Annotated in this window: 59 protein-coding genes, 1 tRNA gene and 1 riboswitch (1 of these 61 cut by a window edge); of the genes, 32 read left to right on the top strand and 28 right to left on the bottom strand. The window is 63.6% G+C overall.

Annotated features, from left to right (window positions below):
- Positions 1-158: 158 nt before the first annotated feature.
- On the bottom strand, positions 159-497 hold the full coding sequence (locus tag QCE58_RS12755) for a DUF3579 domain-containing protein (protein ID WP_008342735.1): 339 nt from the start codon (positions 495-497) through the stop codon (positions 159-161).
- A 517-nt stretch (positions 498-1,014) separates the two neighbouring features.
- Here QCE58_RS12755 and argF point away from each other — a divergent pair.
- Both argF and QCE58_RS12765 read left to right on the top strand, forming a co-directional pair.
- Positions 1,015-1,944, top strand: coding sequence for an ornithine carbamoyltransferase (argF, locus tag QCE58_RS12760; RefSeq protein ID WP_175980455.1), 930 nt, complete (start codon positions 1,015-1,017; stop codon positions 1,942-1,944).
- Positions 1,945-2,107: 163 nt separating this feature from the next.
- Complete coding sequence (locus tag QCE58_RS12765; RefSeq protein ID WP_175980456.1) at positions 2,108-3,337, top strand: argininosuccinate synthase; 1,230 nt, start codon at positions 2,108-2,110, stop codon at positions 3,335-3,337.
- A gap of 55 nt (positions 3,338-3,392) precedes the next feature.
- On the opposite strand, the gene murB is transcribed toward QCE58_RS12765, so the two are convergent.
- The gene (murB, locus tag QCE58_RS12770; protein ID WP_250521373.1) at positions 3,393-4,409 is read right to left on the bottom strand and encodes a UDP-N-acetylmuramate dehydrogenase; all 1,017 of its coding nucleotides are present in this window, start codon (positions 4,407-4,409) and stop codon (positions 3,393-3,395) included.
- 103 nt (positions 4,410-4,512) lie between these two features.
- Here murB and QCE58_RS12775 point away from each other — a divergent pair, with 103 nt between their 5' ends.
- Positions 4,513-4,998 (top strand): YajQ family cyclic di-GMP-binding protein, encoded by a 486-nt coding sequence (locus tag QCE58_RS12775; protein ID WP_008342740.1) that lies wholly within the window; start codon positions 4,513-4,515, stop codon positions 4,996-4,998.
- A 60-nt stretch (positions 4,999-5,058) separates the two neighbouring features.
- Here the strand turns inward: QCE58_RS12775 and plsY are convergent, their stop codons facing one another.
- The 5 genes from plsY to queG all read right to left on the bottom strand — a co-directional run bounded on the left by plsY (position 5,059) and on the right by queG (position 8,951).
- Positions 5,059-5,685, bottom strand: a complete 627-nt coding sequence (plsY, locus tag QCE58_RS12780; RefSeq protein WP_008342743.1) for a glycerol-3-phosphate 1-O-acyltransferase PlsY — start codon at positions 5,683-5,685, stop codon at positions 5,059-5,061.
- 36 nt (positions 5,686-5,721) lie between these two features.
- Positions 5,722-6,213: a Cys-tRNA(Pro) deacylase gene (gene ybaK, locus QCE58_RS12785; RefSeq protein ID WP_250521374.1), complete on the bottom strand. Its 492-nt coding sequence runs from the start codon at positions 6,211-6,213 to the stop codon at positions 5,722-5,724.
- 97 nt (positions 6,214-6,310) lie between these two features.
- On the bottom strand, positions 6,311-7,240 hold the full coding sequence (xerD, locus tag QCE58_RS12790) for a site-specific tyrosine recombinase XerD (RefSeq protein WP_008342745.1): 930 nt from the start codon (positions 7,238-7,240) through the stop codon (positions 6,311-6,313).
- A complete protein-coding gene (locus QCE58_RS12795) occupies positions 7,237-7,713 on the bottom strand; it encodes a methylated-DNA--[protein]-cysteine S-methyltransferase (RefSeq protein WP_250521375.1) in 477 nt (158 codons plus the stop codon). The genes xerD and QCE58_RS12795 overlap by 4 nt, the downstream gene beginning before the upstream one ends.
- Positions 7,710-8,951: a tRNA epoxyqueuosine(34) reductase QueG gene (gene queG, locus QCE58_RS12800; protein WP_250521376.1), complete on the bottom strand. Its 1,242-nt coding sequence runs from the start codon at positions 8,949-8,951 to the stop codon at positions 7,710-7,712. The genes QCE58_RS12795 and queG overlap by 4 nt, the downstream gene beginning before the upstream one ends.
- An 18-nt stretch (positions 8,952-8,969) precedes the next feature.
- On the opposite strand from queG, the gene tsaE reads away from it, so the two are divergent.
- Both tsaE and QCE58_RS12810 read left to right on the top strand, forming a co-directional pair.
- Entirely contained in the window at positions 8,970-9,542 is a 573-nt protein-coding gene (tsaE, locus tag QCE58_RS12805; RefSeq protein WP_175980460.1) for a tRNA (adenosine(37)-N6)-threonylcarbamoyltransferase complex ATPase subunit type 1 TsaE, read from the top strand.
- Complete coding sequence (locus tag QCE58_RS12810) at positions 9,524-11,026, top strand: N-acetylmuramoyl-L-alanine amidase (protein WP_175980461.1); 1,503 nt, start codon at positions 9,524-9,526, stop codon at positions 11,024-11,026. Before tsaE ends, QCE58_RS12810 begins: the two co-directional genes overlap by 19 nt.
- A 19-nt stretch (positions 11,027-11,045) precedes the next feature.
- Here QCE58_RS12810 and QCE58_RS12815 read toward each other — a convergent pair whose 3' ends face one another.
- Together QCE58_RS12815 and QCE58_RS12820 are read right to left on the bottom strand one after the other, a co-directional pair.
- Positions 11,046-11,924 (bottom strand): EamA family transporter, encoded by an 879-nt coding sequence (locus tag QCE58_RS12815; RefSeq protein ID WP_250521377.1) that lies wholly within the window; start codon positions 11,922-11,924, stop codon positions 11,046-11,048.
- A gap of 164 nt (positions 11,925-12,088) precedes the next feature.
- Positions 12,089-12,355, bottom strand: a complete 267-nt coding sequence (locus QCE58_RS12820) for a hypothetical protein (RefSeq protein ID WP_250521378.1) — start codon at positions 12,353-12,355, stop codon at positions 12,089-12,091.
- Between the two features lie 180 nt (positions 12,356-12,535).
- Here QCE58_RS12820 and QCE58_RS12825 point away from each other — a divergent pair, with 180 nt between their 5' ends.
- Positions 12,536-13,435, top strand: coding sequence for a pirin family protein (locus QCE58_RS12825; RefSeq protein ID WP_250521379.1), 900 nt, complete (start codon positions 12,536-12,538; stop codon positions 13,433-13,435).
- A 68-nt stretch (positions 13,436-13,503) separates the two neighbouring features.
- Positions 13,504-14,352, top strand: a complete 849-nt coding sequence (gene trxA / locus QCE58_RS12830; protein ID WP_244807596.1) for a thioredoxin — start codon at positions 13,504-13,506, stop codon at positions 14,350-14,352.
- Between the two features lie 64 nt (positions 14,353-14,416).
- Here the strand turns inward: trxA and QCE58_RS12835 are convergent, their stop codons facing one another.
- Positions 14,417-15,262: a ThiF family adenylyltransferase gene (locus QCE58_RS12835; protein ID WP_250440156.1), complete on the bottom strand. Its 846-nt coding sequence runs from the start codon at positions 15,260-15,262 to the stop codon at positions 14,417-14,419.
- A 286-nt stretch (positions 15,263-15,548) separates the two neighbouring features.
- Between QCE58_RS12835 and pdxH the strand changes: the two genes are divergently transcribed.
- Positions 15,549-16,190 carry a pyridoxamine 5'-phosphate oxidase gene (gene pdxH / locus QCE58_RS12840; RefSeq protein ID WP_034471562.1) on the top strand — a complete coding sequence of 214 codons (642 nt, stop codon included), beginning with the start codon at positions 15,549-15,551 and terminating at the stop codon, positions 16,188-16,190.
- A gap of 101 nt (positions 16,191-16,291) precedes the next feature.
- Entirely contained in the window at positions 16,292-17,506 is a 1,215-nt protein-coding gene (locus tag QCE58_RS12845) for a cyclopropane-fatty-acyl-phospholipid synthase family protein (RefSeq protein WP_008342762.1), read from the top strand.
- Positions 17,507-17,566: 60 nt separating this feature from the next.
- Here the strand turns inward: QCE58_RS12845 and QCE58_RS12850 are convergent, their stop codons facing one another.
- A complete protein-coding gene (locus tag QCE58_RS12850) occupies positions 17,567-17,998 on the bottom strand; it encodes a DUF29 domain-containing protein (RefSeq protein WP_250521380.1) in 432 nt (143 codons plus the stop codon).
- A 127-nt stretch (positions 17,999-18,125) separates the two neighbouring features.
- Here QCE58_RS12850 and QCE58_RS12855 point away from each other — a divergent pair, with 127 nt between their 5' ends.
- Positions 18,126-19,235 carry a DUF72 domain-containing protein gene (locus QCE58_RS12855; RefSeq protein WP_250521381.1) on the top strand — a complete coding sequence of 370 codons (1,110 nt, stop codon included), beginning with the start codon at positions 18,126-18,128 and terminating at the stop codon, positions 19,233-19,235.
- 14 nt (positions 19,236-19,249) lie between these two features.
- Here QCE58_RS12855 and msrA read toward each other — a convergent pair whose 3' ends face one another.
- The gene (msrA, locus tag QCE58_RS12860; RefSeq protein ID WP_250521382.1) at positions 19,250-19,798 is read right to left on the bottom strand and encodes a peptide-methionine (S)-S-oxide reductase MsrA; all 549 of its coding nucleotides are present in this window, start codon (positions 19,796-19,798) and stop codon (positions 19,250-19,252) included.
- 323 nt (positions 19,799-20,121) lie between these two features.
- On the opposite strand from msrA, the gene QCE58_RS12865 reads away from it, so the two are divergent.
- Entirely contained in the window at positions 20,122-20,634 is a 513-nt protein-coding gene (locus tag QCE58_RS12865; protein WP_250521383.1) for a flavin reductase family protein, read from the top strand.
- Between the two features lies 1 nt (position 20,635).
- Here the strand turns inward: QCE58_RS12865 and QCE58_RS12870 are convergent, their stop codons facing one another.
- On the bottom strand, positions 20,636-21,139 hold the full coding sequence (locus QCE58_RS12870; protein ID WP_008342772.1) for an Lrp/AsnC family transcriptional regulator: 504 nt from the start codon (positions 21,137-21,139) through the stop codon (positions 20,636-20,638).
- Positions 21,140-21,272: 133 nt separating this feature from the next.
- On the opposite strand from QCE58_RS12870, the gene kynB reads away from it, so the two are divergent.
- Genes kynB through kynA form a run of 3 tightly spaced genes read left to right on the top strand, consistent with a single transcriptional unit; the run spans position 21,273 to position 24,065 of the window.
- A complete protein-coding gene (gene kynB, locus QCE58_RS12875; RefSeq protein ID WP_250496986.1) occupies positions 21,273-21,899 on the top strand; it encodes an arylformamidase in 627 nt (208 codons plus the stop codon).
- A 26-nt stretch (positions 21,900-21,925) separates the two neighbouring features.
- Complete coding sequence (gene kynU / locus QCE58_RS12880; protein ID WP_250457447.1) at positions 21,926-23,176, top strand: kynureninase; 1,251 nt, start codon at positions 21,926-21,928, stop codon at positions 23,174-23,176.
- A 13-nt stretch (positions 23,177-23,189) separates the two neighbouring features.
- Positions 23,190-24,065: a tryptophan 2,3-dioxygenase gene (gene kynA / locus QCE58_RS12885; RefSeq protein WP_175980471.1), complete on the top strand. Its 876-nt coding sequence runs from the start codon at positions 23,190-23,192 to the stop codon at positions 24,063-24,065.
- Between the two features lie 4 nt (positions 24,066-24,069).
- Here the strand turns inward: kynA and QCE58_RS12890 are convergent, their stop codons facing one another.
- Positions 24,070-24,858, bottom strand: a complete 789-nt coding sequence (locus QCE58_RS12890) for an IclR family transcriptional regulator (RefSeq protein WP_008342778.1) — start codon at positions 24,856-24,858, stop codon at positions 24,070-24,072.
- A gap of 134 nt (positions 24,859-24,992) precedes the next feature.
- Between QCE58_RS12890 and QCE58_RS12895 the strand changes: the two genes are divergently transcribed.
- From QCE58_RS12895 to QCE58_RS12910, 4 genes are all read left to right on the top strand, one after another.
- The gene (locus tag QCE58_RS12895; RefSeq protein ID WP_250521384.1) at positions 24,993-26,183 is read left to right on the top strand and encodes an acyl-CoA dehydrogenase; all 1,191 of its coding nucleotides are present in this window, start codon (positions 24,993-24,995) and stop codon (positions 26,181-26,183) included.
- A gap of 296 nt (positions 26,184-26,479) precedes the next feature.
- Entirely contained in the window at positions 26,480-26,782 is a 303-nt protein-coding gene (locus tag QCE58_RS12900; RefSeq protein ID WP_008342781.1) for a YqjD family protein, read from the top strand.
- Between the two features lie 182 nt (positions 26,783-26,964).
- Entirely contained in the window at positions 26,965-27,345 is a 381-nt protein-coding gene (locus QCE58_RS12905) for a phage holin family protein (protein WP_034471543.1), read from the top strand.
- A 21-nt stretch (positions 27,346-27,366) separates the two neighbouring features.
- Positions 27,367-27,873, top strand: a complete 507-nt coding sequence (locus QCE58_RS12910; RefSeq protein ID WP_008342783.1) for a DUF3318 domain-containing protein — start codon at positions 27,367-27,369, stop codon at positions 27,871-27,873.
- Between the two features lie 8 nt (positions 27,874-27,881).
- Here QCE58_RS12910 and QCE58_RS12915 read toward each other — a convergent pair whose 3' ends face one another.
- From QCE58_RS12915 to glyA, 7 genes are all read right to left on the bottom strand, one after another.
- Entirely contained in the window at positions 27,882-28,334 is a 453-nt protein-coding gene (locus QCE58_RS12915; protein WP_239295115.1) for a type IV pilin protein, read from the bottom strand.
- Between the two features lie 8 nt (positions 28,335-28,342).
- Positions 28,343-28,822 carry a pilus assembly protein gene (locus QCE58_RS12920; protein WP_034471539.1) on the bottom strand — a complete coding sequence of 160 codons (480 nt, stop codon included), beginning with the start codon at positions 28,820-28,822 and terminating at the stop codon, positions 28,343-28,345.
- Positions 28,819-29,607 (bottom strand): PilW family protein, encoded by a 789-nt coding sequence (locus QCE58_RS12925; protein WP_250521385.1) that lies wholly within the window; start codon positions 29,605-29,607, stop codon positions 28,819-28,821. The genes QCE58_RS12920 and QCE58_RS12925 overlap by 4 nt, the downstream gene beginning before the upstream one ends.
- Positions 29,604-29,987, bottom strand: a complete 384-nt coding sequence (locus QCE58_RS12930; protein ID WP_250521386.1) for a prepilin-type N-terminal cleavage/methylation domain-containing protein — start codon at positions 29,985-29,987, stop codon at positions 29,604-29,606. Before QCE58_RS12930 ends, QCE58_RS12925 begins: the two co-directional genes overlap by 4 nt.
- Complete coding sequence (locus QCE58_RS12935) at positions 29,984-30,532, bottom strand: GspH/FimT family pseudopilin (RefSeq protein ID WP_239295117.1); 549 nt, start codon at positions 30,530-30,532, stop codon at positions 29,984-29,986. The genes QCE58_RS12930 and QCE58_RS12935 overlap by 4 nt, the downstream gene beginning before the upstream one ends.
- A 159-nt stretch (positions 30,533-30,691) precedes the next feature.
- Entirely contained in the window at positions 30,692-31,174 is a 483-nt protein-coding gene (nrdR, locus tag QCE58_RS12940; RefSeq protein WP_008342795.1) for a transcriptional regulator NrdR, read from the bottom strand.
- A gap of 18 nt (positions 31,175-31,192) precedes the next feature.
- Complete coding sequence (gene glyA / locus QCE58_RS12945) at positions 31,193-32,440, bottom strand: serine hydroxymethyltransferase (RefSeq protein ID WP_250480666.1); 1,248 nt, start codon at positions 32,438-32,440, stop codon at positions 31,193-31,195.
- Positions 32,441-32,606: 166 nt separating this feature from the next.
- A riboswitch (ZMP/ZTP riboswitch) is annotated at positions 32,607-32,705 on the bottom strand.
- A 206-nt stretch (positions 32,706-32,911) separates the two neighbouring features.
- On the opposite strand from glyA, the gene ydfG reads away from it, so the two are divergent.
- The 9 genes from ydfG (at position 32,912) to QCE58_RS12990 (ending at position 39,641) form a co-directional block, all read left to right on the top strand.
- Entirely contained in the window at positions 32,912-33,658 is a 747-nt protein-coding gene (gene ydfG, locus QCE58_RS12950) for a bifunctional NADP-dependent 3-hydroxy acid dehydrogenase/3-hydroxypropionate dehydrogenase YdfG (protein ID WP_034471528.1), read from the top strand.
- A 127-nt stretch (positions 33,659-33,785) separates the two neighbouring features.
- Positions 33,786-34,247 (top strand): tol-pal system-associated acyl-CoA thioesterase, encoded by a 462-nt coding sequence (gene ybgC, locus QCE58_RS12955; protein WP_250521387.1) that lies wholly within the window; start codon positions 33,786-33,788, stop codon positions 34,245-34,247.
- Between the two features lie 165 nt (positions 34,248-34,412).
- A complete protein-coding gene (tolQ, locus tag QCE58_RS12960) occupies positions 34,413-35,090 on the top strand; it encodes a protein TolQ (RefSeq protein ID WP_008342801.1) in 678 nt (225 codons plus the stop codon).
- Between the two features lie 15 nt (positions 35,091-35,105).
- Entirely contained in the window at positions 35,106-35,549 is a 444-nt protein-coding gene (tolR, locus tag QCE58_RS12965; RefSeq protein WP_008342802.1) for a protein TolR, read from the top strand.
- The gene (gene tolA, locus QCE58_RS12970; protein WP_008342804.1) at positions 35,546-36,649 is read left to right on the top strand and encodes a cell envelope integrity protein TolA; all 1,104 of its coding nucleotides are present in this window, start codon (positions 35,546-35,548) and stop codon (positions 36,647-36,649) included. The genes tolR and tolA overlap by 4 nt, the downstream gene beginning before the upstream one ends.
- Positions 36,650-36,775: 126 nt before the next feature.
- Positions 36,776-38,068: a Tol-Pal system beta propeller repeat protein TolB gene (gene tolB, locus QCE58_RS12975; protein ID WP_250435154.1), complete on the top strand. Its 1,293-nt coding sequence runs from the start codon at positions 36,776-36,778 to the stop codon at positions 38,066-38,068.
- Between the two features lie 55 nt (positions 38,069-38,123).
- Positions 38,124-38,630, top strand: coding sequence for a peptidoglycan-associated lipoprotein Pal (gene pal, locus QCE58_RS12980; RefSeq protein WP_008342807.1), 507 nt, complete (start codon positions 38,124-38,126; stop codon positions 38,628-38,630).
- A gap of 36 nt (positions 38,631-38,666) precedes the next feature.
- The gene (ybgF, locus tag QCE58_RS12985; RefSeq protein ID WP_008342809.1) at positions 38,667-39,416 is read left to right on the top strand and encodes a tol-pal system protein YbgF; all 750 of its coding nucleotides are present in this window, start codon (positions 38,667-38,669) and stop codon (positions 39,414-39,416) included.
- A gap of 149 nt (positions 39,417-39,565) precedes the next feature.
- Positions 39,566-39,641, top strand: a tRNA-Lys gene (locus QCE58_RS12990).
- Between the two features lie 65 nt (positions 39,642-39,706).
- On the opposite strand, the gene QCE58_RS12995 is transcribed toward QCE58_RS12990, so the two are convergent.
- On the bottom strand, positions 39,707-40,300 hold the full coding sequence (locus tag QCE58_RS12995; RefSeq protein WP_250457441.1) for a hypothetical protein: 594 nt from the start codon (positions 40,298-40,300) through the stop codon (positions 39,707-39,709).
- Between the two features lie 176 nt (positions 40,301-40,476).
- On the opposite strand from QCE58_RS12995, the gene QCE58_RS13000 reads away from it, so the two are divergent.
- Positions 40,477-41,541, top strand: a complete 1,065-nt coding sequence (locus QCE58_RS13000) for a YafY family protein (RefSeq protein WP_008342813.1) — start codon at positions 40,477-40,479, stop codon at positions 41,539-41,541.
- Between the two features lie 4 nt (positions 41,542-41,545).
- Here the strand turns inward: QCE58_RS13000 and QCE58_RS13005 are convergent, their stop codons facing one another.
- Both QCE58_RS13005 and QCE58_RS13010 read right to left on the bottom strand, forming a co-directional pair.
- On the bottom strand, positions 41,546-44,995 hold the full coding sequence (locus QCE58_RS13005; protein WP_250521388.1) for a YhaN family protein: 3,450 nt from the start codon (positions 44,993-44,995) through the stop codon (positions 41,546-41,548).
- 3 nt (positions 44,996-44,998) lie between these two features.
- The gene (locus QCE58_RS13010; RefSeq protein ID WP_250521389.1) at positions 44,999-46,255 is read right to left on the bottom strand and encodes a DNA repair exonuclease; all 1,257 of its coding nucleotides are present in this window, start codon (positions 46,253-46,255) and stop codon (positions 44,999-45,001) included.
- A gap of 149 nt (positions 46,256-46,404) precedes the next feature.
- Here QCE58_RS13010 and QCE58_RS13015 point away from each other — a divergent pair, with 149 nt between their 5' ends.
- Positions 46,405-46,659, top strand: a complete 255-nt coding sequence (locus QCE58_RS13015; protein ID WP_250521390.1) for a hypothetical protein — start codon at positions 46,405-46,407, stop codon at positions 46,657-46,659.
- On the opposite strand, the gene rsmA is transcribed toward QCE58_RS13015, so the two are convergent.
- The 4 genes from rsmA to QCE58_RS13035 all read right to left on the bottom strand — a co-directional run bounded on the left by rsmA (position 46,641) and on the right by QCE58_RS13035 (position 52,329).
- On the bottom strand, positions 46,641-47,456 hold the full coding sequence (gene rsmA, locus QCE58_RS13020) for a 16S rRNA (adenine(1518)-N(6)/adenine(1519)-N(6))-dimethyltransferase RsmA (protein ID WP_250480671.1): 816 nt from the start codon (positions 47,454-47,456) through the stop codon (positions 46,641-46,643). The two genes, QCE58_RS13015 and rsmA, sit on opposite strands and share 19 nt — an antisense overlap.
- A 27-nt stretch (positions 47,457-47,483) precedes the next feature.
- Positions 47,484-48,455, bottom strand: a complete 972-nt coding sequence (gene pdxA, locus QCE58_RS13025; protein ID WP_239295124.1) for a 4-hydroxythreonine-4-phosphate dehydrogenase PdxA — start codon at positions 48,453-48,455, stop codon at positions 47,484-47,486.
- A 4-nt stretch (positions 48,456-48,459) separates the two neighbouring features.
- Positions 48,460-49,803 carry a peptidylprolyl isomerase gene (locus QCE58_RS13030; protein WP_250521394.1) on the bottom strand — a complete coding sequence of 448 codons (1,344 nt, stop codon included), beginning with the start codon at positions 49,801-49,803 and terminating at the stop codon, positions 48,460-48,462.
- Between the two features lie 135 nt (positions 49,804-49,938).
- On the bottom strand, positions 49,939-52,329 hold the full coding sequence (locus tag QCE58_RS13035) for an LPS-assembly protein LptD (protein ID WP_250521391.1): 2,391 nt from the start codon (positions 52,327-52,329) through the stop codon (positions 49,939-49,941).
- Between the two features lie 227 nt (positions 52,330-52,556).
- Here QCE58_RS13035 and QCE58_RS13040 point away from each other — a divergent pair, with 227 nt between their 5' ends.
- The 3 genes from QCE58_RS13040 to purB form a co-directional block, all read left to right on the top strand.
- The gene (locus QCE58_RS13040; RefSeq protein WP_250521392.1) at positions 52,557-53,582 is read left to right on the top strand and encodes an aminoglycoside phosphotransferase family protein; all 1,026 of its coding nucleotides are present in this window, start codon (positions 52,557-52,559) and stop codon (positions 53,580-53,582) included.
- 6 nt (positions 53,583-53,588) lie between these two features.
- Complete coding sequence (gene murU, locus QCE58_RS13045; protein WP_250521393.1) at positions 53,589-54,290, top strand: N-acetylmuramate alpha-1-phosphate uridylyltransferase MurU; 702 nt, start codon at positions 53,589-53,591, stop codon at positions 54,288-54,290.
- 76 nt (positions 54,291-54,366) lie between these two features.
- Positions 54,367-54,505, top strand: partial view of an adenylosuccinate lyase gene (gene purB / locus QCE58_RS13050; RefSeq protein WP_239295128.1) — the 5' end (the start) only. Its footprint extends 1,250 nt past the window's final position; the window shows 139 of its 1,389 coding nt (coding positions 1-139); it begins with the start codon at positions 54,367-54,369; the stop codon falls past the right edge of the window.

Consider the following 54,505-nt stretch of genomic DNA (forward strand, 5'->3'; position numbering starts at 1 on the left):
AGCATCGCACCGAGAAGTTAACAGCCCGGCGCTCCGTTTACAACCACTTCTCGCTCCACAAACAAAAATGCCGTTCAGCGCTAACTGAACGGCATTACCGCTTCGGCGGGCTTTTTCGCGTCTGTCGCTTTTCGTCTGTGGCTTTCGTCGCGCGGAGGTCAGGACTGAGGCTGCTGCGTCTGCGTGCCGTGATGCGGCGGCAATTCGCACGCCTCGGTCACGACCAGATCATTGTCTTTTGCGAAGTTCAGAACGAAGTCGAACGCCATCGGTTCGATGTCGCGCAGGCGGGAATCGACAATCACGACCTTGATGTCGCCGATCATCGTCGGACGCACGTAGATGGAATATTGCAGGCGGGCGTTGGGCCCTTTCGCCTTTGGGCCGAAGCCCGACATCACGCCGGCGAGACGCTCGGACCAGTCGCTCGGCCGAAATTTCCTCCCGCTCTTGGTGATGCCTTGAATGAAGTACTCGGTAGGGGATGATTCAGCCATGTAGCAATACCTTTTGACGGCCGGTGACGCGCACCGGAACGCACATGCCTGACGCAGGAACCGCAGGAGCCGGCTAGCGAAAAGCGCCGGGCGGTCTTGCGCGGGTCGATTCTGGCGGAATCGTCCGCGCCCGCGACAGGAAATGGCGGACTCGACAGCACTGGGCAATCCACCGCGAAATCGGAACGCGCAAAGTCACGCCGACCGGATTCTTGCGAACCCTTCGCCGCAGAAGCGCGTGAAACGGTGCTGAATGTTGCAGAACTGTTGAAACGAGCGAGCGTGATTATACCGCAGCGGCCTGTTTTCCGCAGCGCACACAGACATGGGATGCGTCCATCAGGGACAGCCCGAGGCCGTGAGACGGGTCTGCGCGCGCATCCTCGTCCTTTTGGCCAGCCTCGTCAAACATCGCAAAATCCTTTATGCTCAAAAGCGATACCCACTCCCGACGGCGGCGCCGTCCGGCCTCGACGCTCACGCGCGGCGGCCGGTTCGAAGCCGCCGCTTGCGTTTCATGACCGCCAAGAAAATTCGCCACTATCTTCAGTTCAAGGATTTTTCCCTCGACGACTATGAGTACGTGCTCGAACGCGCGCGCATCCTGAAGCGCAAGTTCAAGAACTACGAGACTTATCATCCGCTGCACGATCGCACGCTCGCGATGATCTTCGAGAAGAGCTCGACGCGCACGCGCCTTTCGTTCGAAGCGGGCATTTTCCAGCTCGGCGGCCATGCGGTGTTCATGAACACGCGTGATACGCAACTCGGCCGCGGTGAGCCGATCGAGGATTCGGCGCAGGTCATCTCGCGCATGGTGGACATCATCATGATCCGCACGTTCGGCCAGGACATCATCCGGCGCTTCGCGGAAAGCTCGCGCGTACCGGTCATCAACGGGCTGACCAACGAATATCACCCGTGTCAGGTGCTCGCGGACATCTTCACGTTCTACGAGCATCGCGGTCCGATTTCCGGCAAGACCGTCGCGTGGGTCGGGGACGCGAACAACATGCTGTACACGTGGATCGAAGCGGCGCAGATTCTCGGCTTCAAACTGCGTCTTTCCACGCCGCTCGGCTACAAGCTCGATCCCGCGCTGGTTGCCGGGGAAAGCAAGCCGTTTTTTCAAGAATTCGACGATCCGAACGAAGCCTGCGCCGGCGCCGATCTCGTCACGACGGACGTCTGGACCAGCATGGGCTACGAAGCCGAGAACGAAGCGCGCATGAAGGCGTTCGCCGACTACTGCGTCGATGCCGAGATGATGGCGCGCGCCCATCCCGATGCGCTCTTCATGCACTGCCTGCCCGCGCATCGCGGCGAGGAAGTGAGCGCGGAAGTCATCGACGGTCCGCAAAGCGTCGTATGGGACGAGGCGGAGAACCGTCTGCACGTGCAGAAGGCGCTGATGGAGTATCTCCTGCTCGGCAAGCTGAATCACTGAGCGAATCTGCGCTGCCGATTCGCCGCGCATCCCAAATTTGCGGAGGCGCGGCTTTTTAATGTCAGAATAGTAGTTTTTCCGCGCACTTCGTGCCCGTCGCGCGCCCGGCGGACGCGAAGCGGCGCACAACCGCCGCACCGGCTTTTCCGCACACGAGTTCACCATGAGCGATATCAAGAAAGTCGTGCTCGCCTATTCGGGCGGTCTCGACACCTCCGTCATCCTGAAATGGTTGCAGGACAACTACGACGCCGAAGTCGTGACCTTCACCGCCGACATCGGTCAGGGCGAGGAGCTGGAGCCCGCGCGCAAGAAGGCGCTCCAGCTCGGCATCAAGCAGGAAAACATCTTCATCGAAGACCTGCGTGAAGAGTTCGTCCGCGATTTCGTGTTCCCGATGTTCCGCGCGAACACCATCTACGAAGGCGAGTATCTGCTCGGCACGTCGATCGCGCGTCCGCTGATCGCGAAGCGTCAGATCGAGATCGCGCGCGCGACCGGCGCGCAGGCCGTCTCGCACGGCGCGACCGGCAAGGGCAACGATCAGGTGCGCTTCGAGCTCGGTTACTACTCGCTCGAACCCGGCATCAAGGTGATCGCGCCGTGGCGCGAATGGGACCTGCTCTCGCGCGAAAAGCTGCTCGCGTATGCGGAAAAGGCCGGCATTCCGATCGAAATGAAGCACAAGCAAGGCGGCGCGCCCTACTCGATGGACGCGAACCTGCTGCACATCTCGTTCGAAGGCCGCCATCTGGAAGACCCGAAGGCCGAGGCCGAAGCCGAAATGTGGCGCTGGACCGTGTCGCCGGAAGAGGCGCCGGATCAGGCGGAATATGTCGATATCGAATTCGAGAAGGGCGATCCGGTCGCGCTGAACGGCAAGCGCCTGTCGCCCGCCGAGATGCTGACCGAGCTGAACCGTCTCGGCGGCAAGCATGGCATCGGCCGTCTGGATCTGGTCGAGAACCGTTACGTCGGCATGAAGTCGCGCGGCTGCTATGAAACGCCGGGCGGCACGATCATGCTGAAGGCGCATCGGGGTATCGAGTCGATCACCCTCGACCGCGAAGTGGCGCACCTGAAGGACGATCTGATGCCGCGTTACGCATCGCTGATCTACAACGGCTACTGGTGGAGCCCGGAGCGCCGCGCGCTGCAGGTGCTGATCGACCACACGCAGGAGAAGGTCAACGGCTGGGTGCGCGTGAAGCTCTACAAGGGCAGCGTGTCGGTCGTCGCTCGCGATTCGAAGGAAACGCTGTTCGACAAGACCATCGCGACGTTCGATGACGACGGCGGCGCCTACAACCAGGCCGATGCCGGCGGCTTCATCAAGCTGAACGCACTGCGCATGCGTATCGCGGAGAACGCGCGCCGTCAGCGCGGGGACTGATCTTTCGTTGGAATCAGGCTCGAGAAAAAACCCGCCGCGGCGGGTTTTTTCGTTTTCAGACGCGCACCGGCTCCATCTCCAGTTCGACATTGAAACGTGCCAGCACGTCGCGCCTGATGGCTTCGGCGAGTTCGAGCACCTGCGCGCCCGTCGCGCCGCCGCGATTCACGAGCACGAGCGCCTGACGATCGTGCACCGCCGCGCCGCCGATGCCGCGCCCTTTCCATCCGCACTGGTCGATCAGCCAGCCCGCCGCGAGCTTCACTTGCCCGTCGGCTTGCGGGTACGAAACGACGCCCGGTTCGCGCTGCTTGAGCGCCTCGAACGCCTGCGCACTCACGACCGGATTCTTGAAGAAGCTGCCCGCGTTGCCGAGCGCGGTCCAGTCGGGCAGCTTGGCGCGGCGCACGGCGACGACCGCATCGAAAATGGCTTGCGCATCCGGCGTCGCGGCGCCGTCGAGCGCGCGGGCGACGTCGACGTAATCCGCGCGCGGCGTCCACGCTTTCGGCAGCCGGAACGTGACCGACGTAATCATGAAGCGCCCGCGCCCTGCCCGCTTGAAGAAGCTGTCGCGATAACCGAAGGCGCACGCGGCGCGATCGAATTCCGCGCGTGCGCCGGTCGCGAGTTCTACCGCCGTCAGCCGCTCGAAGCGCTCGCCCATTTCCAGCCCGTACGCGCCGATGTTCTGAATCGGCGCCGCGCCGACCGTGCCGGGAATCAGCGCGAGGTTTTCGAGCCCCGGCATGCCCTGCGCGAGCGTCCACGCGACGAAATCGTGCCAGTTCTCGCCCGCGCCGGCTTCGACGAGCCACGCATCGTCGTCTTCGCCGATCACGCGTTTGCCGCGAATGCCGACGATCAGCGCGACGCCGTCGAAATCGCGCGTCAGCACGATATTGCTGCCGCCGCCGAGCACGAGTTGCGGCATGTTGGCGATGCGCGCATCGGTGGCGAGCGCGGCGGCCGCATCGACGGAATCGATACGCATCGCGTGACGCGCGCGCGCGTCGAAGCCGAACGTGTTGTGGGCGAGCAGAGAGAAATCGGAGAGGAGCTGGAGCGACATGAACGAAGCGCGTCGGTAGAATGACGACAGGTCCGTGATTATAGCGATTGCGCGAGCCACGCCTGCCCGGCGCGCTCGTCGCCTCAATGAAGGAGAAAGACAGATGCCATCGTTTGACGTCGTCAGCGAAGCAAACATGATCGAAGTGAAGAACGCGATCGAGCAATCGAACAAGGAAATCTCGACGCGCTTCGACTTCAAGGGTTCGGATTCACGCGTCGAGCAGAAGGAGCGCGAACTCACGCTCTACGCCGACGACGACTTCAAGCTCGGCCAGGTGAAGGACGTTCTGCTGAACAAGATGGCCAAGCGCGGCGTCGACGTGCGTTTCCTCGACTACGGCAAGCAGGAGAAAATCGGCGGCGACAAATTGAAGCAAGTCGTCACGGTGAAAAAAGGCGTCTCGGGCGATCTGGCGAAGAAGATCGTCAAGATCGTGAAGGACAGCAAGATCAAGGTTCAGGCGAGCATTCAGGGCGACGCTGTGCGCGTGCAAGGCGCGAAGCGTGACGACCTGCAAAGCGCCATCGCGCTGCTCAAGAAGGAAGTCACGGACACGCCGCTCGACTTCAACAACTTCCGCGACTGATTCCTGATTGCTTCAGAAACGAAAAAGCCGTTCCGGTTTGCGCCGCAACGGCTTTTTGCATTATTCGGCGACCTTCTTTTTCTCGCCGATGCGGCTTTCCTTGCCGGCCAGCAGCTTCGAAATATTCGCGCGATGCCGCCAGATGAGCAGCAGGCTCATCGCCAGCACGGCGAGCGAGATGCGGCTCGGCCCGAACAGAAACACCTGAAAGAACGGTGCGAACACGGCCGCGACGAGCGCCGCGAGCGACGAATAGCGGAAGAAGAACGCGATGATGAGCCACGTGAGCAGCGTCGCGATACCGAGCGCCGGATGAATCGCGAGCAGCACGCCCGCCGCCGTCGCGACGCCCTTGCCGCCCTGGAACTTGAAGAAAACCGGGTACAGATGCCCGAGGAACACGGCGATGGCCGCGAGCGCCGTCGCCGTGTTGATGCCCGTTTGATCCCAGCCGAAGCTCGCGCCGAAGTGCGCGACGATCCACACGGGCAGCCAGCCCTTGAACGCATCGCCGATCAGCGTCAGGATCGCAGCCTTCTTGTTGCCGGTGCGCAGCACGTTCGTCGCGCCGGGATTGCCCGAGCCGTACGAGCGCGGATCGGCCAGTCCCATCGCGTGACTCACGACGACGGCAAACGAAATCGATCCGATCAGATAGGACGCGACGGCGACGAGCAGAAAAATCATGGTGTCTTTTCGGTTATGGCGAGAGCGGAACGCATTCTAATCGACGCTCGCGCACTGCACGGGTTTCGCGCCCAGCAACTCGGTCAGCACGTTCGGATCGATGCTCACGAGATACCCTCGCCGCCCGCCGTTCAGATAGATGCGATCGAGTTCGAGAATGCTCGATTCGACGTACACCGGCATCGCTTTTTTCGTGCCGAACGGCGACGTGCCGCCCACGAGAAACCCCGAATGCCGGTTCGCCACTTCGGGCTTGCAGGGTTCGACGCGCTTCGCGCCAATCTGACGCGCGAGATTCTTCGTGGATACCGTGCGATCGCCGTGCATGAGGACGATCAGCGGCTTCGCGTGCTCGTCTTCCATGACGAGCGTCTTGACGACGATATGTTCGTCCACGCCGAGCTGACGCGCGGATTCCTCCGTGCCGCCGTGCTCGACGTAATCGTAAGGATGCTCGCCGAATTCAACCTTGTGACGACGCAGGAATTGCGTCGCGGACGTTTCGGACACGTGTTTGGCTTTCGACATGCCACGCATTGTAGCGGCGCGCCGTGGCGCTCACCATCGGCCATTCGGCCGAGTATGCAGCGCAACGCGGCCGTGGCACGATCGTTCGCAGATGACGCTATCCGCGCGGATGATGCTCCCGATGCAGCTTCTGCAGCCGCTCGCGCGCGACGTGCGTGTAGATCTGCGTCGTGGAAATGTCCGAGTGGCCGAGCAGCAATTGCACGACCCGCAGGTCCGCGCCGTGATTGAGCAGATGCGTCGCGAACGCGTGCCGCAGCGTGTGCGGCGAGAGCGGCGCGTGCACGCCGCCGTTCAGCGCATGACGCTTGATGATGTTCCAGAACTGCTGGCGCGTCATGCCTTCGCCGCGCGCGGTGACGAAGAGCGCATCGGCGGAGCGCGCGCCGAGCAGCACCTGACGCGCATCGCGCAGATAGCGTTCGAGCCAGTCGTGCGCCGTTTCGCCGAACGGAATCAGGCGTTCTTTCGAGCCTTTGCCCATCACGCGCACGACGCCTTCGTTCAGGCCGACTTCGACCGTCTTCAGCGTGACGAGCTCGGTCACGCGCAGGCCGCTCGCATACATCAGTTCGAGCATCGTGCGGTCGCGCAAGCCGAGCGGCGTCTCGATGTCGGGTGCGCCGAGCAGCGCTTCGACTTGCGACTCGTTGAGCGTCGACGGAAAGCGCGGCGGCTGCTTGGCCGAGCGCAGCTTGAGCGTCGGATCGGCGGACACGCGATGCTCGCGCAACGCCCACGCGTAATAGCGCCGAAAGACCGACAGACGCCGGTTCGCGGACGTCGCCTTGTCGCCGCGGCGCGCGGCCATGTAGCCGTTCATGTCGGCTTCGACGGCGGCATCGATCGACGCGCCGCGCGTCTTGCCGAGCCATTCCGCGAAGAGTTTGAGGTCGCGCCGGTACGCTTCGAGCGAGTTCTTGGCGAGGCCGTGTTCGAGCCAGAGCGCATCGCAAAAGAGATCGATCGCGTCCTGACTCGCGACGAGTCCCGGTGCTTGTATTGCTTCAGTCGTTGCGCTCGTCATGCGATCGATACACCTTCATGCGCCAGCAGCCAGCGCTTCACGTTGCGATAAAAACCTTCGTCGGGATGATGCGCGAAACCGCCGATCCCGCCCGAGGCCACTACCCGGTGGCACGGTATCACGATCGGCAGCGGATTGGAGCCGCACGCCTGCCCGACTGCGCGCGGCACGCTGCCGATCTCGCGCGCGAGCTGGCCATAGGTCCAGACTTGGCCCGCCGCGATGCCCGAGATGCCGCGCCATACGCGCTGCTGAAACGCGGTGCCGCGAAGCGCGAGCGGCAGGTCGAAGCGCATCGAAGGCGTCTGAAAATACGCGCGGATCTGCGCGGCGGCTTCCTTGGCGAGCGGCGTTTCAGGCTCAATGCTGCCGACATCGTCCGGCAGATAGACGATCTCGCGCACGCATTGCGCATCGGCGCGAATGCCGACCTTGCCGAACGGCGCGTCGATCACGGCATCGAATGGCTTCACGTTCTTGTCCCTTGTTCGAGCGCCCACAGCACATGCTCGCGCACCAACGCCGAGGAATCGTCCGCACGCGCGCGCAATGCATCGGCGATCGCCTCGCGTTCTCCCGCATCGAGCGACGGATCGCGCAACGCATTGCCCATCGCGACCGCGATATTGCGCAGCCAGCGCTCATGCCCAATGCGCCGGATCGCGCTGCCCTGCATGCGCGTGTCGAAATCCGCCGCGCTCCATCCGAACAGCTCGACGAGCGTCGCGCGATCGAGTCCGTGGCGCACGTCGAAATCCGCGACCGGCGCGGCCTGCGCGAACTTGTTCCACGGACAGACGAGCTGACAATCGTCGCATCCATACACGCGATTGCCGATCAGCGGACGCATCTCCTCGGGAATGCTGCCGTGCAGTTCGATCGTCAGATACGAGATGCAGCGCCGCGCGTCGACGCGATACGGCGCCACGATCGCGCCCGTCGGACACGCGCCGATGCAGCGCGTGCACTGCCCGCAATGCGCGCCTTCGTGCTCGGGATGCGGATCGACGGGCAACGGGACATCGACGAAAATTTCGCCGAGAAAGAACAGCGATCCGGCGTCGCGATCGAGCAGCAACGTATGCTTGCCACGCCAGCCGGCGCCCGCTTTCTGCGCGAGCGCGACTTCGAGCACCGGCGCTGAATCCGTGAACGCGCGATGCCCGAACGGCCCGATCTCGCGCTCGATGCGCTCCGCCAGCTGCTGCAGGCGATTGCGCATGACCTTGTGATAATCGCGCCCGCGTGCGTAGATGGAGACCATCGCCTGCGACGGCTTCGCGAGCCGCGACCATTCGATCGCGCGCCAGTCGTTCTTCTGACCGTCGGCTGTCGCGACACTTTCATCGCCCTTTTTCGCGAGCGTTTCCGCAGGAAGATAGGCCATGCGCGCGGTGATGACACGTCGCGTGCCGGCCACAAGCTCGGCCGGTCTTGCGCGTTTCATCCCATGTTTGGCCATATAATCCATTTCGCCGTGATAGCCTGCTTCGAGCCAATCAGTCAGGCCCTTCTCGGCATCCGTCAGGTCGATATCGCTGATGCCGACCGCACCGAACCCCAACTCGCGCCCCCATGTCTTGATGCGCTGCGCGAGTTCTGCCAGCGCGTTTTCATCGAGATCGAAGACGCGAGACTCTGAATCGGATTCAGCGGCGGCGTCGCTGGACGCTGTCGTGATTTCAACGGAATGTTCCGGCAATCGGTTCATCACGACATTTTACGAGCAATGCCCGAAAGCCCCGCACGAACGACGCAAGACTTATCCGCCGCGCTTCTCGAACGCCGCTTCGACCTGCGCGACGAAGCCGCGACGCTCGCTTTCGGAGAACGCTTCGCGCGCGCCATCGACGCTACGCGTCTGTCCATATCGCACGCTTCGTCTGAACGTTTTCACGGTCTGCAAGTCCAGTTGATCGGTGATCTCGGCGCGGGCAAGACCACGCTCGTGCGCGCGACCTTGCGCGCGCTCGGCCACGTCGGCCGCGTGAAGAGCCCGACTTACACGCTCGTCGAGCCGTATTCGCTCGTCACCAAAAGCGGTCCGCTCGACGTTTATCACTTCGATCTCTATCGCTTCGCCGATCCGGCCGAATGGGCCGATGCCGGCTTTCGCGAATATTTCGATGCGGGCGCGGTGTGCCTCGTCGAATGGCCGCAACAGGCGGGCGGCCTGCTCGGCGTGCCGGATCTCGTGTTTGCGCTGTCTCTGCCGGACGAAGGAACGTCGAACGATGAAGGCCGCGTGCTGACCGCGCGGGCATTTAGCGAAACAGGAAAGTCATGTCTCGAAAGATGTTGATCAAGCCATTTCATTCGATCGAATCGGCTGCCCAAGCGCCGCACAACTGGCGTCGCCGTCAGGTGTTGCGCGCAGGCGCTTCGACGCTCGTGCTCGCGCTCGTCGGACCGAAGCTCGCGCATGCGAGCAGCGTGCTCGGCGTGCGCGTGTGGCCCGCGCGCGACTACACCCGCGTGACGATCGAATCGGACCAGCCGCTTCAGAACGCCAATCAGCTATTGCAGGGGCCGGACCGGCTCGTGGTCGATCTCTCCGGCATCGATCTCGATCAGGCGCTGCGCGATCTCGTCTCGAAGATCACGCCGAACGATCCGCAGATTCAGGCGGTGCGCATCGGGCAATATCAGCCGCATGTCGTGCGCATGGTGTTCGATCTGAAAGGATCGGTGAAGCCGCAGGTGTTCACGCTCGGGCCGATCGGCAGCTACAAATACCGGCTCGTGTTCGATCTGTATCCGGCCGTCGCACCCGATCCGCTGATGGAACTGCTCGCGCAGACCGAGCGCAAGCAGGAAGCGCTCGACCGCGCCAATCCGAATCCGTCCGCGCCGCCGCCCGCGACGCTTTCCGGGCCGGCGACCGCGCAGAAACCGACGACGCCCGATTCCACCGACGAGTTCTTCCAAAAGTACGCGCAGAACGAAACGCCCGCCGAAACGCCGCCGAAACCGGCGGTCAAGCCGCGCGTGCCGGCGCCGCCGCCCGTCATCGCGAAGAAGGACGACGACAACGACGCCTACGCGTTCTCCACGCCCAAGCAAGGCGCCGGCACGACGCGCCTGCTCACCGTCGCGATCGATCCCGGTCACGGCGGCGAAGATCCGGGCGCGATCGGCGGCCAGGGCACGTACGAGAAGCACATCGCGCTCGACATCGCGAAGAAGCTGCGCGCGAAGATCGACGCCCAGCCCAACATGCGCGCGATGATGACCCGCGACGCCGACTTCTTCGTGCCGCTCAACGTGCGCGTGCAAAAGGCGCAGCGCGTCTCCGCCGATCTTTTCGTGTCGATTCACGCCGATGCCTTCACGTCGCCCGAAGCGCGTGGATCGTCGGTGTTCGCGCTGTCGGAGCATGGCGCGTCGAGCGCGGCTGCGCGCTGGATGGCGAACAAGGAAAACTCGTCGGATCAGGTCGGCGGCATCAACGTGAAGTCGCAGGACGCGAGCGTGAACCGCGCGCTCTTCGACATGTCGACGACCGCGCAGATCCGCGATTCGATGCGCTACGGCAGCTTCGTGCTGAACGAAATCGGCGGCATCAACAAGCTGCACAAAGGTTCAGTCGAACAGGCGGGTTTCGCCGTGCTGAAGGCGCCGGACATTCCGTCGATTCTCGTGGAGACCGCGTTCATCAGCAATCCGGACGAGGAAACGCGCCTGAACGACGACGCCTATCGCGACAAGATGGCCAACGCGATCATGAAGGGCATCAAGCGCTATTTCGCGGCGAATCCGCCGCTCGCGAAGAGCCGCATGACGTAAAAATCCGGCCGGGTTTCGTTCAGCGCGCCGGCAGAATGCGCTGAACGAGCCGCGCGCCGAATACGTTCACCACGAGTCCCGCCATCACGAGCGCCGCGCCCGCCACCTGCGCCGAATTCAAACTCTCGCCGAGAAACAGCGCCGCCGACGCCAGCCCTATCACCGGGACGAGCAGCGAGAACGGCGCGACGCTTCCCGCCGGATAGCGCGCGAGCAACTTTCCCCACAAGCTATAGCCGACGATCGTCGCGATGAACGAAAGATAGAGAATCGCGAAGATCGAGATGAGCGGAATCGTCGCGAGACTGGATTCGATGCGCGCCGGGCCTTCGAAGATGAGCGAGAGCGCGAGGAACGGCAGCGGCGGAATCAGGCTGCCCCACACCACGAGCGAGAGCAGATCGACCTTGCCCATGCGCTTCGTCACGATATTGCCGAGCGCCCACATCGCGGCGGCGGCGAGCGTGAAGAGAAAGCCGGTGACGGTCATCGCGTGACCGCCGCGCATGCCGATGAGCGCAAGCCCCGCCGCCGCGATCAGCAGGCCGGCGACGTTCGCCGCGCGGATGCGCTCGCCGAGGAACATCGACGCGAAGATGAGCGTGAAGAATGCTTGCGCCTGCAGCACGAGCGACGCGAGACCGGCGGGCATGCCCACGTACATGCCGTAGAAAAGCAGCGCGAACTGCCCGAGAGAAATGGTGAGGCCGTAGGCGAAGAGCCAGCGCAGCGGTATCTGCGGGCGCTTGACGAAGATCGCGGGCACGGCGGCGAGCGCGAAGCGCAGCGCGCCGAGCAGCATCGGCGGAACACCGTGCAGTCCCAGCTTGATGACGACGAAATTCACGCCCCACGCGAGAATGACCACCGATGCGATCAGCAAATCCTTTGGCGACATCGCCCTCTTCCTTGTGTCATGTGCGTCGTTGGCGAGCCGTAAAGTGTAGCCGAGGGCGCGGCGGCAGGCTTGTCAAATCCTGCGCGGCATGACGATGCACGCAAAAAGCGCCCGCGCCTCGTGAAAGGCGCGAGCGCTTTCGCTGCGGCGATGCGAAACGGCGCTTACTTCGTCTGGCCGGATTCCGTGCCCGCGTCGTTGCCGGTTTCGACGGCCGGCGTCTTCTTGGTCGCCGTCGATTTCGTCGTGTGCTTGTGCGTCTTGTGCTTCTTCGGCGTGGTCGCGGCCGAATTATCGGTGGTGGCGCCGGCGGTGTCGTTGCCCATCGCCGCAGACGAATCGCCCGACGAGGTCTGCGCGAACGCGCTCGTTGCGGCGGTGGCGGTGAAAAGGCCAGCGGTGATGGCGATCAAAAGCTTGTTCTTGCTCATTTCGACTCCCTATCCAAATTGTCACGTTGCGAAAGTTGCGCGAAGCCGCGTGCCTGGAACCCACGCGGCACCAAAAAAACGAAAGTCTCGGCGGCAACGCCTGCGCCGCGCGGCATCGGCCGGTAGAATCGGCTGATCCACGCGCCATTCCGGCGCGCGATCTTCCTTCCGGAACCCGCCATGCCTTCGACGATCCGCGCATTGCTGAAGCCACACCAACATGACGTCGGCGGCCTCATGGTGCGGCGCGTGCTGCCCGCCCTCGCGGCGCGCACCGTCGGACCCTTCATCTTTTTCGACCATATCGGTCCCGCAACGCTCGTGCCCGGAAACGGCCTCGACGTGCGTCCGCATCCGCATATCGGGCTCGCGACGGTCACGTATCTGTTCGACGGCGCGATCATGCATCGCGATAGCGTCGGCTCCGTGCAGAAGATCGTTCCCGGCGACGTCAACTGGATGACCGCGGGCCGCGGCATCGTCCATTCCGAGCGCACGCCCGACGAGGAACGTGCATCCGGCCAGACGATGCACGGCATCCAGACGTGGGTCGCGATGCCCGCCGCGAGCGAGGACATCGAGCCGGCATTCGAGCATCACGCGGCGGCGGCGTTGCCGCAGATCGAGCGCGACGGCGTCACGCTGCGCATCATCGCGGGCACGGCGTTCGGCGCGAAAGCGCCCACGCGCACGTTTTCGCCGACGCTTTATGTCGCCGCGCAGTTCACGCCCGGCAGCGCGATCACGCTCGATACGGAGCACGAGGAGCGCGGCGTGTATCTCGTGAGCGGCGATTTGTCGATCGACGGCGAACCGCTGCCCGAACAGCAGATGGCCGTGCTCGCGCCCGGCGCCGACGCGAAGCTGACGAGCGCGAACGGCGCGGTCACGATGCTGCTCGGCGGCGCGCCGCTCGACGGCCCGCGCTTCATCGAATGGAATTTCGTGTCGAGTTCGCGCGAGAAGATCGACGCGGCCAAGATCGCCTGGAGCGAGCAGCGCATGGGCGACGTGCCCGGCGAGACCGAGTTCATTCCGCTGCCGCCGCAGCGCCGCGAGAATCGCGCGCCCGAAGCCTGACGCGCTTGAGAACCGGCTGTGTCGTCCCCACGTAATCGGGATCGACCGAAAGCATTAGGAGAAAACGCATGGATACGACCCTCGCCACATTCGAGAAAGATGTCATCAACGCGTCGATGCTCGCGCCCGTGCTCGTCGATTTCTGGGCGCCCTGGTGCGGCCCGTGCAAGACGCTCGGCCCGATGCTCGAGAAGCTCGAAGTCGAAGCGGCGGGCGCCTGGAATCTCGTCAAGGTGAACGTCGACGAGAATCAGGAACTCGCCGCGCATTTCCAGGTGCGCAGCATTCCGCACGTCATTGCGTTCGCGGAAGGACGGCCGGTCGATCAGTTCATCGGCGTGCTGCCGGAAGGCCAGTTGCGCGAGTTCATCGACCGTCTCGTGCCCGCCGGCGCCGATGCCGAGCGCCGCGCCGCGCAGAGCGCGTGGGCCGCGGGCGATCGCCAGCTCGCGATCGACACCATCAAGGCCGCGCTCGCGCTCGATCCCGGTTACGAGGACGCGCGTCTCGATCTGATCGAATGGCTGATCGCGGAACGCCGCATCGACGAAGCGAAGGAAGAGGTCAAGCTGTTGTCGCCGAAGACGACGCAAGGCATCGACGCGCGCTACAACGCGTTGAAGACCGAGCTCGACGCCGCCGATGCAGCCGCCGATCTGCCGCCCGCCGACGCGCTCATCGACGCCGTGAACGCGAATCCCGACGATCTCGATGCGCGCTTCGCCCTGGCCAATCGGCTGATCGCGGGCCGCGATTACGCTGGCGCGCTGGAACATCTGCTTGCGATCGTCGTGCGCGACCGCGCCTTCATGGACGACGTCGGCCGCAAGACGATGCTGTCGGTGTTCGAACTCGCCGCGAATCAGCCGGATCTCGTTTCGCAGTGGCGGCGCAAGTTAAGCGCGGCGATCAACTGATCGTCGATCGATCGCCGGCTTTGGATGAAAAAATGGCCAGCTATCGAAGCTGGCCATTTTCGTTTCAGGCGGCGCGCTTCGCCAATTCGCGCAAGACATGCGCGGCCGCCGCGAAGCCGAAGCTCGCCGTCACGCACACGCTCGAACCGAAGCCCGCGCAATTCAGCCCGACCGGCCCCGCGTAATTCGCGCCGGTTTCGAGATGTTCGGCGCCTTCGCTGATGTCGCACGCGGGCGCTTCGGGATAGATCAGCGGCTCGTCCGAATACACCGCGCTCACCTTGAATCGCGCCTTCGGTCCGCGCGGAAAACCGTGCAGCTTGCGCAACTGGCCGCGCACTTTCGAGAGCAGCGGATCCTGAATCGTGAGCGCGAGATCGTCGATGCGAATGCGCGTCGGATCGAGCTGCCCGCCCGCGCCGCCGACCGTGATGAGCGCCTGCTTGCGTGCCACGCACCACGCGATGAGCGCCGTTTTCGTACGCACGCTGTCGATCGCGTCGATCACATAGTCGAAACCGCCGCCGAGCGTTTCATCGAAATTGCCCGGCTCCACGAAGTCTTCGATCTGCCGCACGTCGCACGCCGGATCGATCAGTTTGATGCGCTCGGCCATCGCCGTGACTTTCGCCTTGCCGTAGTTGCCGTCGAGCGCGTGAATCTGACGATTCGTATTGCTTTCGGCGACGTTATCGAGATCGATCAGCGTAAGCCGGCCGACAGCACTGCGCGCAAGCGCCTCGGCAACCCACGAACCCACGCCGCCGATGCCGATCACGGCGACATGCGCCCGCTCGAACGCGGCGAGCGCAGGCGCGCCGTAGAGGCGCGCGATGCCGCCGAAGCGCCGGTCGCGATCGGCGAGTTCGTGGACGCTGGGCGTCGCAGTGGTTTCGGATGAAGCGTTCATGTCGTGCGGATGGATGAAATCGGATGCATTGAAAGCAAACTAAAAGCTGCCGAAATGCACCGCACGTTGTGCGGCGTCAAGCAACGCTTACAGACGGCTATCGAGTTCGCGAACGTGGTAGTTCGATCATGCAAAATGCGGTCGAATTGCGTATTCTGCCTTATCGAAACCATGAACGTGATAGCCGCGACTGCCGCGCTCCCGGCACGCGGTGCGGGCATGGGTAATCAGGGCAAGATCGTTTCACCTTGGCTATACTGACGCGACTGTAGCGCTTGCATAAAAAATGACGACCCTCGCAGACCTTCGCAAAAACTATTCGCGCGGCGCGCTCGATGTATCCGACGTCGACCCGAATCCGATAAGCCAGTTTCAAACCTGGTTCGCCCAGGCGCTCGATGCGAAGCTGCCCGAACCGAATGCGATGACGCTTGCGACCGTCGATGGCCAAGGCCGTCCGTCCGCGCGCATCGTGCTCATTAAGGGCGTCGACGAACGCGGATTTGTTTTTTTTACCAATTACGATAGCCGCAAGGGCCGCGAACTCGCCGCGAATCCGGCCGCGAGCCTGCTGTTCCACTGGATCGAGCTCGAGCGTCAGGTGCGCATCGAGGGCCGCGTCGAAAAGACGAGCGATGAGGAGAGCGATGTGTATTACGCGTCGCGTCCGCTCGGCTCGCGCATCGGCGCGTGGGCATCGGATCAGAGTCAGCCGCTCGAAAGCCGCGAGGCGCTGGAAGCGCGCGAGCGCGAGATGATCGCGAAGTACGGCGACGCGCCGCCGCGCCCGCCGCACTGGGGCGGATATCGCCTCGTGCCGGACACCGTCGAATTCTGGCAGGGACGCCCATCGCGCCTGCACGACCGCATCGTGTACACGCGGGACGGCGCGGGCGATCCGTGGCAAATCATGAGACTCGCGCCGTAAGTCAATAAAACGCGGGCATTGGCAGCAACCGAGATCGCAACGGCAACGAACATGAAGGCGCGAGCCTTCACCTTGATTTTCTTTAGCGCGGAGAAACAAGCATGTTCTGGGAGAAGAAGCTGACGCAGTGGGTTGAGGAAGTGCGCGCGCGGGCCAATTTGCCCGCGCGTCTCGTGCTGTGGGATGGCCAGCAGCACGATTTCGGCCAGTTCGCCGCGCCTCAGGTGACGTTGCACGTAAAGAGCGCGACCGCGCTGCCCTATCTGCTCGAACCGAGTCTCGACAATCTCGGCGAAGCCTACGTGAAGGGCAAGATCGACATCGAAGGCAAGCTGTCCGACATCATCAACATCGGCTACTCGCTCGCGAAAAGCACGGTGACGAGCGCGAGCAAGCTCGCCCGCGTGCGACGCTATTTCAATCACTCGAAGACGTCGGACAAGAAAGCCATTCAGTACCACTACGATGTGTCGAACGAGTTTTATCAGCTCTGGCTCGACAAGAACATGGTGTATTCCTGCGCCTACTTCGAGAATGGCGACGAAGACATCGACACCGCGCAGTTGAAGAAGATCGACCACATTCTCACGAAGATCCAGTTGCAGCCGGGCCAGCGCCTGCTCGATATCGGCTGCGGCTGGGGCGCGCTCGTGATCCGCGCGGCGCAGAAGTTCGGCGCGAATTGCGTCGGCGTCACGCTTTCGGAGAATCAGTTCAAGCTCGCGACCGAGCGCGTGAAAGCCGCGGGCCTCGCCGACCGGATCGAAATTCGCCTTCAAGACTATCGCGATATTCCGGGGCAGTTCGACCGCATCACGAGCGTCGGGATGTTCGAGCACGTCGGACGCAAGAATCTGCCGGAATACTTCTCGAGGATTCGCGATCTGCTTGTCGATGACGGCGTCGCGATGAACCACGGCATCACGTCTTCCGATGCCGACAGCGGCGAGACATCGCTCGGCGGCGGCGAGTTCATCGACAAGTATGTGTTTCCGGACGGCGAACTACCGCACATCAGCCTCGCGCTAGAATGCATGCAGCGCGGCGGGCTCGAGGCGATCGACGTCGAAAGCCTGCGGCGGCATTACGCGCGCACGCTCGACATCTGGGCCGAGCGGTTCGAGGCCAACGCGGAGCAAGCGAAGAAGCTCGTCGACGATGAGCATTTCCGCATCTGGCGCGTGTATCTCGCGGGCTGTGCGTATGCGTTCGAGAACGACGACGTGTCGATCTATCAGGTGATCTGCCGCAAGGCGGGACGCAGCGCGACGACGCTGCCGTGGTCGCGGCGGTATATCTATGAGAAGGCGCTCTGAGACAGGTGCTGATGATTCAAGCAGGCGCAGCGCTTGCCGGTGCCGCGCCTGTTTTTTCGACTATCCGGGCAAGAATTCGCCGTCCATGATCTGCTCGACCGACCAGGGACAGCGTTCCGGAAAATCTTCCAGACCGGTTTCGTTCGAGGCTGCCACGACCGCTTTTTCCCATACGAACGCGAACCACTCCGAATCGCTGAACTTGCCTTTCAAGCTGGGCGCTTCATCGAGCACCAGGGCCACGTCCTTGCGTTGCACTGCGATCGCGCGCCTCCAGCTATTGCCACGCCGCCCTGGCTGATACTGCCATTTGAGCAAATGGGCTAACAAAACAGTGAGACGACTCACCAGTTCTCGCTGTTCACTCTTACCCACGTCCTCGATCTCCTCCGCGATATGCTCGATGTCCAGAGCCGAGAGCTGCCCCGAGCGCAGCAATGCCGCTTGCTCTTTCGCCCAGAGCACGACGTCCTGTTCGTAGCGCGTTCCCATCTCATACTCCTGTCTCATCCCGGATCCCCTGCCCGGACACTCGGATATTCTATCCGCGACACTGTGACTTCTTTCGCGCATCGTCGCTCAAGTCGCATCGATTCTTCTGAATTTCGGCTTGCCACTCATGAACACTCACAACCGTGTGAACAACGAAGCCGAACCTCGAAAGCACGAAGTCACCATCACGACGGATCAAGCGTTGGATCTTTTCGGCGAGTCCGCGCCAGCTTCTATCGAACCAGCCAAACCGCCGAGACAACCCAAACCGCGCGGCGTCCTTCCCGCGCCCTTGCAACCCGAACTCGAAGCCCTCGCGAAGCGTCTTCCGGACGCGATCCATCTCGGCACATCGACGTGGTCGTTTCCCGGCTGGCGCGGCATCGTTTATGGCGATGACTACTCGAACACCAAACTCTCCCGCGACGGCCTCACCGCTTATGGCGCGCATCCGCTCCTGAAGAGCGTCTCCATCGACCGGTCGTTTTACGCGCCGCTGTCGCTCGCCGATTACGCGCGTCACGCCTCGCAAGTGCCCGCGCATTTCCGCTTCATCGTGAAAGCGCCCGCATCCGTCACCGATGCCTTCATCCGCGGCGAGCGCGGCACGCCGGACGCGGAAAATCCGGCGTTCCTGAATGCGCAGATCGCCATCGACGAGTTCGTGACGCCGTGCATCGGCGGTCTCGGCGAAAAAGCGGGCGCGCTCGTGTTCCAGCTCTCGCCGCTGCCCGACGCGATGATCGTCGAGCCGGCGCGCTTCATCGAGCGGCTGTCGGCGTTTCTGCAAGCGCTGCCGCCGCTCGAAGGCGACGCGTGCTACGCCGTCGAGATCCGCGACGCCGCGATGCTCACGCCGCGCTTTATCCGCGCATTGCGTGACGCGAACGTGCGGTATTGCATCGGCGTTCATGCGCGCATGCCGGACGTGCGCCGTCAGGCGAAAGCGCTCGCGCTGCTCGATGAAGAAAAAATGGGACCGCTCATCGTGCGCTGGAGTCTGCACAGCGGCTTCAAATACGAGCAGGCGAAAGCGAAGTACGAGCCGTTCGACAAGATCGTCGACGAAGACCTCGACACGCGCCAAGCGCTCGCCGAACTGGCCGCGCGATATGCGATCGCGGGCCAGCCGGTCGTGATCGCGGCGAACAACAAGGCGGAAGGCTCCGCGCCGCTGACCTGCTTCGAACTCGCGCGCGGCATCGCGCAGGCATGCGAGCGCGCGCGGATCGACTAGCGGCTAGACGCGCATCACGCCTTCAGGCGATGCACGAACTTCTTGCGAAACTTCGCGACCTTCGGCCCGACGACCGCCGCGCAATATCCCTGATTCGGATGCTGCGCGAAGTAGTTTTGGTGATACGCCTCGGCCGGATAGTAATCGTCGTCGAGCGGCACGACTTGCGTGACGATCTTGCCGCCGTAGACATCCTCGCGCTGCAACTCGTCGATGACTTCGAGCGCCGTCTTGCGCTGTTCGTCCGAATGCGTGAAAACGGCCGAGCGATACTGCGTGCCCACATCGTTGCCTTGTCGGTTGAGCTGCGTCGGATCGTGCGTCGCGAAGAAGATCTCGAGCACTTCGCGATACGTGATGACCGACGGATCGAACACGACCTTCACCACTTCCGCGTGACCGGTGTCGCCGCTGCAAACCTGCTCGTACGACGGATTCACCACCTTGCCGCCCGCATAGCCCGATTCGACCGACTCCACGCCCTGCACCGCGAGAAACACGGCTTCGGTGCACCAGAAACATCCGCCGCCGAGTGTCGCGGTCTCAAGTCCGGGTTGAATCATAAGGCAAGCTCCTCATCAAGTGCATGCGGCCACGCCGCGGATCATGCATATGGATGCGTCCGTCCGGTTATTCAATCGCCCGGGCGCGATGAATCGAGCTTACTGGGTTTGCGCACGCCGCGCAGAAAGCCCTCGTGCGGCAGAGAACTTGCTGCCGCAGTACGGTCATTCGACGGCCGGCGGCAGCCGATTCCGATAGAATCGACACAAATCTCCAGCTTTTACATGGCTTCTGAAAAGGTTCTTCCGACTGAAGCGCGACGCGCGGCCGGCTCGGTAGCACACGACACACTCGACCGCCCATTTGCCTGCCGATCTGCCGAATGACACGCGCCAAAACCCCGAATTTCGATCCGACCGCGTTTCGCGCCGCGCTCGGCCAGTTTGCGACCGGCGTCACGGTCATCACGACGCGCACCGAATCCGGCCAGTTGATCGGCATCACCGCGAGTTCGTTCAACTCGGTGTCGCTGAATCCGCCGCTCGTGTTGTGGAGTCTCGCGACGAAATCGGCGTCGATGCCGGTGTTCCGCGCCAATAGCCATTACGTGGTGAATGTGCTCGCGGCGTCGCAGATCGACCTGTGCAAGCGCTTCGCGACCGTCAAGGGCGACCGCTTCGCGGGCGTCTCGCACGCCGCCGGCGATACCGGCATGCCCGTGCTCGACGCCGCGCTCGCGTGGTTCGAATGCCACAATCGCAGCCGCTACGACGAAGGCGATCACGTGATCTTCGTCGGCGAAGTGGAGCGATGCGGCGTGCGCGAAGACGCAAGCGACGTCGCGCCGCTCGTCTTCCAGGCGGGCGCTTTTCACACGCTCGGACCGCTCGAATAACTTACGCCGTGTGGCCGCGCCCCGGCTGCTCGATCAGCGCGACCGGCACGCCCGCGTCGTCCTTCATCGTCTGCAACACGATGTTCGAGCGAATGTCTATCACGCCAGGCGCCTTGTAGAGCTTCGAGAGAATGAAGTCGGAGTAGTGTTTGAGGTTATGCGCAAGCACGCGCAGCACGTAATGCGTGTCGCCCGTGACGACGAACGCGCCGACCACTTCGGGCCATTCGCGCACAGCCGCGGCGAACTTCTCGTGCCAATTTTCCTGGTCATTGCGCATCGAAACGTGGACGAACGCCTCCAGTTCGATGCCAAGCCGCTCACGGTCGAGGCACGCGCGATAGCTCGCGATCACCCCTTCCTCTTCCAGCAGCCGCATTCGGCGCAGACACGCCGACGGCGAGAGCGAGATGCGCTCCGCCAGGTCCAGGTTACTGATCCGTCCATCTTCCTGCAGTACCGCCAGAATTCGGCAATCCGTTGCATCGAGCGTGAATCCGGTCATTTTTGAGTCCCCTAGCCCGTTTCATCGAATTATGTTCTAAGCGCGACAGTTTTGGGTGGTTATTTCGCAAGCACTTTTCGAGATGACACGACTATGATTTGACGCATCTCCACGCTTTCTGCTAGGGCGCGTCATGACGCTTCTGGACATTTCTCCACCGATCAATCCCGCCACGCCCGTCTGGCCGGGCGATACGCCGGTCGGCATCGAGCGCGTGTGGCGCATGGAGGCGGGCTCGCCCGTCAACGTCGCGCGGCTTACGCTTTCGCCGCACACCGGCTCTCATGCCGATGCCCCGCTTCACTACGACGAACACGGCGCGCCGATCGGCGAAGTCGCGCTCGACACGTACATCGGTGCGTGCCGCGTCGTGCACTGCATCGGCGCGTCGCCGCTCGTGACGCCCGAGCACGTCGCCGCGCATCTCGCCGACTGTCCGCCGCGCGTTTTGTTGCGCACCTACACGAACGCGCCGCTCGACGCGTGGGACAGCGCGTTCGCCGCCGTCGCGCCCGAAACCATCGACTTGCTGGCAGAAAAAGGCGTGAAGCTCATCGGCATCGATACGCCGTCGCTTGATCCGCAAGACTCGAAGACGATGGATGCCCACAAGCGCATCCGCGCGCACGGCATGGCGATTCTCGAAGGCCTTTTGCTCGATGCCGCCGCGCCCGGCGATTTTGAACTGATCGCCCTGCCGCTCAAATTCTCGACGCTCGATGCGAGTCCCGTTCGCGCCGTCCTGCGTCCGCTTTCCTGATGATCTTCAAATTTATGGACTTTTCGATGAAACATCGTGACGAAGCCGCGGCGCTCGACCGCGACGATCCGCTCGGCGCGCTGCGCGACCAGTTCGCGCTCGCCGACGGCGTGATCTATCTCGACGGCAACTCGCTCGGCGTGCCGCCCAAGGCCGCCGCCGCGCGCGCCGCCGATGTGATCGCCGCCGAATGGGGCGAAGGCCTGATCCGCAGCTGGAACACGGCCGGCTGGTTCGCGCTGCCCAAGCGCCTCGGCAACAAGCTGGCGCCGCTGATCGGCGCGGGCGAGGACGAAGTCGTCGTCACCGATACGATTTCGGCGAATCTTTTCAAGATCCTGTCGGCCGCGCTCAAGCTCGCGAACGAGCGCGATCCGAAGCGGCGCGTGATCGTCTCCGAACGTTCGAACTTTCCGACCGATCTGTACATCGCGCAGGGCTTGATCGAGCAACTGGATCGCGGCTACGAGCTGCGTCTCGTCGATGACCCTTCCGAATTGCCGACGGCCATCGACGAAAACACCGCCATCGCGATGATTACGCACGTCAACTATCGCACCGGCTACATGCACGACATGGCCGCGCTCACGCAGACGATTCATCGCGCGGGCGCGCTCGCGGTCTGGGATCTCGCGCATTCGGCGGGCGCGGTGCCGGTCGATCTGAACGGTGTGGGCGCGGATTATGCCGTTGGCTGCACGTACAAGTATTTGAACGGCGGGCCGGGTTCGCCCGCGTTCGTCTGGGTGCCGAAGCGCCATCAGAACGCGTTTTCGCAGCCGCTTTCCGGCTGGTGGGGGCACAAGAAGCCGTTCGAAATGAACCCGGTGTATCGGCCGGACGACGGCATCGGCCGTTTTCTTTGCGGCACGCAGCCGATCGTGTCCATGTCGCTCGTCGAATGCGGGCTCGATGTTTTCCTGCAAACCGACATGCAGGCTCTGCGTCGCAAATCGCTGGCGCTTTCGGACTTGTTTATCAAGCTCGTCGAGGAACGTTGCGGCGACTTTCCGCTGTCGCTCGCGACGCCGCGCGATCACGCGCAACGCGGCTCGCAGGCGAGCTTCGAGCATCCGAACGGCTATGAAGTGATGCAGGCGCTGATCGCGCGCGGCGTGATCGGCGATTATCGCGAACCGCGCATCTTGCGCTTCGGCTTCACGCCGCTCTACACACGTTTCGTCGATGTATGGGACGCCGTCGAAATCCTGCGCGACGTGCTCGCGACCGAAAGCTGGCGCGCGCCCGAGTTCGCCGAGCGCGCATCGGTGACTTGAGAGGAACGTCGACATGAGCACTACACAAGGCTGCCCTTTCGGCCACGGCGCGCAGAACGCGACGCAAGAAAAAGGCTGGCACGACGCCAAGCTCGATTTCTCCGATTCGATGAGCTACGGCGATTACCTCGGCCTCGATTCGATCCTCAACGCGCAGCATCCGCTCTCGCCGGATCACAACGAGATGCTGTTCATCGTGCAGCATCAGACGAGCGAGCTGTGGATGAAGCTCGCGCTATACGAGCTGCGCGCGGCGCTCGCGGCGGTGCATCGCGATGAATTGCCGCCCGCGTTCAAAATGCTCGCGCGCGTGTCGCGCATCTTCGAGCAGCTGGTGCAGGCGTGGAACGTCCTCGCGACGATGACGCCCTCCGAATACACCGCAATGCGCCCGTATCTCGGACAGTCGTCGGGCTTTCAGTCGCATCAATATCGGCAGATCGAGTTCATGCTCGGCAACAAGAACGAGCAGATGCTGAAGCCGCACGCGCATCGGCCGGAGATTCTCGCGCAGGTCCGCGAAACGCTCGAGGCGCCCTCTTTCTATGACGAAGTGATCCGCCTGCTCGCGCGACGCGGCTTCGCGATCGATCCGGCGCGCCTGAACCGCGACTGGACGCAGCCGACGACGCACGATCCGTCTGTCGAAGCGGCGTGGCTCGCGGTGTATCGCGATCCGTCGCAACACTGGGATTTGTACGAGATGGCCGAGGAACTCGTCGATCTCGAAGACGCGTTCCGGCAATGGCGCTTCCGGCATGTGACGACGGTGGAGCGCATCATCGGTTTCAAGGGCGGCACGGGCGGCACGGCGGGCGCGTCGTATCTGCGCAAGATGCTCGATGTCGTGCTGTTCCCGGAGCTTTGGCACGTCCGAACGGTGCTCTGAGTCGTTACGCGAGACGCGCGGCAAGCGCCTTCAGCTTCGGGCCGATCGTCTCGCGGAAATACGCTTCGCCCATCGAAGACGCCGGCCCGCTGCTCGACAGCACGAGCCAGCGTCCGTTGCGCAGATCGCGGACCGGCGCGGCGATGGCGTTCACATCGTCGTGCCACTCGCGAAACGAGTAGCAGCAGCCGTCGCGCGCGAAATCCTCGATCGAGCGGCGGGCCGCTTCGACCTTCTCTTCGCCTTCGTTCCTGCCGAGTTCCTCAAACAGAGCTTCGCGCGCCGCGTCGTCCTGCACGGCGAGATAGGCGCGGCCCATCGAACTCGTGAGCATCGACAGACGCGAGCCGGGCGCGAGGCCGAGCGTCAGCGCCGTCTCGCTGCGGATGGTTTCCAGGTAGATCATGTCGAGCCCGTCGCGGCAGCCGAGCGACACCGCCGCGCCGATCTCCCGCGCCAGCGCGCGCATGTGCGGACGCGCGAGTTCGAGCGTGTCCGCGCCCGCGAGCAGCGTGAAGCCAAGCGACAGCACGCCGGTATCGAGCGCGTATTTGCCCGCGGGTTCGTCGAAACGCAGATAGCCGAGCGTCGTCAGCGTGTAGGCGAGACGATTGACCGTCGCCTTCGGCAATCCCGTGCGGTCGACGAAATCGCGATTGCCGAGCAGCGTCTCGCCGGGACGAAACGCGCGCAGCAGGTCGAGCCCGCGAGCGAGCGCGACGACGAACTTGCGCTCGTCGACATCCTCCGACGAGATGAGGCGCCCGGAATTTCGATTGGAATCTGTCGACATCGGGTGATAGACTCGAAGCTGATTTGCAAAACATTGTTCCGCGTAGCGGAACTCACGTCAAGCGCCACGCGCTTCGGCCGATCACGCGAGCCGGTCGGCGCACGGCGCTTCACGATGAAATCAGGAGATTGCACATGGCCGACGCCGCCCGTTTCAACTGGGAAGATCCGCTCTTGCTGGATCAGCAACTGACCGAAGACGAACGCATGGTGCGCGACGCCGCGCGCGCGTACGCGCAGGACAAGCTGCAGCCGCGCGTCATGCAGGCGTTTCGCGAGGAGAAGACCGATCCGGCGATCTTCCGCGAAATGGGCGAACTGGGCCTGCTCGGACCGACGATTCCCGAACAGTACGGCGGCCCGGGCCTGAACTATGTGTGCTACGGGCTGATCGCGCGTGAAGTGGAGCGCGTGGATTCGGGTTATCGCTCGATGATGTCGGTGCAGTCATCGCTCGTGATGGTGCCGATCAACACGTTCGGCAGCAACGCGCAAAAGGAAAAGTATCTGCCGAAACTCGCGCGCGGCGAGTGGATCGGCTGCTTCGGTCTCACCGAACCGAACGCGGGTTCCGATCCGGCCAGCATGACGACGCGCGCGAAGAAAGTGCAGAACGGTTTCTCGCTGTCGGGCACGAAGATGTGGATCTCGAACTCGCCGATCGCGGACGTGTTCGTCGTCTGGGCGAAGCTGGAGGAAGACGGGCGCGACGAGATCCGCGGCTTTATCCTCGAGAAAGGCTGGAAGGGTCTGTCGGCGCCGGCGATTCACGGCAAGGTCGGCTTGCGCGCGTCGATCACCGGCGAGATCGTGATGGACGAAGTGTTCGTCCCCGAAGAGAACATGCTGCCGAACGTGCGCGGCCTCAAAGGTCCGTTCACTTGCCTCAACTCGGCGCGCTACGGCATTTCCTGGGGCGCGCTCGGCGCGGCCGAAGCGTGCTGGCACACGGCGCGACAGTACACGCTCGATCGCAAGCAATTCGGTCGGCCGCTTGCCGCGAATCAACTGATTCAGAAAAAGCTCGCCGACATGCAGACTGAAATCACGCTCGGACTGCAGGGCGTGCTGCGCCTCGGCCGCATGAAGGACGAAGGCACGGCGGCCGTCGAGATCACGTCGATCATGAAGCGCAATTCGTGCGGCAAGGCGCTCGACATCGCCCGGCTCGCGCGCGACATGCTCGGCGGCAACGGCATCTCCGATGAATTCGGTGTCGCGCGTCATCTCGTGAACCTCGAAGTGGTGAACACGTACGAAGGCACGCACGATATTCACGCGTTGATTCTCGGACGCGCCCAAACCGGAATTCAGGCGTTTTTCTAAACAAGCTTCATTCACAATTGAAAAGGGCTGGCGCATGTTGCGCCAGCCCTTTTTGTTTTCACGCGTGCATTTGCGCATCGGCGTGTGTAACTTTCGATCTACGCCTGAAACTTTTACGGGCCAGATCGTATCAATTCGAAACGATGTCGATGAAATCACGAGGCGTCGGCGGTCGCGCACGGCCCGATGCGACTGGAACGGAAACTGCGACATTCAGCGCGGCAGGGCGCACGTCTCCTCGTCAGCGATCCCATCTTTGGTTACGATTCGCGTAACCTCACTGATTGGAGCCTTTAATGTCAGAAATCAACAAGGAGCGATTCATGTCGGATATCAAATCAGTACTCGCTGACGCCGAAGATCTCTTGAAGCAAGCAGCTACTGCCACTGGCGAACGCGCCTCCGAACTGCGCGAGACCGCACTCACCCGTCTCAAGCAAGCCAAGGAAAAAGCCGCCGACGCGCAAGTCGTCGTGATCGAGCGAGGCAAGAAGGCCGCCCGCGCCACCGACGATTACGTGCACGAGCATCCGTGGGCGTCCATTGGGATCGCGGCTGGCATCGGCATGGTGATCGGACTTCTGATCAACCGGAAGTAAAGCACCCGTCTTCGATTCAATGGCCCGCAGATTGCTAATCAGCTTTCTGTCGCGGTCCCCGCTGGACTGAACCGCGAGCGCCTCGCCCGGGCGCGCGGTTCGACACTCGCACCGGCCGGCTGCCTCGAGCGCCGACCGGACCCACCAACAGCGGCACCAAACGCGCCTCTCGCATTCAAGCCATGACGACAGAACGGCCAACGCAGCAATCGTCTCCCGGACCGTTGCGACGAATTCTGAGCTCCGCCTTCGCCATCTTCGAGACGCGCCTTGAACTCATCGGCATCGAGCTTCAGGAAGAAAAGGAGCGGCTCATCGGCGTGCTTTTCCTCGGGCTCGCCGCCATGATGCTCGCGATGATGGCGCTCATCTCCCTGACGGTGCTCATCGCCATCTTCTTCTGGGACACGTATCGCTGGCAGGCGCTCGGCGGCATCACCCTTCTGTACGCGCTGATCGCGGTCGGATGCGGCCTGCGTGCGCGCAGCAATCTGCGCGATGCGCCGAACATGTTCGACGACACGCTCGCCGAATTCCGCAAGGACCGCGATACCTTCCGTTGATTCCCGCGCCCAAATCAAGCCATGAGCCAACACGACGACACCTTCAAGCCTCCCAAGCGCGGCAAGATGCAGAAGCTGCGCACGCCGCACATGCGCGCGCTGCGCAAGGAACTGCTGATCGCCCGCGCGGATGTCGAGCGCATGGAGCTGCGGCAAGCCACCTATGATCTGCGCACGTCGGTCACGCATTTCAGCGTGCTGCGCTTCCTGATGCCTGGCAGCGGCGGCTCGCGCCGCTGGGGCAAGCGCGGCCGCGGCGGCTCGGCGGGCGGCATCGGCGGCATGCTCGCTTCGCTGCTCGGCTCGGGCAATGTCGGCTTGCTGTTCAAGCAGTATCCGGTCATCGGATCGCTCGCCTCGCTCGTACTCACCAAGCCGGTGCGGACGAAGCTGTTGCACAGCGCGAAGCCGGTGCTCAAATGGGGCGGTCTCGCGCTCGCCGGATGGGAAGGCTGGCGCATCTACACGCAGATGAAGAACGCCGCGCCCGAAACCTCCAACGACGCCGTCGATCCGACCGTTTTCTGACGCCCGCATCAACTCTTCCCCGCCCAGCATGACGCCGACTGTGCCGCATCGAGCGGCGTGGTCGCGTCAGGCGGGCGATTCCAGCGCAGCCCGGTGGCGTCGATGACGAACACGCCGCAGACATCGTCCTGCATCGCGCCCGCCGCGACCGGCACGGCTTCGATCGCATAACCGCCGTTCGTCGGCGTTTCCGGCAGCACGGCCACGCTGTACACGGCCGCCCCGCTCGACGGCGCGCGATCGAGCCCGGAAGCGAGCGCGATCACCTCGCCGCTTTCCGATGTTTGCGCAAGACGCGCGGTTTCCACGAACTGAACCGCGCGCAGCAAGGCCGACGCGGCGTCGAGCCGATGCGCCTTCACCACGTGCGCCCGATACGCCGGGATCGAGAAAGTCGCGATGATCGCGGCAACGCCCAGCGCGATCATCAGTTCAAGCAGACTGAAGCCCTTTTCGTTCATATCGATCCTCAAAACGGCCTGGCGACGACGCGCCGCCAATATTGGGTGCTCACGCCATCGGCGATATCGATCCTAAGTTGCAGCCAAGCCTCGGAATCGGCATTCGCGCCGAAGCCCCGCGCGGTAATCAAATACGACGCGTTGGCCCGCGATTCGATCAGGCATTGCGGCGCGCGGCGCGCGTACGGCCACGAAGCGAACGGCGCGATCGCGGCAGCGGACGGTCCGTCGAACGAGGATTTCGCGCGCCATCGCGACGGCTCGTCCTTCGAACTCGGCGTTGGCAACGCGAGGGAAAGCATTCGGCTGCATCGGATCAACGCGCTGTCCGCGGCATGAAACGCGTGGACGCGCTCGCGCGTCGCGACGGTCGCGCGCGCCGCTACGAGCGACGTTTGCAGCCATGCGGCAGCCGTGATCAACATCATCGCGGCGAGGATCAGCACGATCGGCAACGTGCTTGCGCGTGTCAGCGAACGTCGCTTCATTGCGCGCCTCCGGACGGCGACGCCACCGAATTCCGTATCGCGACGCGCCGCCAGAAGACCTGGCGAACGCGGCCGTCCTCGACGGTTACGGGCAAGCCGTTGCAATCCACATAGTTCGCTTTCCGCTTGGCCTGTGCGATGAAACCGCGCACGACGATGCATACGTCCGCAGCATGGACATCGCGCCAGCGTTCGCGCGCGATAGCCGAAGCATCCGATGCGGACGGCGCCCCCGCGAGCCAATACATCACCCGCATTCGCTCGATGCCTTCGACGATCGGCTGCGCCTGTCTGCCGCCGCCTTCGCAGTACAACTCGGGCTCTCCGGTGGAACTGCTCGGCTTCGCGTAGAACCGGTTCGTGGCGATGGCGTCGGAGACCGCCTGGCCGAGGCAATCGGTCGGCGCCCCCGCGGTCGACGGCCAGGTCGAGACGGCGTCGGCTGAATAGCGAACCTGCAGGCCGTCCGAATGGCTTGCGAGCGATTCGCACGATGCGGTTGTATCCGCTCCAATCACGCGGCCTTGCGCGCAACCGAACATCGACGCATCGACCGGCGATTCCACGCTCGATGCGAATCCGGCCATCTGGATCTGCTGGGCGAGCATTTCCAAAGCGCTGGACGCGGCGTCGTGAATGCGCGCGGCATCGGCGGCGCGGTCGAAAGCGGCGCGCTGCCCGCGATAGAGCGACAGCGAAGCGGTCACGATCAGCATGCCGAGCGCGAGCGCAATCGTCATTTCCAGCAGCGTATGGCCGCGCGATGAGAGCAAGCGCGGAGTCATCGCGCAAACGCCACAGCGATGCACGACGTGAGCGGCTTAGCCTGCGGTTCGGGGCACGGCTCGGAGCAGTCTTGCGCGCGCCAGCTCACGGTCGCGATGCGCACGCCATCGGCGCGATCGGATATTGCCACGTCGCCCGCAGGCAGCATCGACGCCGCTCTCCCCTGCCATTGCGACACGATCGCCGCGCGGTCCGCATCGCTGCGAATGCCTTCCGCGACGGAATCTGCGATCATCGCGGCCCGTTCGTGCAGCAACGCCGCGCGTTCGCCGCGCGCGAGCGCGCTTTGCGTCGCGATGAGTCCGAGCGCGGTCACGGCCATCAGCGTAAGCGCGATCATCACCTCGATCAGCGAATCTCCACGTTGAACGTCTTTCATGCCGATGCTCCGCAGCCGCCTGAAGTCATGCGCGCCCGGCCGCCTGCCGCGAGCCGTATGCATCGACGTGACGACGGATTCGCGGCGGAATCGGCGCCGCGCGGACCGAATTCGAAGCTGCGGAATCCGCCGATCACCTGCCCCGAAGGCGGCGTGAACGAAAGCTCGGTCAATGTCCCGGCGATGGAAACCGATGTCATCGCCGGCTGCATGCGCAAAAGCGTCGAAACACCGTCGCGCTCGACGAACAAGCCCCATCCGCACGACCAGTCGGTGACACCGCTTTCGCAGCTTCGGCCCGATGCGAGGCAATGACGAGACGCATCGATCCTGCAAAGCGTGACGCGTGCACCGCGCCGCACGGCTTCCGCGCGCGCAAGCGACAGCGTGGAAAAGAGCGCGCGCGCCCGTGCATCGACTTGATCGCGCGTCTGCCACGCGACGAACGAAGGCGCGGCGAACGTCGCGAGGATCGCCATGACGGCGAGCACCACGCATAGTTCGACGAGCGTGAAACCTTGATTTGATGCGGGAATCGTCTGCATGCCTTATCGATCGAATCGAGCCGAAAAGCTCAATCTAGCGATAAGTCAGGCGCGCCGCCATTAGCCGAATGGCCGAGTGTTCGCGTTCTCCGATACCGGGCAGACTGCGCGAGCGAATGTCAGAAAACGAGGCTTGGGAAGGAAACGATGCGGAAAAGATCAGCGCTTGCGCGAACTCGACTTCTTCGGAGCGGTGCGCCGGAATTCATCGAGCACGTCTTCGAATTCGGAGACGTCTTCGAAACGCTTGTAGACGGAGGCGAAACGCACGTAAGCGATGGTATCGAGCTGTCGCAGCTCGTTCATGACGAGCTCGCCGAGACGCTCGCTCTGCACTTCGCGCTCGCCGCTGCCGAGCAACTGATACTCGATGCGCGACGCGGCGGCATCGATCGCATCGGCGGCGACCGGGCGCTTTCGCAGCGCAAGCTGCATGCTCGCGACGATCTTGCGTCGATCGAACTCGGTGCGGCTGCCGTCTTTCTTGACGACGCTCGGCAGCGCCAGTTCGACGCGTTCATACGTGGTGAAACGCTTGTCGCACGCGGGACAGCGCCGCCGCCGCCGAATGGCCGCGCCATCCTCCGACACGCGAGAATCCACGACCTGGGTATCTTCGTGTCGGCAAAATGGGCAGCGCATCGGCGGTGTGCTCGCGAATTAACGGTAGACCGGGAAACGCTTGGTCAGATCGGCCACTTGCGCGCGCACGCGCTCGAGGTTCGCCTGGTCTTCCGGATTGTCGAGCACGTCGGCGATCAGGTTGCCCACGATCTCCGCTTCCTTCGTGCCGAAGCCGCGCGTGGTCATCGCGGGCGAGCCGAGGCGCACGCCGCTCGTGACGAACGGCTTTTCCGGATCGTTCGGAATGGCGTTCTTGTTGACCGTGATGTGCGCGGCGCCGAGCGCGGCTTCCGCTGCCTTGCCGGTGATCTTCTTCGCGCGCAGATCGACGAGCATCACATGGCTTTCGGTGCGGCCCGAGACGATACGCAGACCGCGCTTCACGAGCGTTTCGGCCAGGACGCGCGCGTTATCGACCACGGCTTGCTGATACGCCTTGAATTCCGGCGACAGCGCTTCCTTGAACGCGACGGCCTTCGCGGCGATCACGTGCATCAGCGGACCGCCCTGAATGCCCGGGAAAATGGCCGAGTTGATCTGCTTCTCGAACTCGGCCTTCATCAGAATGACGCCGCCGCGCGGGCCGCGCAGGCTCTTGTGCGTGGTCGTCGTGACGAAGTCCGCGTGCGGCACCGGATTCGGATACACGCCAGCCGCGACGAGACCGGCGTAGTGCGCCATGTCGACCATGAAGTACGCGCCGACGCTCTTCGCGATCTTCGAAAGGCGCTCGAAATCGATCTTCAGCGCAAACGCCGACGCGCCCGCGACGATCAGCTTCGGCTTGTGTTCCTTGGCGAGCGCTTCGGTCTTGTCGTAGTCGATGTCCTCGGCTTCGTTCAGGCCGTAGCTCACGACGTTGAACCACTTGCCCGACATGTTGACCGGCGAGCCGTGCGTGAGGTGACCGCCTTCGGCAAGGCTCATGCCCATGATCGTGTCGCCCGGCTTGAGCACGGCGAAAAACACGCCCTGATTCGCCTGCGAGCCGGAGTTCGGCTGCACGTTCGCGGCTTCGGCGCCGAAGAGCTGCTTCACGCGGTCGATCGCGAGCTGCTCGACGATGTCCACATATTCGCAACCGCCGTAATAGCGCTTGCCGGGATAGCCTTCGGCGTATTTGTTCGTGAGTTGCGAGCCCTGCGCGGCCATTACGGCCGGGCTCGTGTAGTTTTCCGACGCGATCAGCTCGATGTGATCTTCCTGGCGGCGGTTTTCCTGCTCGATCGCCTTGAGCAATTCGGGATCGACATTGGCGAGGGTACTTTCGGCTCTGTCAAACATACGTTTTCCGTGAGATCAAAACAGGTTGACCGGATCGCGCGTGCGCCACGTTCGAAGCAGACGCAAAAGACGCTGGAAACCGATGGAGTCCAGGCGCGGCGGATAGAGGAAGAATCCGGTTTCGCGGAACGGACAGCCACCAGCAACGCAGCGACGGCGTGCGGATCTCAGCTGCCCAGGCGAACGGCAAAACGACGCTCCGCGCTTCCTGGTGGGTCGCTCCACCTTGAATCCGAAGATTCTATCGCCAGTCACGCGGGGTTTGAGCGTTGTAGTGTAATGGCCGGCCATGCTTTAGGCAACCGGCTTACAGGGCAATCGGACGGGCGCGCAGCCACGCTTAAAGCACGATCGTTCGCGCCCACGGTTGCTTGCCGCGCCGCATCAATGGAAGTACGCTTTGCGCCGTTGCCGGACGCGTCGCCCTGCGCGCGTCGGCTTTGCCCGTCTCAGTCCATTCGGAGTCCGCTCATGATCGTTTTTGTCACCGGCGCGTCGGCCGGATTCGGCGCCGCCATCGCCCGCACGTTCGTCAAAGGCGGCCATCGTGTGATCGCCGCCGCGCGTCGCAAGGAGCGCCTGGTCGCGCTGTCGAACGAACTCGGCGACGCGCTTCTGCCAGTCGAACTCGACGTACGGGACGAAAACGCCGTCCGCAACGCCGTCGCGGCCCTGCCCGACGCGTTCGCGCAGATCGACGTGCTGGTGAACAACGCCGGACTCGCGCTCGGCCTCGAACCCGCGCAACGCGCGAATCTCGACGACTGGAAGAACATGATCGACACGAACTGCACGGGTCTCGTGACGGTCACGCACGCGATCTTGCCGGGCATGATCGAGCGCAATCGCGGACATGTGTTCAACATGGGATCGGTGGCGGGCACGTATCCGTACGCCGGAGGCAACGTGTACGGCGCGACGAAGGCGTTCGTGCGGCAGTTCAGCCTGAACCTGCGCGCGGACGTCGCCGGCACCGCCCTTCGCGTGACGGACATCGAGCCGGGGCTCGTCGGCGGCACCGAGTTTTCGAACGTGCGCTTCAAGGGCGACGACAGCAAAGCCGCGACTGTATATAAGGATGTGCAGGCGCTCACGCCCGAGGACATCGCCGACGCGATCTACTGGATCGCCACGCGCCCGGCACACGTGAACATCAACGCGATCGAGATGATGCCGGTCGCCCAGACGTTCGCACCGTTGCAAATTCACCGCGGCTGATTCCGATATCTGCCTAAGGATTTGGCGGGGGTGCTTCCGGTTCCGGTAAAATGCCGCCGATGAATATTTGTCAAAATGCGAGCCAGATCGTGTTTATGAGCCTCTGCGCGAGCGGAGCGGCGCAAAGGTGAGTGATCCGTTGACTTTCGAGTGGCCGATTCGGGTGTATTACGAGGACACCGACGCCGGCGGCATCGTCTTCTACGCGAACTACCTGAAGTTCTTCGAACGGGCGCGCACCGAATGGCTGCGCGCGTGCGGAATCGATCAGCAGCGTCTCGCCGATTCGATCGACATCCTGTTCGTCGTGAGACGCACGGCTGTCGAATATTCGTCGCCGGCGCGCCTGGATGACGTCATTCGCGTTGTAAGTCGCATCGAGCGCCTCGGCCGTGCATCGGTGGATTTTCATCAGGAAGCGTGGCGCGACGGCGTGCTGCTCGCGAGCGGCGACATTCGCGTTGCCTCGGTGGATCGCGCGTCGATTCGTCCGGCCGCCATTCCGGATGCGGTGATCGAAGGATTGAAGCGCGGCCCGCACGCGACGCTCGCCGCGGCATCGCGCGGCGCAGATCAAGACCGAGCCTGAACGATGAACTCATCGCACACCGAAGCGAAACAGGGCATCGGGAACAGAGGAAGCATTAACGAGCATGAGCCGGCCACGGCACGGCTTTCGTTTGATTCACATCCATTTCACGAAAGCATGACGCTTTGACCGGACGCCCCTTCCGGGACGTAACAGCAGACCTTTATGAACAATACACAAGACCTGTCGATCATTTCCCTCGTCGTTCACGCGAGCCTGCTCGCGCAGGCCGTGATGGCGCTGCTGTTGCTGCTGTCGCTCCTGTCGTGGACCTTCATTTTCCGCAAGTGGTTTGCCATTCGCCGCGCGCGCGCGCAGACCGAGCGCTTCGAGCGCGATTTCTGGTCGGGCGGCGACCTGCAGGCGCTGTATCAAAGCGCGGCGAACAACCGTCACACGATCGGCGCGCTCGAGCGTATCTTCGAATCCGGCATGCGTGAATTCCTGAAGGGCAAGGAGCGCCGGATCACCGATCCGGGCGCGATTCTCGACGGTTCCCGCCGCGCGATGCGCGCCGCCTTCCAGCGCGAAATGGACGTGCTCGAAGCGAACCTCGCGTTCCTCGCGTCGGTCGGTTCCGTGAGTCCTTATATCGGTCTCTTCGGCACGGTGTGGGGGATCATGAATTCGTTCCGCGGTCTCGCCAATGTGCAGCAGGCGACGCTCGCGAACGTGGCGCCCGGCATCGCCGAAGCGCTCGTCGCGACCGCGATCGGCCTCTTCGCCGCGATTCCCGCAGTGGTCGCGTACAACCGCTACGCGCACGACATCGACCGTCTGGCGATCCGCTTCGAGACCTTCATCGAAGAGTTCTCGAACATCCTGCAGCGTCAGGCGCACTAACAGAAGGAGTCCGCGATGGCAGGCCCCATTCGTTCCAGCATGCGTGGCGGCTCGCGCCGCGCGATGGCCGACATCAACGTCGTGCCATACATCGACGTGATGCTCGTGCTGCTCGTCATCTTCATGGTGACGGCGCCGCTCGTTTCGCCCTCGATCATCAATCTGCCGACCGTCGGCAATGCGCAGCCGCAGGAGCAGCAGCCGCCGCTCGTCATCAACATCAAGGCGGACGGCAGCATGAACGTGCGCTACAAGGAAGAAGGCGGCGCGACGCAAGAGCAGAAGATGACGATGAACGATCTCAACAGCTTCGTGCTCAACCGTCAGGAATCGCATCCGGATCAGCCCGTCGTGATCGCGGCGGACAAAACCGTGAAGTACGAAGTCGTGATGAACGTGATGTCCGATATGAAGGCGCGCGGCGTGAAGCGCGTCGGATTGCTCGTCAAATCGCAATGACCCTTTCGCACAGGCCGACACGCGCATCGTCCGCGCGACCGAATCGCCCGCCGCGTGAACGCGGCACGGGTAAGGCGTTCGCGCTCGCGGCGTTGATGCATCTGCTGCTCGGCTGGTTCCTGTATCACGGCATCAACTGGCAGAACAACACGCCGGCGGGCGCGGAAGCGGAAATCTGGACCGAGATTCCGGACACGCCCGCGCCGACGCCGCGCCCTGCCCCGCCGCCGCCCGCGCCGGTGAAGGTGCAGCCCGCGCCGCCGCCGGCGAAGGACGAAGACGCGGACATCGCGTTGCAGGAGAAGAAGCGCAAGCAGCAGGAAGCCGCCGCGCGCGAAGCGCAACTCGCCGAGCAGCGCCGTCAGCAGGAAGAGGCGAAGCAGGAAGCGGAAGCGAAGCGTCAGCAGCAGCTCGCCGCGCAAGCCGCCCAGCAGAAGGCGATGCAGGACAAGCAGAAGCAGATCGAGCAGCAGCGTCAGGCCGACCTGCAGAAGCAGCAACAGAAGGCGCAGCAGGACAAGCAGCGTCAGCAGCAGCAAGCCGAAGCGCAGAAGCAGGAACAGCTCAAGGAGCAGAAGGAGAAGGAGAAGGAACAGCAGGAAGCCAAGGCGAAGGCCGACGCGCAAGCCAAGGCCAAGGCTGAGTCCGACGCGAAAGCGAAGGCCGCGGCGCAAGCGAAAGCCAAGGCCGACGCGGAAGCGAAAGCCAAGCTCGATGCCGAGCGCAAAGCGCGTCTCTCGCAACTGCAAGGGCAGTTGGGCGGCGGCACGGCGGGCAGCGGCGAAGGCCTGGCCAAGAGCGGCACCGGCAAGGGCGCGGGCGGCAATGCGACCTCGCCTGGCTACGCCGAGAAGGTGCAGCGTCGCGTGCGGCCGAACATCGTGTGGGCCGGCGAAACGGCCGGGCTCGAGACGGTCGTGTCGGTGCGCTGCTCGCCGTCGGGCACGCTGCTGTCGGCGAATATCACGCGCTCGAGCGGCAACGAGCAGTGGGATCAGGCGGCACTGCGCGCGGTACAGCGCTCGGATCCGATGCCGGTGGATATCGACGGCAAGGCGCCTTCGAGCTTCACGATCACGCTGCGTCCGGCGGGCAGTTAACGCGCTAGTCAGCAGTGAAGCGCGCTTGAAAGCTCGCATTAAGCAGCGGGAACGAAATGTGCGACCGCGGGTCTGTTCTGCAGTCCGCGGACACTTGAAAACGCTTTTATCTGGAACCTATACAGCATGAGTTTGATGACGAAGCTTGGCCTGAAAACGCTGGTCGCGTCCTGCCTGATCGCAGCCGGCACCGCTGCACACGCCCAGTTGAACGTACTCGTGACCGGCGTCGGTTCGACCCAGTTTCCGATCGCGACGGCCAATTTCGCCAATGAAGCGAGTTCGCCGCAGCAAGTCAGCGCGATCATTCGCCAGGATCTGCAGCGCAGCGGCAAGTTCACGAATATCGACGCCGGCAGCGCGCCGGTCGCGGAATCCGATACGGTCGATCTCGGCGCGTGGAAGGCAAAAGGCGCGGACGCGTTCGTGTCGGGTAGCGTGAACAAGCTGCCGAACGGCCAATACGAAGTGCGCTTCCGGCTCTACGACACCGTCAAGCAGCAGAACCTGGGCGGCCTGTCGCTCGTCAGCGCCGAAAGCGGCCTGCGCATGAGCGCGCACAAGATCGCCGACTACATCTACGCGAAGCTGCTCGGCGGCCGCGGCGTGTTCGCAACGCGTCTGTCCTACGTCATTCAGACGGGCGGCCGTTATCAATTGCAAATTTCCGATTCGGACGGTCAGGAAGCGAAGATCGCCCTCTCCAGCCCGGAACCGATCATTTCGCCGGCGTGGTCGCCGGACGGCACGAAGGTCGCATACGTGTCGTTCGAGAAAAAGAAGCCGGTGGTGTACATCCACGACCTGCCGACGGGACGTCGCGTAGTCGTGTCGAATCAGAAGGGCAACAACAGTGCCCCGTCGTGGTCGCCTGATGGCCGCAAGCTCGCGGTCGCGCTCTCGCGCACGGGCAACACGCAGATTTTCGAAGTCAACGCAGACGGCTCCGGCCTGCGCCGTCTGACACAAGGCAGTTCCATCGACACCGAGCCGTTCTACTCTCCTGATGGCAACTGGATTTATTTCACGAGCGATCGCGGCGGCCAACCGCAGATCTACAAGATGCCGGCGGCGGGTGAAAGCGCCGGCGCGGCCCAGCGGGTCACGTTTGCGGGTGCGTACAACACCAGCCCGCGCGTGAGTCCGGACGGCAAGCAACTCGCGTACATTTCGCGCACTGGCGGCGGCTTCAAGCTGTATCTGCAGGACCTCGCGTCCGGCACGGCGACGGGGCTGACCGACACGACGCATGACGAATCGCCGAGCTTCGCGGCGAATGGTCAGTACATCCTCTACGCCACCCAAGTGAACGGACGTGGCGTGTTGGCAGCCGTTTCGACCGACGGTCGCACGCGGCAAGTCTTGTCAGTTCAGGGCGGTGTGGTGCGCGAGCCGTCCTGGGGTCCGTTCATGCAATAAGTCCAGCAATAACGTTTCACATACAACGTTCAGCTACAACACAAGGAGAGGTACCATGATGTCGAAACTTCGTATCGGCCTGGCAGTTGCGATGGTCGGCGCATTGGCGGCGTGTCACTCGGGCGTGAAGCTCGACGAAGGCCAGAACAAGGGTGCAGTCGGCACGCAGCCGAACCCGACGGACGTGAAGCAGGTCAACATCGACCCGCTGAACGATCCGAACAGCCCGCTCGCCAAGCGCAGCATCTATTTCGACTTCGACAGCTATGCCGTGAAGGACGACTATCAGCCGCTGCTGCAACAACACTCGTCGTACCTGAAGAGCCATCCGGAGCGTCACGTCCTGATTCAAGGCAACACCGACGAACGCGGCACGAGCGAGTACAACCTCGCGCTCGGCCAGAAGCGTGCGGAAGCCGTGCGTCGTGCAATGTCGCTGATGGGCGTCGCCGATTCGCAGATGGAAGCCGTGTCGCTCGGCAAGGAAAAGCCGACGGCAACGGGTCACGACGAATCGTCGTGGGCACAGAACCGCCGTGCGGACCTCGTGTACCAGCAGTAATTTACTTAACGTAACCAGTCACGGGTGAGTCGCCCTATGTTGTATCGCTTTCCCTTGCTGCGCGCGGCCGCAGCCGCGTGTGTAGTCGGTTCGACGATGTTGAGTGCGCCCGCGCACGCCGGCGTCTTCGACGACAACGAAGCGCGTAAAGCCGTGCTCGATCTGCGCACGAAGACTGACAGCCTGTCCAGTCAGTTGCAGGCCGCGCAGCGCACGATCCTCGATCAGCAGAATCGTATCGACCAGCTCAATCAGCAGGTCGCGACGGTTCGTGGCCAGAACGAGGATCTGGCCAACCAGGTCGCCACGCTGCAGAAGCAGCAGAAGGACTATTACGCCGATCTCGATTCGCGCTTGAAGAAATTCGAGCCGCAGCAAGAGACGATCGATGGCGTGACGGGTTCGGTGCAGCCGGGCGAGACGGAAGCGTTCAACGCAGCGTCGACTCAGTTCCGTAACGGTGACTACAAGAATGCCGCGGCGTCGTTCAAGGCGTTCGTGGCGAAGTATCCGCAGAGCCCGTATCAGCCGACGGCGCGGTATTGGCTCGGCAATGCGCTCTATGCGCAGCGCGACTACAAGGGATCGACTGCGATCTGGCAGGACCTGGTGAAGAGTTATCCGACGCATCCGCGAGCGCCCGAGGCGTTGCTCGCAATCGCGAACAACCAGATCGAGCAAGGTCAGAAAGCGGCTGCGAAGCAGACGCTTCAGCAGATCATCTCGCAGTACGCCGGCACGGAAGTCGCGCAGACCGCGCAGAGCAAGATGTCGCAAGTGAAGTAAGCGAAGCCGAAGTTCGGAGTTTCGCGCCTCTCGAGGAGAATGCCCGCGGGCAATGGAGCCGCGGGCGTTTTTCTTTCGATGATTTGATGATTCTTCAACCGAGCGGGTTGACAGATTCGCGAATCGAAGTTTATAATTTTGCCTCTTTCGGGTCGTTAGCTCAGCTGGTAGAGCAGCGGACTTTTAATCCGTTGGTCACAGGTTCGAATCCCGTACGGCCTACCAAGTATCAGGTAAAAAGCCCAGTCATTGCGACTGGGCTTTTTGCTTTGGCCGTTCGGTCCTTCGCATCACTGTTCCAGCAGCCTTAGCCGCGGCGTGAGCTCGAGCGCGGCGACGGCCTCGAACATATCGTTCGCTTCACTCAACGCACGGTCCGCTTCGGCCTTGCGCTTCTTGTAGCTCGAATGTCTGTTGAACCCGGCGCCCAGCAGCATCACGCCGACCAACGCACTCGGCCAGACGAAGTACGCCGCGAGCAGGCACAACACGCCCCAGAACGTGTAGGGCCAGAGCTTCGGCTCGGCGGGTATCGAATTGCGCGCCATCTCGATTCGCGCGAGCGCCCGTTCCAGTCCTTCGACGCAACCGCCGCGCTCCCGCAACCGCCCTTCGATTTCATACACCGCGCGCATCGTCTTCTCTTTCGACGGAAGCGACAAGGAACCGATGTCCGTCAGCAAGCTGATCGATTCGTTGACTTGCGCGAAGGATGGCGCCAACGACGCGAACGTCTGTTCATGCTCGGGAAGCGCCATCGCTTTGCGGACGTCCGAACGCCCCACGCAGACCCCGTGCGAAAAGAAATATTGCTGGATCGCGCGGGATGTCCGGTTCTTGAGACCCGCGAGAAATTCCTCGTTGGCCTGTTCCCTTCTACTCATTGTTTTCGCTCCTCGACATGCTGGGGCCTCATCCCCCGGCGCCGCTATTCTTTCCGCTTATGTCGAAGACCGTCACCCGAAAAATCCGAAAGCCTGATGGCCGCCCCGTCCGATCAAGACACGATTTGTCTCGATAGTTTCTATAATCAGGAGCAACCTTTCCTCGCCTGCGCATCATGACCTCCAGCCTCGACGAAGCCATCCTCCGCGTGCTCCCTACCGAGCGCGACGCGACCGCGTGGCTATCGACGCCCGAAGTCCGCAGACGTCTCGAAGAGCGCGGTCATCGCGTCGGCTATACGAAGAAGGTGCAGCGTCATCTGACGGCGCTCGAAGCCGATGCGCGCGTCGTATCCATGCTCAACGGCCGCGAGCTGCTCTGGCAGCGCAAGCCGTGGCTGCACGGCTTGCAGGAAGGCATGAGCGGTTTGATGAGCGCATCGGAGGCGGTGGCGTTTCACATCCTCCAGCGCTTTGCGGGCAACAAGCTGCCGAATGCCGTCACGCGCGACATCGATCCGCTGTTCAAGGCCGCCGAATCGCGGCTGTCGCAGGAAACGGCGGACAGCCGCATCTATCGCGCGTGGGCCGACAAGATCGATTCCGTCGATGGCGCTTTCACGCTGATTCGGCCGAAGCTGCGTCCGGAAATCTTTCAGACGGTCGCGACCGCTACGTTCTTCGAGCGCGAACTGCTCGTGCAGTATCGCGCGGCATATCGGGGCGAACGCAGCGACGAACCGCGCACGAAAAAGCTGTGGCCGCTCGCGCTGGTCGAATCCGCGGGCGTGATGTATATGGTCGCGCAAGATCCGAGTCGCGCGCCGCGTCCGGAGAAAGGCGAAACGGAATGGACGCGCGCGCTGTATCGGCTGGACCGGATTCGCTCGGTTTCCGAGTCGGGCGAATCTTTCACGTATCCGGACGATTTCAAGCTGCGCAAATACATCGAAACGCAGCAGGTCTTCGACTTTCTGCCCGAGCCGCCGGTGCTGCTCGAACTTGCGTTCGAAGGCAACGCGGGCAATCAGTTGCGCGAATCGCCGATGTCGAAGGATCAAAAAATCGACACGTTGCCCGACGGCCGCATGAAAGTCACCGGCACCGTCACGCCAAGTCTCAAGCTGCGCTGGTGGCTGCGCGCGCTCGGCGCGGGGGTCGAGATTCTCGCGCCGCAAGCGTTGCGTGACGAGTTCGCCGAGGATTTCGCCAAGCTGGCGAAGCGCTATCGGACGAGCTGACGCATCAGCCCATATAACGCACGTTCACCTGCGGCCCGAACACCTCGCGCACGATATCGACGAGATGATCGTGGTGGCTCAGAAAGATCACCTGCGTGCGTTTCGCGATCTGCGCGAGCACGCGCAAGCCGGCGCGCGCGCGGCCATCGTCGAAGTTGATGAAGAGATCGTCGGCGACGAACGGCAACGCCGACGCCTTCTCGCCATGCTCTTCCAGCGCCGCGAGCCGCAGCGCGAGATACAGCTGATCGCGCGTGCCCTCGCTCATGCCGGCGATATCCACATGCTCGCCGCTCGCGCGAATCGCGGACAGCGCCATCGGCTGACGATCGTAATCGACGACGAGCCGCGAGAACGTGTCGAGCGTGAGCGCCGAAAAGATCGTGCTTGCGCGCGACAGCATCGGTCCCTGACGGCGCTCGCGATAACGGTCGATCGCCCACTTGAGCAGCGTCGACGCCGTTTCGACCTTGACGAAGCGCTCGGCGGCATCGGACATCGTGGCGAGCGCTTCCTGGCGCTTCGCTTCGGCGCGCGCGGCGTTCGCTTCGCCTGAAATGGCATTGAGTTCGCGGCGCGCGGCGTCGAGTGCCGTCGCCGTTTCGCTCGCGATTCTCACCGATTCCGACAGCGCCGCGCCGATGCGCGAGAGCTCCGCCTGCACGTTCGACATGTCCGCGCCCTCCACTTCCGCGATGAGTTCGTCGAGCGTCAGGCCATCGCCGCCCTTGATGAGCGCGGCGCGCGCGTCGTCGACGGCGGCGGCCAGTTCGCGCTTCTTCTGCGATTGCGCGATGCGTGCCTGAAGCACGTCCGGCGTATCGACACCCGCCAGATCGTAGAGCGGACGCAGCGTCGCCTTCGCTTCCTCGACATCGGCGTGAGCGCGACGCACGTGCTCGCTCGCCGACGCGTGCTCCTTCTTCAAACGCTCACGCTCGCCATGCGCGGCGCAAGCGAGATCGAGACGCGCCGACAACGCCGTCGCAGTCGCGTTCGCGCCGAGCGCCGCGAGCGATTCGTCGAGTTCGCGCGCAAGGTGCGATGCCTCGGCGTCGAGCGCTGTGAGCGCCGCGCGCATCGCGTCGATTTGGCCGTTGCGTACGGTTTCGATGTGCGTCAGTTGCGCGCCGATCTTCTTCACCATGTCGATGGCCGCTTCCGCCGCCGCCTGCGAATCCGCTGCGTTCGCGAGTCCCGCTTTCGCGATCGCCGCCGACCACTCGCATTGCCAGCGTTCGAACGCTTCGCGCGCCGCTTTCGCCGCGCCTTGCCGCGCGATGCGCTCGGCTTGCGCTTCGTCGAGTTGCGCGGATACGTTGCGGCGCGTGACCGCGGCTTCGTCGACGGCTGCGATCTTCGCCTCGGCCAGATCGCAGAGCGCGTCGAGATCGGCGCGTGCGTCCGCGTCGTCCAGATGCCGCGCGAGTTCGTCGCGGCGCGCGCGGGAATCGGCGGCTTCGCGCGCGAGTTCTTCGGCGCGCGCATCGAGCGTCTGCGACGCGGCCAGCGCCTTGTCACGCGATGCGATCCACGACGGCGCATCGTCGAGCGACATGTCCGCGATCTGCGACTGCGCGGCGAGCGCGCGCCACGATTCGTCGAACGATGTCAGCGCCGACTCTGCTTCGCGCACGCTTTGCTCGCGTCGCGCGAGCGTCGATTCTTCGTTCGCGACGCGCCGCTTCAAGGCCGCGAGTTGCGTCGCGTGATTCACGGAACCCAACTGACGATCGGCGAGACCATCCGCCGCGTGCATCGCCGTTTCGAAACCGGAAGCGCCTCGATCGAGCGCGACGTCGCCGGACCGGATCGCGCGCCACGCTGCATCGCGCGACGTACGCGCGTCCCGAACCTGATCGCCCGTCACGACATCGTGCGTCTCGACCAGACTGTCGAGTTCCGATCGCACGGCGTGCAGCGCGTCCTGCGCTTCCTTCGCGCGATCGGCCGCGAGCGTCAGCCGCGACGACAGATCCTGCCGCTGCGCGCGCAATGCGGCGATGCGCTCCGCCGCCGGCAGCGTCATCGACTTGAGTTCGCCGATCGGACGCGACCATCGCCCGAGCGACGCCATGCCCGCTTCGAGCAACTGTTGCGCGTCGCGCTTCGCATCTTCGAGGCGCTGCTGCGTCGCGCTCGCATCGCGATACTTCTGCGCGGCACGCAATGCAGCGCGCAGACCCGGCGACACATCGCCGTTCGCGATCGGCGCGAGCTTCGTTTGCAGCGTGACGATCTGCGCGGCGCATGCGTCGGCGGCTTGCTCCGCATTGCGCGCGGCGAGTTCGAGTTCGCCGCGTTCGAGCATCAGGCTCGTGACGGTCTGAAGCGCGAGCGCGCCGGGCATCGCGCCGCGCACGCCCGCTTCGTCGAGCGGCCAGCCGAGCTGCGCGCCGTCCTGCGCAATCTGGCGCAGCCGCAGCGCGACTTCCTGTTCGAGCCGCGCGATTTCGTTCGCGTGATCGGCACAGCGCTGTCGCGTGGCGTCGAGCGCGCGAATGCGCGCTTGCGCGGCGAGGACCGCGTCGTCGATCACGATCGCGTCGAGATCGGCTTGCAACTGCGCGGCGGCTTTTGTGTGGACGTCGAGCGCGCTTTGCGCCGCCGCGAGCCGCTTCAGCGCGTTTTGCAGCGTCGCCTCGGCGTTCGCGGGCAGATCGACGGCATCGCCCAGTTCGCGCAATTCCGCGGCCTTCTCACGCCACACGTTCAGGTACGGCGCCACGCGCCTCACGCGCTCCAGCTTGGCGCGCTGCGTTTCGAGCTCCGTGCGGCGCGCGTCTTCATCGCGACGCTTCTCCTCCGCCTCTTCCACGGCGCCGTGCGCGCGACGCCACTGCGCCGTTCTCACGCTCGCCGTCTTCAGCTCGGCGGTGGCTTCGTCGTATTGCTTCAGGCCGATGTAATACGCGCGATCGCCCGACTTGCGCTTCGCCCACAGTCGATCGGCCTCGTCAGCGAGACGTTGGCGCACGTCGCCGAGACTCGCGATGCCCGCCGCCGATTGAAACAGCACCTGCCCGACATCGCTCGATGCATCGAGAATGGCTTCGCCGCCGCGCCGCAGCGCCTCGTGATTCAGGCAGTACATCTGCTCGAAGAAGCCTTTATCGGATGCGCCCAGAAACGTCGCCAGCGCGTCGGCGGGCAGCGCATCGCCGTTCGGCGTGCAAAGCGACGACTTGCGGCTCTTCGTGCGATGGAACGCGAACGCGTCGCCGCCGGTTTCGATCGACGCCCCGAGCCGCAGATCGCTTTGCGGATGCACGAACGCAAGCGGCGAGCTATGCGGCATGCCGAAGAGCAGCTCGGAAATCGCGTTCTTGATGGTGGATTTGCCCGCCTCGTTCGGACCGACGACAAAGTGAAAATCGTGTTCCGCCGCCGGAAACTCCACCGTGTGATCGGTGAATTTGCCGTAGCGGATGAGTTCGAGCTTGCCGATACGCATGCCTTACTCCGCGTCCGATAATTGCGCGATCAGCCCCGAGCGCACTTCGGCGACGAGCTTAGCGATTTCGCCATTGCGCACGCGCTCGAGCTCCGGCACGGACTTCTGCAACTCGCTCGGCGCCTGCGACGCCAGTGCGATCAGCCTTTCCTTCAACATGCTCAGAAACTCCGGGTCGGATTCCGCTTCGATGAGAAGACCGTGAAGATCGGCGAGCGCATCGGTGCGGCCGGTGGCGGGCTCGCTGTGCGCGAGCGGCTCCGTCGCGATCCTCACTTTTTCGAGCCAGAGCCGGTCGTGGCTGATCGCGGCGATCTGCGCGAGGACTTCCGCGCGCAGTTGCGCTTCCAGCCCGAAGAGTTCGCCGTGCGCCGCGGTCGCGCCGGCGATCGTCACGCGCACGGCGTGCGGCACGGGCGCCGCGGACGATTCGACGAGCGCTTCGAGCGCACGTCCGACCGCGAGCGCGACTTCATCGAGCGTACCCGCCTGCGATGCGTCGACCGTCACGGCTTCCCAACGCAGCACGTCGATGAAAAGCCGCTCGACGCTCACCTCTTCCGCGTCCGAAACATTGACGATGACCGCGCCGCGCCGTCCCGTCTCGCGGATATTGCGTCCTTGCAGATTGCCCGGAAACACGATGGTCGACGTGTCCTGCCAGATCGCGTAATCGTGCACATGGCCGAGCGCCCAGTAGTGATATTCCTTCGCGTGCAGTTCGGCGACGGAGCACGGCGCGTAGCTCGCGTGCATCGATCCGCCTTCGAGCGCGGTATGCAGCACGCCGATATTGAAATATCCCGCGACCGGCGCCGGATACGCGGTGACGAGATTCGTCGTGACCGCTTTTTCCTTGAAGCTGTGGCCGTGAAGCGCGACCTTCAGATCCTCGATGAGAAAGGTCTGCGGCTTTCGCGTCGAGAACGTGTGGACGTTGTCGGGCAACTGAAGCTGGCTCGTCATTTCGCTTTCGGCGTCGTGATTGCCGAAGAGCACGTACACCGGAATGCCCGCGCGACGCAGCCGCCCCATTTCACGGCAAAAGAAGATGCCCGTGTTGTGATCGCGCCAGGTGCCGTCGTAGAGATCGCCGGCGATCACCATGAAGTCGACTTGCTCGTCGACCGCCACCGACACGAGCTTCGAGAAGGCCTCGCGCGTGGCGTTGCGCAGCATGTCCGCGGGCGCGTCCGCGTAGGCGGAGAGGCCGTGCAACGGGCTGTCGAGATGGATGTCCGCCGCGTGTATGAAGCGCATGGCGCTCGCTCCTTCCAATGGGACCGACGATCATAGCAGCCGGTCAAGACACATCGTGTCCCGATCGACGATGCGTCTTCGGGACGCGATATGTCCCGCCCCGCTCGCAGAATCACTCGTCCGGATTCAACGCGAACAAGGACAAGACGATGAACGCAACACTCGAACGAGACGCCACGATCACGAGCCCTTACACGCCGGGAAACGTCGATGCCGCAATCGGGCATCTGGAACGCGTGCTGTCGGCGGAAGGCGCGAATTCGCTGTTCGGCCAGACCTATTGGCGCACACGCGTGCAGCAGGTGAGCGCGACGCGTGGCCTGCTTCACGAGCAGCGCGTGCGGCTGGAACGGCTGATGAAACTGCTGTCGGATGCGCGCCGCGTTCAGCCCTTCGAGCGCTGAACGGCTTGTGCCAGTGCGACGAATTCCGCGACCGGCACTTCCTCGGCGCGGCGCGTGAGATCGAAGCCGAGCGCGTCGAAATCGATCGCGTCGCGGTACGCGCTCAGGTTGTTGCGCAATACCTTGCGGCGCTGCGCGAACGCGGCTTTGACGACGTCGCTCAGCACGGTTTCGTCGACTTCGGGCAACTCGTGCGGCGCGAGCGGAATCATCCGCACGATCGCGGAATTCACCTTCGGCGGCGGATTGAACGATTCGGGCGGCACGTCGATCAGCTTGTCCATCACGTAGCGGTATTGCAGCATCACCGAAAGACGCCCGTAGTCCTTGCTCGCGGGTTCGGCGATCATGCGTTCGACCACCTCGTCCTGCAGCATGAAATGCTGGTCGATGACCTTCTGCGCGAACGTCGTCAAATGGAACAGCAGCGGACTCGAAATGTTGTACGGCAGATTGCCGACGATGCGCAGCGTCGGCTTCTCACTTTCGAGCGCGAGCGAAGCGAAATCGAAGTCGAGCGCATCGGCGGAATGCACGACGAGCCTGTCGCCGAAACGCTTTTCCAGACGGCCGATCAGATCGCGATCCAGTTCGACGGCGTGTAGCGGCGACTCGGGCGTGGCAAGACGCTCGATCAGAGGCTCGGTGAGCGCCGCGAGGCCCGGCCCGATTTCGACCATGCGCTCGCCGCGCTTCGGCGCGATCACATCGACGATGGAATCGATCACGCCCTGATCGACGAGAAAGTTTTGCCCGAAGCGCTTGCGCGCGAAATGGCCTTGGTGTTTGGTCGACATACTGATTCGAATTGAATGCGCGCGAGTTCAGGCGCTGCGCTTGTGGCGCGCCATCGTAACGGCGGCATCGATGGCGGCGATCATGCTGCCCGGATCGGCGCGGCCCGTGCCGGCGAGATCGAGCGCGGTGCCGTGATCCACCGACGTGCGGATGATCGGCAAGCCGAGCGTCACGTTGATGCCTTCGCCGAAGGTCGCGTACTTCAGCACCGGCAAGCCCTGGTCGTGGAACATCGCGAGCACGCAATCGGCGTCTTTCAGATAGCGCGGCTGGAACAGCGTATCGGCGGGATACGGACCGGGCGCATCGATGCCGAGTGCACGGGCGCGTTCGAGCGCAGGCGTGATGACGTCGATTTCCTCGCGGCCCAGATAGCCGTTTTCGCCCGCGTGCGGATTGAGCCCGGTGACGAGAATGCGCGGCGCGGGCAAGCCGAAATGCGCGCGCAGATCGTGATCGATGATGGTGAGCGTTTCGACGAGACCGTCGATGCTGAGCGCCGCCGACACGTCCTTCAGCGGCAGATGCGTGGTCGCGAGCGCGACGCGCAACGGACGTTCGCTGGAACCCGCGAGCATCATCACGACGCGCGGCGTATGCGTGCGCTCGGCGAGGTATTCGGTGTGGCCCGTGAAGGGCACGCCGGCATCGTTGATGGTGCTCTTTTGCAGCGGCGCGGTGACGATGCCGTCGAACCGGCCGGAGACCGCGCCGTCGATGGCGGCATCGAGCAGACCGAGCACGTAGCGCCCGTTCGCCGCATTCAGTTTGCCCGCTTCGGCGGGAACGGCGAGCGCGTGATGTTCGATGTCGACCGAGTCGGGCCATGCGCCGCCCGCGCGGGACGTGAGCAGATCGCGATCGCCGAGCACCGTGAAGCGCGCCGATGGCCAGCGCTCGCGCGCCTCGCGTAGCGCCGCCGCCGTCAGTTCCGGGCCGACGCCGGCCGGCTCGCCGGTCGTAATGGCGATGGCGAGCGGTCGGGCATCGGCATTCATGCTGTTACTGCGCTTGGGCAGCGACGCCCTTGTACTGCACGTACGCGGTGTCGCGCAGTTCGCGCAGCCAGTCGGAATACGCCTGCTCGGCCTTGCGCTGGCCGATCGCCTGACGCGCGATGTCGAGTTGCTGCGACGCCGATCCTTCCGCATCCCGGCGAGCGAGCACCTGAATCAGGTGATAGCCGTACTCGCTGCGCACCGGATCGCTGACCGCGCCGTCCGGCAGGTTGTTCATCGCGCGCTCGAATTCCGGCACGGTCTCGCCCGGGCTGATCCATCCAAGATCGCCGCCTTGCGACGCCGAACCGTCCTGCGAATACGTGCGCGCGAAGTTGGCGAAATCGCCGCCGTTCGCGACCTGCTGCTTGATGTCGAGCAGCCGCTGGCGCGCGGCCTGTTCCGACATACCGTCCGACACGCGCAGCAGGATGTGGCGCACGTGCGTCTGCACGAGTTTCGGCGCATCGCCGGCGGTGCCCTGGCTCGCGCGGCGATCCACCAGCTTGATGATTTCGAAACCGCCGTCGGTGCGCAGCAGCGTCGGCACGACCTGGCCCGGACGCAGCGTCGACACTGCAGTCACGATGCCCGCCGGCAGCGAGCCGGGCGCGCGAAAACCGAGATCGCCGCCCTTGCCGGCGTCCGTGTCCTGCGAATTCTGTTTTGCGAGCTTGGCGAAATCGTCGCCGGCTTGCGCCTGCTTGAGCACGGCCTCGGCCTGCGCCTGAACCTTCGCGACTTCGCTTTCCGGCGCGTCCGACGGCAGCTTGAACATGATGTGCTGCAAACGCAGATCGCTCGCGTTGCGCGCGCCCGGACCGCGCTGGCTGGCGATGTAGTTCGCCACTTCGCCGTCGGACACGGTGATCTTGCTATCCACTTCCTTTTCGCGCAGCTTCGAGAGCGTGAGCTCCGTGCGCGCGTCGCGCATGAAGGTGGACCAAGGCACGCCCTGCGCCTCGATGCGCGAGCGGTAGACGTCGAGCGTCATCTGGTTTTGCTGCGCGAGACGCGCGAGCGTGCGGTTCACGGTGGCGTCGTCGATGACAATGCCGTCTTCCTTCGCCTTCTGAAGCTGAATGCGCTCGATCACCATCTGATCGAGCACTTGCCGCTGCATCTGATCGGCAGGCGGCACCGGCGCGTTTTGCTGCTGGAGACGCTTGACGATGAGGGCGGTGCGCTCTTCCAGTTCGCGCTGTGTGATGACGCCGTCGTTCACCACCGCGACGACGGAATCCGCGACCTGCACATTGCGATTCGACAACGCCTGCGCACCGGCCGGCGAACTCAGGATCAGCGCGCCGACCAGCACGCCCGCTGCGATTGCCGTCGATCGAAACATATTCACGTTTGCCACAGATACTCCATCAAATACGGACTTCACCGTTCGTGTCCTGCTTGTGTGTCCTGCCCTGCGCGGCCGCCGACGCGCTCTTCGCTGCACGTCCGTGGACGCCGCGAGCCCGATGATCCGGCCTCACTCGTAATCGCTGTACCGGGAGAGCGGCGGCGCCGCTGCCGGCGGCGGCTGATAACCCTGAACGCTCGCGCGGAACGCGCTGACGAGCCCGTTGTCGACGTTCGACAAGCCCTTGAACGTCAACTGCGCGAGCACGCGCGTGCCCGAGGACGGCTGGCCCAGCGTGTTCACGCCGTTGGCGTAGCGCTGCATGCCGAAGCCGAATGCCCAGCAGTCGGCATCGTACTGGAAGCCCAGAAGCCCGTCGACGAGACGATGGCTCGCGAGATCATAGTTCACGCGGCCGACGGCATAGAGACGGTTCGTGAGCGGCCATTCGCCCGAGACCAGGATCTGGTTGATCGGCTCGTTCACCAGCGTTGTCTGGTTCGAACGCGTGTAGCGATAGCCGACGTTGATCACCTTGCGCGCGCCGGGACTGAACGCAAAACCGATGCTCGAGCGCACGAGCTGGTTGTTGTCCACATTATATTGGAACGCAGTTTCCGAAGCGAAACCAGCACCCAGCTTGATGGCCGCGCCGGCGATCAGGTCGGAGTGCTTTGCCTGTCCCGGCGGCTGATCCGGCGAGATCGTGACGCGCTGGCTCTGGAAATAATACTGCTGCGCGATGACGAAACGCGCACGCTCGTCGCCCGTCGCCGGGTTGATGAAGCGCGTGGTCAGGCCGGCCGTCAGGCGATTTGCGTCCGCGATCCGGTCGTTCCCGACAAACGTGTTCGGCGTGTAGATTTCAGCGAGACCGAAGTCGGCTTCGGCGGTATCGAAAATCGGCGCGAAGTCCTGATTGTGATACGGCGTGTAGACGTAGTAGAGCCGTGGCTCCAGCGTCTGGATGTAGTCCTGCCCGAAAAGCCGCACCGAGCGGTCGAACACGAGGCCCGTGTCGAAGCTGAGCGTCGGGATCGATTCGGTGAAGTTCTTCGGCTGCCCCGCGACCGGCGGCGACGAACCCGCGACCTGCGTCGTCGCGATATGGCTCAGATCGTACGACGCGAAGTGCCATTGCACTTTCGGCGTGACGAAATAACCGGGCGCATTGACGCCGTAGCTCAGGTACGGATTGAAGTACAGTCGGTTGCCGTCGGTGGCGCCCTCGGTCGTGATCGTGAAGCGCGTGGCGTCCAGTTCCGCGCCGTAGTCGAAGCCGCCGACGTTGTACTTGTTGTACTGAACGTTGACCTGCGGCTCGCGGGCGTACGGCGGCGTCGAGGGTTGCAGCGTCTGCCAGCGCTGTTCGCGCGCGAGCACCGACCACGGGCCGTTGTTGTACGTGAGCCCCGCTTCCTGCTGATACAGCAGTTGCGTGCCGTTCAGGAACTGATTCGACGCGTTGCCCAGGTCTTCCGGATATTGGTCGTCCGAAACCTTGTTGTAATTGATATAACCGCCGAAGCCGCTACCGAAGTTCTGACGGTGCTGCCAGAAGATCGCGTAGCGGTTCGAATGCGTCACGCGGTCATCGGGCAGATAGTTGACGTCGAGCGAGCCCGAGTACGTGGGCGACAGATAGCGATATGTCGCCTCGCCCAGTACGCCGCGCTTCGTCATGATGCGCGGCGTGATGGTCAGATCGCGATTGGGCGCGATATTGAAATAGTACGGGATCGTCGCTTCGAAGCCGGTCGTCGAACTGAGCGTGAAGGTCGGCGGCAGAAGGCCGCTGCGACGGTCGCCCGTCAGCGGAAACGAAAGCCACGGGCTGCCGAAAACCGGCACGCCCTGGAAGAACAGCACGCCGTTGTGGGCGATGCCCTCTTCGGCGCCGGTGTCGAAATCGAACGACGTGCCCTTGATGTACCACGCCGGATCGGACTCGCACTGGCAGGCCGTGTACGTGCCGTGGTCGATGCGCGCCCGCTCGTTGTCGATCATGTCGGCGCGCGCGGCGCTGCCCGAGCCGCCCGTCAGATTGAAGCGGTACTTCGGGTTCGTCATGAACCCTTCATTCGCTTCCACCTTCAGATGCGCTTCGGGACCGACGAACGACACGCCGTTGTTGATCAGCCTGACATTGCCGAAAGCATCGGCCATGTCGGTGTCCTGGTCGTAGTGGAGCGCGTCGCCCTTGATGACCGTGACCGTGCGCCGGATCTCCGCCGAGCCCTTCGCCGCCATGTCTTCGTCGGTCGTGCCCGTCGCCTTGTCACTGAGGAGGAAGGTCGAGGGCTGCTGGCCGTTTTGCAGCGGGCGTTCCTGGAGCTCCGGCGCGAGGCGCAGGCTGCCCGGGCCGTCGAGCGGCTGCGGATAGGCGGCGTCGCCCACGAGCTGCGCGTGGGCAAGAGCGGGCATCAAGCCTGGAACGGATAGAAGCGCAGCGACGAGCCGCCGCCTGCGTGGCTTGTCGTCGCCTTTGATTTTCGATACGGGAAACTGTCGTGGCGGCATGTATGGGTGGCGGTTCGATCCCGTTCGCGTCCCACGCGCCCGATGCCGCCGGGCAGGCGGCCGCGCCTTTCCGCAGTCACGAACTTGACGGTCCGTTGCTAAGCGGGGACGACACTCGATCGAACGGTGACGCTCACAGTCGTCGGGAGCCTGGTGCCAGGCGTGAAACGGATCGCTTAAAAAAGTCGTGGGGTATTATATGGCAAGATGTTTGGCCCCTCGAATTTATGACGCACATTCCTTCCGACGCCCGCCTGAACCAGCTTCGCTCGTGGCTCGAAAACGTCGCCGGACCCTACCGGCTGAACGTCGCGAGCCTCGCTCCCGCCTCCGCCGATGCCAGCTTTCGCCGCTATTTCAGGCTCGAGAGCGATGCGGCGTTCGGCAAAACGCTCATCGCCGTCGATGCGCCGCCGCCGGAAAAATGCCGCGAATTCGTGCAGGTCGCCGCGCTTCTCGAGGCCGCGAACGTGCATGTGCCGAAAGTTTTGGAAACGGATTTCGACGCCGGTTTCATGCTGCTCACCGATCTCGGCACGACGACTTACATGTCGGTGCTCGACGAAAAGAACGCGCGGCCGATGATGCGCGCCGCGATCGACACGCTGATCCGCTTTCAGCAAACCGCGCGCGAAGGCGTGCTGCCGCCGTTCGACGAGGCGTTCCTGCGCCGCGAGATGGAGCTGATGCCCGAGTGGTTCATCGGACGCCATCTGGGCCGTGAAGTCACTGCCGACGAACGCAAGACGCTCGACGCCACGTTCACGCTGCTCGTGCAAAGCGCGCTCGCGCAGCCGCAGACTTTCATGCTGCGTGACTTCATGCCGCGCAATCTGATGGTGTGCGAGCCGAATCCGGGCGTGCTGGACTTTCAGGACGCGGTGTACGGCCCGATCACGTACGACATGGCCTCGCTCATGCGCGACGCGTTCATCAGCTGGGAAGAAGAGTTTCAGCTCGATTGCGTCGCGTATTACTGGGAGCGCGCAAAAAAGGCCGGACTTCCCGTCGATGAGGATTTCGGCGAGTTCTATCGCCAGCTCGAATGGATGGGCCTGCAGCGCCACATCAAGGTGCTCGGCCTCTTCGCGCGGATTCACTATCGCGACGGCAAGCCGCGCTATCTCGCCGATCTGCCGCGCTTCATCGGTTATGCGCGCAAGGTCGCGGAACGCTACGCGCCGCTGTGGCCGTTCGCGCGTCTGCTCGATTCGCTGGAAGGGCGCGCGGTCGATGTCGGCTACACCTTTTGATTCACGATGACGCACGCTTTGAAAACAGCGATGATCTTCGCCGCCGGACGCGGCGAACGCATGCGCCCGCTCACCGACCTCTGTCCGAAGCCGTTGCTGCCGGTCGGCGGAAAGCCTTTGATCATGTGGCAGATCGAGCGTCTCGCGGCGGCGGGCGTCGAAACGATCGTCATCAATCATGCGTGGCTCGGCGATCAGATCGAAAGCGCGCTCGGCAACGGTTCTCAATGGGGCGTCGAGCTGCGCTATTCGGCCGAGACCGAAGCGCTGGAGACGGCGGGCGGCATCGCACGGGCGCGTCATCTGATCGGCGATGGCGTGTTCATCGCGGTAAGCGGCGACGTCTTTTGCGACTTCGATTACGCGACCTTGCGCGAGCGCGCCTCGACGCTCAGTTCGATGCCCTCGCCCGGCATGCATCTCGTGATGGTGCCGAATCCGCCGTTCCATCCGAAGGGCGACTTCGCGCTGAACGACGGCACGCTCGCGCTGGAAGGCGAGCCGCGCTATACGTTCGGCAACATCGGTCTGTACGACACGCGCATGTTCGACGATCTCGCACCCGGCACGCGCCGCGCACTCACGCCGTACTATCGCGAAACCATCGCGGCCGGGCGCGCGAGCGGCGAGCTCTACGAAGGCCGATGGGAAAACGTCGGCACGCCCGCGCAGCTCCGCGCACTCGACGAGGAACTGCGGGCGGGGTGAGCTTCGGAGATTGGGACGCATCCGATGGTAAAATGCGCGGTTCTCGCGTCTTTTCCTTCCATTGCGACAAGCAATCATGTCCGATACCCGTCCCGATACCCTCTTTGCGCTCACCGCGCTCTCGCCGCTCGACGGCCGCTATGCCGCCAAGACCGAAGCCCTGCGCGACTGGCTTTCCGAAGCCGCGTTCATGCGCCATCGCGTGACGGTTGAGA

Source organism: Caballeronia sp. LZ028, from assembly GCF_031451415.1.
Classification (GTDB): Bacteria; Pseudomonadota; Gammaproteobacteria; order Burkholderiales; family Burkholderiaceae; genus Caballeronia; species Caballeronia zhejiangensis.

Coding starts and splice junctions, on each gene's coding strand:
- QCE58_RS12870 (WP_008342772.1), bottom strand. CDS start 21,139: ATGACCGGATTCACGCTCGATGCAACGGATTGCCGAATTCTGGCGGTA.
- tolQ (WP_008342801.1), top strand. CDS start 34,413: ATGAACAATACACAAGACCTGTCGATCATTTCCCTCGTCGTTCACGCG.
- murB (WP_250521373.1), bottom strand. CDS start 4,409: ATGTCGCTCCAGCTCCTCTCCGATTTCTCTCTGCTCGCCCACAACACG.
- msrA (WP_250521382.1), bottom strand. CDS start 19,798: ATGATTCAACCCGGACTTGAGACCGCGACACTCGGCGGCGGATGTTTC.
- QCE58_RS13015 (WP_250521390.1), top strand. CDS start 46,405: ATGAACGCAACACTCGAACGAGACGCCACGATCACGAGCCCTTACACG.
- kynU (WP_250457447.1), top strand. CDS start 21,926: ATGAAACATCGTGACGAAGCCGCGGCGCTCGACCGCGACGATCCGCTC.
- QCE58_RS12900 (WP_008342781.1), top strand. CDS start 26,480: ATGTCAGAAATCAACAAGGAGCGATTCATGTCGGATATCAAATCAGTA.
- trxA (WP_244807596.1), top strand. CDS start 13,504: ATGGATACGACCCTCGCCACATTCGAGAAAGATGTCATCAACGCGTCG.
- QCE58_RS12925 (WP_250521385.1), bottom strand. CDS start 29,607: ATGACTCCGCGCTTGCTCTCATCGCGCGGCCATACGCTGCTGGAAATG.
- plsY (WP_008342743.1), bottom strand. CDS start 5,685: ATGATTTTTCTGCTCGTCGCCGTCGCGTCCTATCTGATCGGATCGATT.
- glyA (WP_250480666.1), bottom strand. CDS start 32,440: ATGTTTGACAGAGCCGAAAGTACCCTCGCCAATGTCGATCCCGAATTG.
- tsaE (WP_175980460.1), top strand. CDS start 8,970: ATGCCCGAAAGCCCCGCACGAACGACGCAAGACTTATCCGCCGCGCTT.
- QCE58_RS12820 (WP_250521378.1), bottom strand. CDS start 12,355: ATGAGCAAGAACAAGCTTTTGATCGCCATCACCGCTGGCCTTTTCACC.
- QCE58_RS12815 (WP_250521377.1), bottom strand. CDS start 11,924: ATGTCGCCAAAGGATTTGCTGATCGCATCGGTGGTCATTCTCGCGTGG.
- QCE58_RS12810 (WP_175980461.1), top strand. CDS start 9,524: ATGTCTCGAAAGATGTTGATCAAGCCATTTCATTCGATCGAATCGGCT.
- QCE58_RS12910 (WP_008342783.1), top strand. CDS start 27,367: ATGAGCCAACACGACGACACCTTCAAGCCTCCCAAGCGCGGCAAGATG.
- QCE58_RS12920 (WP_034471539.1), bottom strand. CDS start 28,822: ATGAAGCGACGTTCGCTGACACGCGCAAGCACGTTGCCGATCGTGCTG.
- QCE58_RS13010 (WP_250521389.1), bottom strand. CDS start 46,255: ATGCGCTTCATACACGCGGCGGACATCCATCTCGACAGCCCGTTGCAC.
- QCE58_RS12855 (WP_250521381.1), top strand. CDS start 18,126: ATGAACACTCACAACCGTGTGAACAACGAAGCCGAACCTCGAAAGCAC.
- queG (WP_250521376.1), bottom strand. CDS start 8,951: ATGAACCGATTGCCGGAACATTCCGTTGAAATCACGACAGCGTCCAGC.
- kynB (WP_250496986.1), top strand. CDS start 21,273: ATGACGCTTCTGGACATTTCTCCACCGATCAATCCCGCCACGCCCGTC.
- tolR (WP_008342802.1), top strand. CDS start 35,106: ATGGCAGGCCCCATTCGTTCCAGCATGCGTGGCGGCTCGCGCCGCGCG.
- nrdR (WP_008342795.1), bottom strand. CDS start 31,174: ATGCGCTGCCCATTTTGCCGACACGAAGATACCCAGGTCGTGGATTCT.
- rsmA (WP_250480671.1), bottom strand. CDS start 47,456: ATGTCGACCAAACACCAAGGCCATTTCGCGCGCAAGCGCTTCGGGCAA.
- QCE58_RS13040 (WP_250521392.1), top strand. CDS start 52,557: ATGACGCACATTCCTTCCGACGCCCGCCTGAACCAGCTTCGCTCGTGG.
- QCE58_RS12865 (WP_250521383.1), top strand. CDS start 20,122: ATGACACGCGCCAAAACCCCGAATTTCGATCCGACCGCGTTTCGCGCC.
- QCE58_RS12930 (WP_250521386.1), bottom strand. CDS start 29,987: ATGAAAGACGTTCAACGTGGAGATTCGCTGATCGAGGTGATGATCGCG.
- QCE58_RS13030 (WP_250521394.1), bottom strand. CDS start 49,803: ATGTTTCGATCGACGGCAATCGCAGCGGGCGTGCTGGTCGGCGCGCTG.
- QCE58_RS12765 (WP_175980456.1), top strand. CDS start 2,108: ATGAGCGATATCAAGAAAGTCGTGCTCGCCTATTCGGGCGGTCTCGAC.
- QCE58_RS12995 (WP_250457441.1), bottom strand. CDS start 40,300: ATGAGTAGAAGGGAACAGGCCAACGAGGAATTTCTCGCGGGTCTCAAG.
- QCE58_RS12890 (WP_008342778.1), bottom strand. CDS start 24,858: ATGTCGACAGATTCCAATCGAAATTCCGGGCGCCTCATCTCGTCGGAG.
- QCE58_RS13035 (WP_250521391.1), bottom strand. CDS start 52,329: ATGCCGCCACGACAGTTTCCCGTATCGAAAATCAAAGGCGACGACAAG.
- pdxH (WP_034471562.1), top strand. CDS start 15,549: ATGACGACCCTCGCAGACCTTCGCAAAAACTATTCGCGCGGCGCGCTC.
- QCE58_RS12895 (WP_250521384.1), top strand. CDS start 24,993: ATGGCCGACGCCGCCCGTTTCAACTGGGAAGATCCGCTCTTGCTGGAT.
- QCE58_RS12915 (WP_239295115.1), bottom strand. CDS start 28,334: ATGAACGAAAAGGGCTTCAGTCTGCTTGAACTGATGATCGCGCTGGGC.
- kynA (WP_175980471.1), top strand. CDS start 23,190: ATGAGCACTACACAAGGCTGCCCTTTCGGCCACGGCGCGCAGAACGCG.
- QCE58_RS12850 (WP_250521380.1), bottom strand. CDS start 17,998: ATGGGAACGCGCTACGAACAGGACGTCGTGCTCTGGGCGAAAGAGCAA.
- tolB (WP_250435154.1), top strand. CDS start 36,776: ATGAGTTTGATGACGAAGCTTGGCCTGAAAACGCTGGTCGCGTCCTGC.
- pal (WP_008342807.1), top strand. CDS start 38,124: ATGATGTCGAAACTTCGTATCGGCCTGGCAGTTGCGATGGTCGGCGCA.
- pdxA (WP_239295124.1), bottom strand. CDS start 48,455: ATGAATGCCGATGCCCGACCGCTCGCCATCGCCATTACGACCGGCGAG.
- ydfG (WP_034471528.1), top strand. CDS start 32,912: ATGATCGTTTTTGTCACCGGCGCGTCGGCCGGATTCGGCGCCGCCATC.
- QCE58_RS12825 (WP_250521379.1), top strand. CDS start 12,536: ATGCCTTCGACGATCCGCGCATTGCTGAAGCCACACCAACATGACGTC.
- QCE58_RS13000 (WP_008342813.1), top strand. CDS start 40,477: ATGACCTCCAGCCTCGACGAAGCCATCCTCCGCGTGCTCCCTACCGAG.
- xerD (WP_008342745.1), bottom strand. CDS start 7,240: ATGACGAGCGCAACGACTGAAGCAATACAAGCACCGGGACTCGTCGCG.
- murU (WP_250521393.1), top strand. CDS start 53,589: ATGACGCACGCTTTGAAAACAGCGATGATCTTCGCCGCCGGACGCGGC.
- QCE58_RS12835 (WP_250440156.1), bottom strand. CDS start 15,262: ATGAACGCTTCATCCGAAACCACTGCGACGCCCAGCGTCCACGAACTC.
- QCE58_RS12755 (WP_008342735.1), bottom strand. CDS start 497: ATGGCTGAATCATCCCCTACCGAGTACTTCATTCAAGGCATCACCAAG.
- QCE58_RS12775 (WP_008342740.1), top strand. CDS start 4,513: ATGCCATCGTTTGACGTCGTCAGCGAAGCAAACATGATCGAAGTGAAG.
- QCE58_RS12935 (WP_239295117.1), bottom strand. CDS start 30,532: ATGCAGACGATTCCCGCATCAAATCAAGGTTTCACGCTCGTCGAACTA.
- ybgF (WP_008342809.1), top strand. CDS start 38,667: ATGTTGTATCGCTTTCCCTTGCTGCGCGCGGCCGCAGCCGCGTGTGTA.
- ybaK (WP_250521374.1), bottom strand. CDS start 6,213: ATGTCGAAAGCCAAACACGTGTCCGAAACGTCCGCGACGCAATTCCTG.
- tolA (WP_008342804.1), top strand. CDS start 35,546: ATGACCCTTTCGCACAGGCCGACACGCGCATCGTCCGCGCGACCGAAT.
- QCE58_RS12905 (WP_034471543.1), top strand. CDS start 26,965: ATGACGACAGAACGGCCAACGCAGCAATCGTCTCCCGGACCGTTGCGA.
- QCE58_RS12845 (WP_008342762.1), top strand. CDS start 16,292: ATGTTCTGGGAGAAGAAGCTGACGCAGTGGGTTGAGGAAGTGCGCGCG.
- QCE58_RS13005 (WP_250521388.1), bottom strand. CDS start 44,995: ATGCGTATCGGCAAGCTCGAACTCATCCGCTACGGCAAATTCACCGAT.
- argF (WP_175980455.1), top strand. CDS start 1,015: ATGACCGCCAAGAAAATTCGCCACTATCTTCAGTTCAAGGATTTTTCC.